This is a genomic window from Epilithonimonas hominis (assembly GCF_003730015.1).
GTDB classification, from domain to species: domain Bacteria; phylum Bacteroidota; class Bacteroidia; order Flavobacteriales; family Weeksellaceae; genus Epilithonimonas; species Epilithonimonas hominis.
In genome coordinates, this window is the sequence record NZ_RJTU01000021.1 from 1 (window position 1) to 57,671 (window position 57,671).

Below are 57,671 nucleotides of genomic sequence, written 5' to 3' on the forward strand. Positions count from 1 at the left end.
CAAGGTTTGAGATTGATCCATAACTTTCTGAAACCGTTGGATATCTTGAAAGAGAATTTTCTCAAAAGGAAATTGACATTTTGGGAGATGAAATTGAAAGGATTACCTCAATCATATCTCAAAATCCAAATATTTTTCCTCATTCTGATAGATTACAAACTAGAAAAGCCGTAATTTTAAAATTTAACACTTTATACTACAGAATTATGAATGATAAAATTGAAATTGTATCATTTTTTTCAAACAGACAATCTCCAGAAAAAAAGAAATTATAATATTAAAACAAAACAAAAAGCCTCAGAAAATTCTGAGGCTTTGATATTATATTTCTGTATGGAGATCCCAATTTTCGAGATAATCGTTGACGTGCTTCAGGAACATTCCGCCAAGACTTCCGTCCACTACTCTATGGTCATAAGAATGTGACATAAACATCTTTTGACGAATCGCAATCACATCTCCAAATTCTGTCTCGATAACTGCAGGTTTTTTCACAATCGCACCAACTGCTAAAATCGCAACCTGAGGTTGAGGAATAATCGGCGTTCCCATCAGGTTTCCGAAAGTTCCTACATTGGAAATCGTGTAGGTTGCACCTTGCGTATCTGCCGGCGTCAGTTTTTTATTTCTTGCTCTGTAAGCCAAATCGTTGATTGCTTTTGCCAAACCAGACAAACTCAATTGGTCTGCGTTTTTAATAACAGGAACTATCAGATTTCCGTCTGGAAGAGCCGTAGCCATTCCGATATTGATATTTTTCTTTTTGATGATTTTGTCGCCATCTACAGAAACATTAATCATTGGGAAATCCTGAATCGCTTTTACAACCGCTCTGATGAAAATCGGCATAAACGTCAGTTTCTCGCCATCTCTTTTTTGGTAAGAATTTTTGTTGGCATTTCTCCAAGTCACAACGTTTGTAACATCTGTTTCTATAAACGAAGTTACGTGTGGCGAAGTATGTTTGCTGTTTACCATCGCATCTGCAATGATTTTTCGAACTCTGTCCATTTGGATAATTTCGTCGCCATCGTTGAGTTGGAGGGTTTGAGGATTTGAGGGTTTTTGAGTTTGAGTTTCTTGCTTTACAGGACTCTCTATTTCTTTAACACTAGAACTCTCCGACTTAGAAGCTCTGTTTTTCACAAAATTTAGAATATCTTCTTTTGTAATTCTGCCTTCCAATCCGCTTCCTTTTATGGTTCTAAGTTCAGAGTCAGAAATCTTTTCTTCCTGAACAATAGACTTGACTAAAGGCGAAAGATATATATCTGAGTTTTGATTACTGAATGAGTTATCGGAATAGTTGCTCAATGGTTGCTCCAAAGCACTTACAACTTCTGGCTCAGGCTGAACAATTTGGTCTTTAACTTCCTCATAAGACTTTGTTTCAGGTTCTTGAGATTCCTGCGAACCGCCTTCTGTTTCCAAAATAGCAATGGCTTCACCAATTTTAGCAACTTCGTCTTTCTGCTTAAGGATTTTAACAATTTTACCAGAAACGGGTGTCGGAACATCAGAATCTACTTTATCTGTTGCTATTTCTACCACAGAGTCATCTTCTTTTATAAAATCGCCTTCATTAAACAGCCAACTAATAATAGTTGCTTCCATAACGCCCTCGCCCATACTTGGGAGCAATAGTTTGTATTCTGCCATTTTTTGCTTTTTTGAATTTTTCCAAAAGTACACTTTTTTTTATTAATTGTATAATTGAAATTTTTAAAAATTTAAACACTTGAATTTTATAAATTTGACTATTAAAAAACATCACAATATTATGGCGGTTTACCTAAGCGCAATCATCCACATCAAAGAAAATTATATGATGGATGCAATAGAATTATTAAAAAAACTAGTTATCGAAACCCGTAAAGAAAATGGATGCATACAATACGATTTGTTTGAAGACGTAAGAAACAAGGGTGTATTTTTTATCCACGAACAATGGGAAACTAATGAAAATCTTCAATCCCATCAAGCATCGGAACATATGATTTATTTTAGAGAAAATATTGCAACATATATGGAAGAGCCTAATAAAGTATATCTTGGCAACAAACTTTTCTAATTTGAAAATAATCAACAATATCATTGATTATTTAACAAATATTCAAATAATACAACTTTATTTGTATTTTATTCATAAAATAAGATTTTTTTGAATAGTTTTGCTAATACTGTATTTAACTATAATATAATAAATTTTAAATATGATAATAAATCAACTAACTAGATCTGTTGGAATCGGTGTATTGTTTCTTTTTGCAAACCTAAATGCACAATCTACCAATGACAAGATCATTAGAAATTTCATCAAAAATGATGTTACTTTCCGTGCTAACTCAAATGTAGAATTTAAAATACAAAATGAGGATAAATCAAACAGTCTTCAGTCTGAAATTGTAAATGTTCAACAATATTATAATAACACGCCAATATATAAGTCTCTTGCAAAAGCTGTTATAAGGGGCGGAAACGTAATCTCTTTTAACAATAATTTCATACGGGTTAATCCAAATAATATCGTTCGTGATAAGATTGACAAGTCAGAAGCGCTATACACAGCTCTGAGACATCTTGATATTAATACAAGTGGTTTTGAGTTACTGGATGAGAAGAGTGGTGATATGATCAACCTTCCTGATAATAAAGTGGCAAGTATCAGATTTTTTTATGAGAAAGACAACGCACTAATTCCCGCTCAGTTATTTTTCATCAATCAAACTAAAGAAAATAAATTCTACTCTACCCTTGTTAGCTTGACAACTGGTGAAATTCTTGAGAACAACAACATGATTAATGAGTGTTCTTTTGAAGATAATCATTTTACTGGTGATCCATCTGAGAATTCTAGTCATCTTCTGACTCATTTTAACAACAATCTCAAGAATAAAAACTTTTCAAAAGCTGTAACCAATGCCTCTTATAACGTTTTTCCGTTCCCAATATAAGCTCCGACTTTTGGATCAAGAGCAATCGTAAGCAACCCTTGGGATCTCACGGCCTCACCAGAAGGCTGGCATTCTAACGGAACAACTAATTACACAAACACATATGGTAATAATGTCCTCGCTTATGTAGATAATAACGCTTCCAACACAGTTGGATTTACTCCATCCAGCACAACGTCCGGAAATCTCACATTTGATTTTCCATTTGCTGAGTCAACTTCATTAAGCGCCTATGACAATAGAGCATCTGCTGTCACCAATTTATTTTATGCCAATAATATGATTCACGATATTATGTATAAATTTTGATTTACATAGACTTCAAGAAACTTCCAATCAAATAATTTTGGAAAAGGCGGAGGTGGTAATGATGCTGTAAGAGCAGAAGCTTTTGATGGTAGTGGTTACAACAATGCAAATTTTGCGTCAGGATACGAAATCCAAAATACAAATGGCTCATATACCACACAAGCGCCAAGAATGCAGATGTATCTTTGGAATTATAGTGTGCCATTGAAGCAAAGATTATTTTATACCGATCCTGTCTTAGCTACAAGACCTGCAGTGAATAGCGGAGCTGCAAACTTCGGAAAGCAACTGATGGAAACGGGTGTAACGGCAAATGTGGCCATACCATCTGTTACCAATGCTTGTACAGCTCTAACCGCCGAAAGTCTTACCGGAAAAATAGCTATGGTTAATACCGCCAGTTGTGCTTATAATATAAAAGCAAAAAATGTTCAGGATGCTGGTGCCATAGGGATGATTGTACACAGAACTACTTCTAATTCTGTATCTGATATTTCTGTTGCAAACGTTACCAATGTAAGCATACCAACTATTATGATTCCAAAAGATGAAGGTGATTTTATTACCTCCGAGCTTAATGCTGGAAAAACTGTCAATGTGAATCTTAAAGACCTTGCTGTTGGATACAAAAATTCAAGTTTTGATAATGGCGTTGTGATCCATGAGTACGGACATGGCGTTTCTAACAGATTAACTGGACAAGGATACAGCTGTCTCACAAATCTAGAGCAAATGGGAGAAGGCTGGTCAGATTTTTTTGCGCTAATGCTTACAAATACACCTGGATACATATCCACAACTGGAAGGGGTATTGGAACTTATTCAACCAACTCGCCTACTACAGCCCTAGGAATCAGAAGCTATCGTTACACGACAGATATGACAGCAAATCCTTTTACTTATGCAAATACTAATACTACACAAGGCCAGGCTCATGCTGTAGGTCAGATTTGGGCAACGATGTTATGGGATTTACATTGGAAAATGGCGGAAAAGTATGGTTATAACTATGATATCACAGCTGATCCAAATTCTGGTAGTGCAAAAGCCCTTCAACTCGTGATGGACGGTTTAAAACTTCAGCCTTGTAACCCTAATTTTGTATCCGGAAGAGATGCCATTCTACAGGCAGATCAGTTGGCAGGCGGTGCAGATAATTGTTTAATCTGGAATGTTTTCGCAAGAAGAGGTTTGGGAGTTAATGCATCTGCAGGAACCAGTACTAGCATAACAGATCAGGTAGAAGATTTTACGGTTCCACCTGCTTGTGTACTTGCTACCGAGGATATTGCCAGAAATAAAAATTTCGGCATCTATCCAAACCCTGCAAAAGAAGAATTCTTTATAAAAGCTGCTCCAACAGTTGGAAACGCAACTATCAAAGTAGAAATACTTGACATGAATGGTAAACTGGTAAAATCTTTTGAAAGAAAGAAAAACAGCTCAGACTCTATCTCCACTAAAGGATTGATAAAAGGAACTTATCTGGTTATAATTTCTGACAATGGAAAATCCGATGCAGAAAAATTAATAATTGAATAGTGATTATGTCATATAATGATTAAATAAAAGAGACTGTGTATCTACAGTCTCTTTTTTTATGGAAATATTTTCAACGGTCTCTTGTTCTTGTCTATCGCAACAAGCGTAAAATCGCCCGACACAGCTTTCTCGCGGGTATTATCGTACATCTCTTCCACGAAAATTTCTACACCCACCTTCAAGCTGGTTTTCCCGACGTATTTTACTCTTCCAATCAGTTCCACCAAAGTATCTGCAGGAATAGGTTTCTTGAAATCGATTCTGTCACAGCTTACGGTTACAAATGATTTTCTGGCAAATCGAGTAGCAGTCATAAAAGCCACTTCATCCATCATTTCCATTACTTTTCCACCAAACATTGTGTTGTGATGATTGGTTGTGTTGGGAAAAACAACTTTGAAAACATGGGTTTCAGATTCCTGGATCTGGATTTCGTAATTCATTTCTTTTTTAGAATTAATATTAAACATTGAAATGAATAGAAAACTGAAAAGAATTCTACTTCAAATCGCAAAAGAATTCGGGGATCCGACTTTCTGTAAACACAGATTACGGTTGCGCGGCAGCTCGTGAATTACACACGATTTACCCTTTTTACGGATGCAAATATAGGTTTTAACAAATTACCATAAACGTTTTGCGGATGTTTTTCATTTTGAATATCTTTAAAACCATAAAAGATCCTACATCTATCAATAAACAACCATTAACTAAATAATGACTTTCCAAGAACAAATACAACAAGGCATTCCCGCAGAATTACCTCAGCCGAAACCATACGACCCAACCATCAATCACGCTCCGAAACGTAAAGAAATCTTAACGGATGAAGAGAAAAAACTTGCTCTGAAAAACGCCTTACGTTATTTCGAACCCAAATTCCACGCAGAATTATTGCCGGAATTCAAGGAAGAACTAGAGAAATATGGCAGAATTTATATGTACCGTTTCCGTCCGGATTATGAGATGAAAGCGAGAGACATTGCAGAATATCCCGGCAAATCTGAGCAGGCAAAAGCGATTATGCTGATGATTCAGAACAATCTGGATTATGCAGTTGCACAACACCCTCACGAATTGATTACTTATGGTGGAAATGGTGCAGTTTTCTCGAACTGGGCGCAGTATCTTTTGACAATGAAATATCTGTCTGAAATGACTGACGAACAAACATTAACGATGTATTCCGGTCATCCGATGGGATTATTTCCTTCGCACAAAGATGCACCGAGAGTGGTTGTGACCAACGGAATGATGATTCCAAATTATTCTAAACCGGATGATTGGGAAAAATTCAATGCTTTGGGTGTGACGCAGTACGGACAAATGACGGCAGGATCTTATATGTACATTGGTCCGCAGGGAATTGTTCACGGAACAACAATTACCGTTTTGAATGCTTTCAGAAAAATAAATAAAGAGCCAAAAGGCGGATTGTTTGTGACTTCTGGTTTGGGCGGGATGTCCGGAGCTCAGCCAAAAGCAGGAAATATTGCAGGTTGTGTTACGGTGATTGCAGAAGTGAATCCAAAGATTACTAAAATCCGTCACGACCAGAAATGGGTGAACGAAATATACGAAAATCTGGATGACTTGGTTTCCAGAGTAAGAAATGCACAGGAAAATCAGGAAACGGTTTCTCTGGCTTATCTTGGAAACATTGTTGAAGTTTGGGAAAAATTTGATGCAGAAAATTTAAGAATTGACATCGGTTCAGACCAGACTTCGCTTCACAATCCTTGGGCAGGCGGTTATTATCCGGTTGAACAAACCTTTGAGGAATCCAATATAATGATGGCTGAAAACCCTGAACTATTCAAAGAAAAAGTTCAGGAAACCTTGAGAAGACACGCTTCTGCTATCAACAAACATACAGCAAAAGGAACCTATTTCTTCGATTACGGAAATGCTTTTTTACTGGAAGCTTCCAGAGCCGGAGCTGATGTTTTTAAAGATGAAAACGGAAATTTCTGTCCAGCGAATCGCTCAAAATTGGGTGGCGAAACCTTCGCCTATCCGAGTTATGTTCAGGATATTATGGGACCAATGTGTTTCGATTACGGTTTTGGGCCGTTCCGTTGGGTTTGTACCAGCGGAAAACCGGAAGATTTACAGAAAACAGACGAAATTGCCTGCCAGGTTTTAGAGGAAATGATTAAAAATTCTCCCGAAGAAATCCAACAACAGATGAAAGACAACATCCAGTGGATCAAAGGCGCTCAGGAAAATAAACTGGTTGTAGGTTCACAGGCGAGAATTCTATATGCCGATGCGGAAGGAAGAATGAAAATCGCAGAAGCCTTCAACAAAGCCATTGCCAACGGAGAAATCGGGGCGGTGGTTTTGGGAAGAGACCATCACGATGTTTCGGGGACGGATTCGCCGTACAGAGAGACGTCCAATATTTATGACGGCTCGAGATTCACGGCAGATATGGCGATTCAGAATGTAATTGGCGACAGTTTCCGTGGTGCAACTTGGGTTTCTATTCACAACGGTGGCGGCGTTGGCTGGGGCGAAGTAATCAACGGTGGTTTCGGGATGTTGCTCGATGGAAGCGATGATGCCGACAGAAGATTAAAATCTATGCTCTTCTGGGACGTCAACAATGGAATTTCCCGCCGAAGCTGGGCAAGAAATGAAGGTGCTGTTTTCGCCATCAAAAGAGCGATGGAAGCAGAACCGAATCTGAAGGTGACCTTGCCGAATTTTGTGGATGAGAGTTTGTTTTAAAACTTTTTAGATATAGGAAAACCTGCTTTGAGGCAGGTTTTTTTTATATATTTTCATCTGTATGCCCATACAAAAATGGTTGCACAATTAACCAAATTTGAAATAATTATTTTTTCTTCAAAAAATAATATAACAACAGAACTACTTTAATTCTAAAGGATTACTATTCAATTTTTTATTTCTATCAATTGCTTCTTTCATCACTTTTGGATCCACATTAATTTTAATTCCTCCAGAAATAGCCTCAGCAAACGGATTATCAAGAGCGTTATTTTTAATTTGTATCAGTTGTTCTCGATCCTTCAGTAATTTATATTTTTCAACAATAATAATTGGAGTTTTGTCTATTTTTTTTACCTCTTGCAAAGTAAACACATAATCTTTTTTATCATCATAAACCTTCACTATAAGTCCTGGCAAATTATTGAATTTATAAGGACCTACATTTAAAGAATGAGAGGAATCAAAAAGTGCTGTCCAGTTTCTTCCCAAGTAATTTTGTGTTTTCGCTTCATCGGCTCTAAATTTTTCTAAATTCTGCTGTTTGCCAGTCATCAACCATTTAGGATTGTCTAAGATTGTATAGCCAAAATTATTAGTCCCAATAGTTTCTATAAACAATTTTTGAGATTTTATATTATAAACAATATATTCATTTTTAGATTTTGGTCTATTTTTAAGCCCAAAAAAACCGAGAGGATTACCCCCATTAGCAATATCAGTCATAATGGAATCCTTAATGATTTTATTTTTTGAAATAAACTTCGAATCCGTATTTGTTACGTACAGGTAAAAAACCTCTTGTTGGATATAACTAGAATTTGTAGAATCACTTTTATAATCCAGCACGTATGTAAGTCGATAACTAGAGTTATCTGAAATTTCTTGCGCAAAAATAAAAGAACTAAAAAATATAAGTATGTTAAATATCTTATTCATCATTAAAAAAACTATTCCCACATAATTATGGGAATAGCATGAAAATTAATTTTTAAAAAGGACACCAAATATAATCATGATATGCTACAACCATAGCCATTTGTAAAACAGTTGTTCCCGCAGGAAATTCGTAATTATAAGAAACACCACAAGAGAATGTAACAGGGAATCCATATAATTGGAATGCCGTAGAATTGATTGATTCATTTTTTAACAAATCTGATTGGGTCGACGTTTTTTTGCTTTCAGATATTTCGCCGATAGCTATCGAATTATCAAAATTTTTCAAATCATTTTTAGCACTCAACAAGCTCACTGAACTAACAGCAAGCAGAAAAAAAATTTTCTTCATTTTAGTATTTTTTTTAATTAAACATAATTTTTTGAATTATAAGCTCTTTTTTCTTACTCTGCTTATACTTCTTACTATTCAAAGAAAAAAAAAAAAAAGGACGTATGCAATAGTTTTCTATTTTAATTTATTTTTTTTAATTAATACAAGATAATCAACATTATATTTGTATCAATTAATGATACCAAAAACCACAAAATTATGATTGCAGAAATCCAAAAATTCATCGAAATTCAAAATAACATTGATCAGATTCTAAAAAACTCTCCAGTCAAATTATCCTTTATCATAGAAAAATCGGGAATTAAGAAACCGACATTCTTTAAGAAATTGAAGGAGAAAAGATTCACACCACAGGAACTTCTGATTATTGCCGAATACGTAGAACCAAGAACTTGGCGAAATGAAACCAAAGAAGAAATCTTAGAATCTTTGAAACGTTCAGAAGAAGACTTTAAAAACGGACGAACTCACGACTACAAAGAAGTGATGGAAGCTAGCAGACTACGTTTAGAAAAATACAGAAATTAAAATAAAATTCTCTGACGAATCACTCTCCGATTTAAGAAATATAGAAGAATATCTTCTTGAACATTGGAGTGATAAAATTCTGGACGACTTTCTGACAAAATTGGATGAAATTCTAGAAATTATTTGTGATGGAAAAGTAGTTTTTCAAAAATACGAGGATACAATTTATCACAAAATTTTAATCACGAAGCACAATACACTTATCTATATCATAGAAAACAACACTTTAAAAATCGTCAAAATCCTCCAAAACTTCCAAGATCCAAACGGTAACGAAAAATCATTAAAAAGCTAAAATGCAAAACCTAGGAATCATCGGTTTCGGCTGGCTCGGAAGCCGCATCGCAGAAAGACTGTCCGACCGATATGAAATCTTCGCAACCACAACCACAGAATCAAAAATAGAAGACTTAGAGTCTAAAGGATTTCGTACTACTTTGGCGAGTTTTCCAGATGAGATCAATCCTGAAATGAAGGAATGGGAAGTTGCATCTGAACTTGATGCTGTTATTGTTACCATTCCGTTTTCCGGGATCAGAGGAATGCAGGTTTCCATGAAGGAAAGGCAGCAAAATCTTCTGAAGTTTTTAGGAGATTACAAAGGGCAGCTCTTCCTCCTCAGTTCCACAGGCGTCTATCCCGAGACCGAACAAGACTACACCGAGGCCGACAAACCGGCGGAGGAAGTAGAAAGCGAAAGCTTCATCCTGGAACAATTTCCCCAAACCAATATCCTGAGATTAGCAGGTCTTATGGGCGACCAAAGACTGCTCAAGAACTACAACATCTCCAATCTCGCTCAGTTGGTGAACCACATCCATTACGCCGATATCTGTACCGCCATCGAAAAAATATTGGCGCAACAATCCCGATCCAAGGTTTACAACATCGTAGCGCCCATCCATCCCAGCAAAGAAGAAGTCATCAATGCCCAGAAAGGACTCTCCTACTCTGGCGAACGAACCACAAAAGGCAGAACCATCTCGCCCGCAAAACTGATTCAGGAATTGGATTTTGAGTTCCAATATCCCGATCCGCGGTATTTTCATTTGTAAAAAAGCAAGTTGGTTTTAGCGCTTTTCAGGATGACATCTTCTTTATCAAAAGGCAAAGAGGCTGATTCCAGCTATCGAATAAAGAGTTATGATGTTATTTTGAAGAAGTAGATTTACAGATTGATTGTAATTAAAAAACCTACGTTAGGCAGGTTTAATTAATAATTTACATTCTCAAATCTACAAAACCGCAATCACTTATAGTTAAAGCTTTCGTAAACCATAAAAAAGAAGAAATAGCTCCATCAAAATTCCAAAATCCAATACCAACAAATCCAGGTTTTGCACACGTAAAGTGTACACCGATTGCCCTTCAAAGGGATATGGACTACTGAATACAACATTCTAGTAGAACAATTCATAAACTTTTCTGACTTTTGGAATTCAATTTTTACAAGTTTTGGAATCATTCTTGAACCTCTTTCATAAAAATCATTCATTATGGAAGCAACTACAATCAAAACCATCGCAAAATACGGATTAGGCGCAATGCTGATTTCAGCAGGAATCGGACACTTGACCTTTGCCAGAAAAGAATTCCAGGCTCAGGTTCCGGAATGGGTGCCTTTGGAAAAGGATGACACAGTAGTCTATTCCGGAATTGTAGAAATAGCAATGGGAACAGCCATCATTGCTGCGCCCAAGAAATACGAATCCCTTGTAGGAAGGGTAGCCGCCGGATTATTCACTGCCGTTTTTCCCGGGAATATTGCCCAGTACAAAAACAGAAAAGACAGCTTTGGACTCAATACCGATAATAAGAGATTCGCCAGACTTTTTATGCAGCCTTTGTTATTATTATGGGCAATCAAAGCAACAGATTAATAAAATTTGAATTAATTAACAACTCAGCTTTAAAGTTGAGTTTTTTATTTTCGAATACAATAAATTAATAATTCGGCTATTTCTAAACCAATTTTAAACTCTAAATTTATACTTCGAGAAATCGAATGTAATTTCACACTAAACAAAAAACTATGAGTTCAGGACAAAGTAATTTCAACAATTTATTCAAATCAGAAAGCGAAATCCCGGAAGAATATAAAGTTCCCGTCATCCATCAAAGAGAATATCTTCTCAATGGAGAATTGGTTCAATGGAATGGAGATGTTACTGAAATCTATTCGCCAGTTTGCATCCCAACAGAAAACGGATTGGAGAGAAAACTTCTGGGTAGCATCCCGAATATCGGACCACAAGAAGCGTTGGATGTTTTAGATGCTTGTGTAAAAGCCTATGACAACGGACTTGGCGTATGGCCAACGATGTCTGTAGAAGGCAGAATCCAATGTATGCAGAAGTTTGTTGGTTTGATGATCAAAGAACGTGATCTGGTCATCAAACTATTGATGTGGGAAATTGGCAAAACCCTCCCCGATTCTACCAAAGAATTTGACAGAACCGTAGATTACATCAACCAAACCATCGATGCTTTGAAAGATTTGGACAGAGAATCATCAAGATTTCAGCAAGCAGAAGGAACTATTGCTCAAATCCGAAGAGCGCCACTTGGAGTTGTCTTGAGTATGGGACCTTTTAACTATCCATTGAATGAGATTTTCACAACGCTGATTCCAGCTTTGATAATGGGAAATACGATTTTGTTCAAACTACCAAAACACGGCGTTCTCGCTCATTATCCTCTATTAAAAGCCTTCCAAGAAGCATTTCCAAAAGGAACGGTTAACACTTTGTATGGAAAAGGTTCAGAGATTATCACCCCAATTATGGAAAGTGGAAAAGTGAATGTTCTGGCTTTCATCGGTTCTAGTAAGGTAGCCAATGGTTTGAAAAAACTTCACCCAAAAGTGAACAGACTGAGAGCAATCCTAAGTCTTGATGCTAAAAATGCAGCCATCGTCACTAAAAATGCCAACTTGGATATTGCTGTTAGTGAAATTATTTTAGGATCGTTATCTTTCAATGGGCAACGTTGTACAGCATTGAAACTAATCTTCGTTCAGAAAGATGTTGCTGAGGAATTTACAAAGAAATTGACAGATGCCGTTTCTGCTTTGAAAGGTGGATTGCCTTGGGAAAAAGATGTCAAAATCACACCACTCCCAGAAGTAAACAAACCGCCTTATTTGGAAGAATGTATCGCTGATGCGGTCTCAAAAGGCGCAAAAGTATTAAATGAAAATGGCGGTTATAATGAAGCTTCTTTTGTTTTTCCAGCTGTGGTTTATCCTGTAAATGACCAAATGAAATTGTATCACGAAGAGCAGTTTGGTCCAGTGATTCCAGTTGTACCATTTGAAACGATAGAAGAACCTATCGATTATCAAGTGAACGCAAACCACGGGATGCAAGTCAGTATTTTCAGTGAAGATGCTTTGGAAGTTTCTAAATTGATTGATCCTTTTGTGAATTTGGTAAGTCGTGTGAACATCAATTGCCAGGCGCAACGTGGACCAGACGTTTTCCCTTTCACAGGAAGAAAAGATAGCGCAGAAGGAACTTTGTCTGTTTTCGATGCATTGAGATCTTTCTCAATCCGATCTTTGGTTGCTGCAAAAGTAACTGATTCCAACAAAGAACTCTTGAACACGATTGTAAGAGACCACGATTCTAATTTCCTGAGTACAGATTATATTTTTTAACAAGACTTTGAGATAATAGACGATTAAGGAATTTACTTATATTGTCATTAGACTAAAAACCGCAATTAATCAATGCGGTTTTTTCATTGAATTGCGCGCAGCCCGGCTTGAACGGAGCTCTTTTTCTTTTTTCAGAGAAAAAAGAAAAAAGCGGGAGTGGAAGACGGAAAAGCTGCCATAAAAAATAAATATTAAATAGCTTTCGATGTAATCAAATAGCTGCCCAAATAATTATACATAAAAATTTGCCAAAATTTAGTTATCGATTTCAGTATTGCTTTTTTTGCATTATTTTTGAGGTCTAAAATTCGGATTTGAAAAAATTAGATCAATATATTATCAAGACTTTTTTCGGGCCATTTCTGTTCATATTCAGTGTATTGTTTTTCATTTTTATTGTAAACATTATCTGGACGCAGATGTCGCAACTGACGGGAAAAGGCCTAACCTATTGGGAAATATCCAAGTTTCTTTTTTATCTGGGAATCAGTGTCGTGAGTATGGTTTTGCCACTTACGATCTTGCTTTCTTCGATTATGACTTTCGGAGATTTTGGCGAGCGCTATGAACTGGCTGCAATGAAGGCTGCGGGAATCTCACTTGTGCGGGTGATGATGCCACTCTTTATTACAGTTTCATTTCTAGCAGGGATTCTCTTTCTTTTTTCCAATAATGTGATCCCAGATTTCCAGCGGAAGGCCAAAAATATGATGTTCAATATCATCTCATCTAAACCGGCGATCAATTTTACGCCAGGGTTTTTTATAGACCAAATATCAGGATACTCGGTGAAATTTGATAAAATATACGGCGAGAAAGGCGAAAAACTGGAAGGTGTTTTCCTTCATAAAAATGCAAGTTCCTATGATGATCAGCAAACCATCATAGCCAAAAGCGGTAAGTTTGCACCAGCTGTAGACCGCAATTATCTAAAACTAATTCTTTACAACGGCTATGTTTTTACTGATGATATTTCCAACAAGAATTATAATGAAAGACTGAAACAGCCGAATCAGTCTGTAAAATTTGACAGTCTTGTAAACCATTTTGACATCAGCGAACTTATAAACAATGCTATAGAAAAAGAAAAAATTACTGATGATTACCGTTTTCAGACTTACGGCGAAGTTCAGGAAACATTGGAAAAAAACAGAAAAGGTAATTTCGCTACGCTTAACTCCATTGCAACTCCCGTTATCTCACAGACCAATAATTACGTAGAATATATTGATAAAACCAAAACTAAGGATAAGATCACTCAGCCTTACAAAATCGATACGCTGAAAAAAGATAAAAAACTAGAAGTCCTTTGGGGTGCTTATAATAAAATAGAAGCCTTAAAATCAAGTGTAAATTCAAATGAAACCGGCATCAGAGATACTATAAAACAGCATAATAAAATTGTAATTTATCAGCAGAGAATTATTTCTTATTCTTTTACTTGCATTATATTTTTCCTCATTGGTGCCAGCTTGGGATCTATTATCAGAAAAGGAGGAATGGGACTGCCTGTCATTATTGCCATTATTATTTTCATTATTTTCTATGTGCTGAATCTTTCTATGGAAAACCTAGCCTGGAAAGGCGCAATGAATCCTTATCTGGCAACCTGGATTCCCAATATTGCTTTATTTCCCTTCAGTATCTGGCTGACTTATAAAGCTCTGACAGACTCTCAGCTTTTTGATATCGAGAAATATAGAGCCCTATTCAAACCAATTATAGAAAAGTTTTCCAAACCAAAAGAACACCAACGTTATCAATAAAATACAAAAAAACCTCTGCATACGCAGAGGATTTGTATTTATAGATCACCTATTAAATGCTAACCTGCAAAAGATTTTTTTTTAAACTCGCATCTGAGGCTGCTAAGAATACACTCGGCAAAATAATTCTGAGCATCTATTGCTTTAGTGAGCGGGTGGAGTCATGAAATATTAGGAAAAAAGGCTTACGAAGTTAGATCTAGAAATTTTCTAATAGTCTTTAAAACTCCGAATTCATCATTGGAATCTGCTTCAAAACAAGCGATTTTCTTTACCAAGGGATGTGCATTCTTCATGGCGTATGAATATCTCGAATTTTCCAACATTTTGATATCATTCATATAATCCCCAAAAACCATGGTCTCGTCTTGCGAAATCCCAAGAGCATTTTGTAATTTTTCCACAGCATTGCCTTTGTTAATACCTTTGTTCATAATATCCAGCCAGTATTTTCCAGATATAACGACCTCCAGATTGGCCTCTTCAAATTTTTTTAGAAAAGGATAGAGATGAGCTTCAGAACTGTCCGGATGATAAACGGCAATTTTGAAAGCATTGTCATCTATTTCCTCGGTCAGATCATCTACTTTTTGATTTTCTGTATAATATTTGGTTAAATAATTTTTAAAATCGTTATCATTGCTTTCAAAATAAGCTTTTTTGCGGGCAGAAAGAACGGCTCTAGCACCAGGAATATTCCGTACCGCGATGATAATCTCCTTCACAAGTACATAATCCATTTTGTCTACAAAAAGCTCGTTGTTTTTATAAACCACATAGCCACCATTTTCTGCAATAAAACCCATATCTTCTTCTATATCTTTGAAATAATGGGTAATTCCCGGCATTTGTCTGCCACTCGCAGGAACAAAAAGAATATTTCTTTTCTTAAGTTCCTGATAGATACCGGGAAAGTCCTTACCAACCTCGTGTTTTGAATTGAGGAAAGTGCCATCCATATCGGTAACGATCAGTTTTATATCTTTCATAAAATTAATTTCAAGCAATAATACCAATCTATTTTTTATAATGAGGCTAAAATTTTTATTTTCCTATCTTATAATGAACAGTGGAGATATTTTTCAATATTTCAGCACTTTGCTCCGGGGTGATGTCGCGTTGCGCTTCAGCAAGCATTTCGTATCCTACCATAAATTTTTTAACTTCCGCATTCCTTAATAAAAGTGGATAAAAATGCATATGAAAATGCCATTCGGGATGTGATTTTCCGTCCGTGGGCGATTGATGAATCCCTGCTGAATAAGGAAATGAAATCTCAAAAAGATTGTCATACATCGTTGTCAAATCCTTTATTATCGATGCTAAAGATAATTTTTCGCTATTTGAGAACTGCAATATATTTTCCATCACTCTTTTGCTTATAATGATTGTTTCATAAGGCCAAACAACCCAAAACGGCACCAATGCTACAAAATCTTCGTTTTCCAAAATGATTCTTTCGCTAGATTTCAATTCTGTTGTCAAATAATCGCGCAACAGAGTAGTTCCGTTTTTGTTAAAATATTTTTTCAGGTTTTCCTGAGTTTTCAAACAAATAGAAGGAACGGAGGATTGTGCCCATATTTGTCCGTGCGGATGCGCATTGCGGCAACCCATCACACGTCCTTTGTTTTCAAATATCTGAACGTGGTTGATGTACTCTTCAGAACCCAATTCCTCATATTGTTGCTGCCAAACGTCGACCACTTTTTTGATGTCGACCACTTCCATTTCCGATAAGCTGAGACTGTGGTTTTCCAAAAAACAAATGACTCTGTTGATACCTCGTTCTGGCTTTAATGAAAAAAAATCTAACTTTGTCTCCGAGAGTGTTCGGATTTTTGACCAATCAAAGCCATCTCTTTTTTGGTTAAATTTAAATCACCTAAATGCCCTCATAGTATCTACACAATTTCGCTGTTTTCTAGTATGCTGTAAATACAAAAAAGCCTTTAAACACTAAGATTTAAAGACTTTTGATGCAATTTGCTTTCTGCATTCGCAGAGAGGAAGGGATTCGAACCCTCGATACAGTTACCCGTATACTACCTTTCCAGGGTAGCTCCTTCAACCACTCGGACACCTCTCTAATTGAGGTTGCAAATATAATGAAATATCTTATTCCTCCAAGGATTTTTAAAAATCTTCTGTCACTTCTCCCGAAATATTTTCACTGAATAATTCGGAGAATGACTTATCATATTTAGGATTGTTGAGAATATGCATTACTTTGGTAATCGCAGCTTCCGCTGTCATATCTTTTCCGCTGATGGCACCGATAGTTGTGAAAATATTACTATTGCTATATTTCCCAAAACTAATTCCGCCTGACACACACTGACTTATCACAACTATTTCTATTCCACGAATTCTCAATTCCTGAAGGACATTCTGCGTTTTTTCATTATTAAAAATCGTTCCCGAACCGAAAACCTGCAAAACAATCGCTTCTGGAGTTTTGAATTCCAATAGAGATTCAAAGTTCATTCCTGGAAAAATCCTGTAAAAAATCACTTTTTCATTGAGATAAATATCTAGTTCAAATTTGCCTTTAGGTTTCCAAAGCAAATCTTTTTCAATATTAAGATGAACTCCGGATTGCCCAAGAATGGGATAATTAGGACTTTGATAAGCATCGAAAAACTCAGCAGAATATTTCAGGCTTCTATTTCCACGAAGAAGTTTATATTCAAAATAAACAGCGACTTCTTTGATGACGGCTTCATCATTTTCATAAAGACTGGCGTAATATAAGCTCGTCAAAAGATTTTCCTTGGCATCGGTTCGCAAATCTCCAATGGGTAATTGAGAACCTGTCAAAATCACTGGTTTACCCAGATTCTTCAGCATAAAACTAAGTGCAGAAGCCGTGTAGGACATCGTATCTGTTCCGTGAAGAATTAAGAATCCGTCAAAAGCATCATAATTTTTATAAATCCATTCTGCTATCATTCGCCATTCATTGGGTCCCATATCAGAAGAATCGACCGGTTTTTCAAAAGGATGAACAGAAACCTCGCATTCCAAAAGATTCATTTCTGGGATTCTCTTGAAAATAGTGGAAAAATCAAATGGAACAAGACTTCCTGTTTCATAATCTTTTTCCATCCCGATGGTTCCGCCGGTGTAAATAAGTAAGACTTTTCTTTTCATAAGAGAATGTTGATTCGAAGGTCAAATGTCGCAGCCCGACTTGAACGGAGCTCTTTTTCTTTTTTTGCTAAAAAAGAAAAAAGCGGGAGTGGAAGGCGGATTAAGCTGCCATAAAAACCTCAACAAAAGTAAAATTTTAATCTGAATGGGGAAAATAAAAAATGCCCGTTAAAAAACGAGCATTATTTTGATGTTTAAGTTAAATTATTTAACCAAAAGGATACTGGCAATCTGATTCGCCAACTCAGTTCCGATTCTGTCCTGAGCTTCTTCTGTAGCTGCACCGGTGTGAGGCGTCAAAGAGATTTTTGGATGCGTCAGGATTTTTTCAGAAGGCGTTGGTTCATTCTCGAAAACATCAAGACCTGCAAACGCCAATTTCCCAGAATCCAAAGCTTCTATCAAAGCTTCTTCATCTATTACGCCACCTCTAGCACAATTTACGATCGCTGCGCCAGTTTTCATTTTCTCTAATTCTGATTTTCCAATGATAGGACCATCCTGAGCAGGAACGTGAAGCGTGATAAAATCCGAATGCTGAATCAATTGTTCCAACGGCTCAGTTTCTATCTCTACGTTAATATATTGCTGATTGTAGAAATCTACACGTACACTTGCTTTCCCGATTCTTGTATCGGAAGCAATCACTTTCATTCCCAATCCAAGCGCGATTCTAGCAACCTCTTGTCCGATTCTTCCGATTCCAACAATTCCGATAGTTTTTCCTCTCAATTCAATTCCAGCTTCGTATTTTTTCTTCAATTTTGCAAACTCAGTATTTCCTTTTACAGGCATTTGTCTGTTAGAATCCTGCAGAAATCTGCTTCCTGAGAAAAGATGTGCAAACACCAATTCTGCAACAGATTCCGAAGACGCTGCAGGTGTATTGATTACGTGTTTTCCTTTCTCTCTAGCATAAGCAACCTCGATGTTGTCCATTCCAACTCCACCTCTACCGATGATTTCCAGACTTGGGCAGTTATCCACCATTTCCTTCGTCACTTTCGTAGCACTTCTTACAAGCAGAACTTTAACTTGATTTTCGTTGATATAAGTGATTAGATTTTCCTGAGCCACTTTGTCCGTGATTACCTCAAATCCATTGTCTTTTAGCGCATCTATTCCAGATTGCGTCAATCCGTCATTAGCAAGTACTTTCATTATAAATTGTATGTTTTTTGAAGAACAGAATCTGTTCAATAATTAATTGGTTTAAGAGCTTAATCCCGCTTTCCGTTGCAATCTTTTGCTTTTTCATATGTGAAAAAAAAGCAAAAGGATTTCCACTACAAAACGTAGTTTCGACGATTCCTTAATTTAATAAAATAATAGAGTCAATCGGGGCTAGGAGTTTTGTCATCCAATCAAAAATTCCCGAAAGTTGGAGGCTCGGGAATTTTTGATTTAGAATATTTTTAGTCACGGAAAACCTCTATGGTTACTTGTTTTTCAACCAAATCCGTGAATTTTCCTTTGTATCTTGTTGCGCGTACAAGGTGATTATCTATCCAGTGATAGTTTCCGCCTCTTGGTTTCCCAAGCAGAACGCTGTGGTATTTAAAACCGTGTTTGTTCAGCCAAGTTTCTGTGATTTCTCTCAAATCTTCTGTTCTGGAAGTGAAGAAACAAATCTGATGACCCTCGTCATACCATTTATTAATAGTTGCCAAAGCATCCGGAAAAGGCTCGCAAGTAACCATTCTTTCTGGTTCTTCGTTAGGAACATCGTCTGTAATCGTTCCATCGATATCAATCAAATAATTCTTGACATCGCCTTTCAGCATTGGGCTCAGATGTTCTTTGTATTCTAATTCCATAAGGTTCAAAATTAAGTTGGCAAAATTACACTTTTATATGCGCCACTGCAAATCATTAGCTAAAGTTTAATAAAATCTTAATTTTAAAGAATACTTTTGAGAAAAATATCATTTTAGTTTTACCACAATCACTTATCAACCTAAAATTTTTCAGCTGATTAGACCTTTAAACACAAAAAAATCACCTAAAAAACTTATCACATCTTTTTATATATTTGGTTAATAATAAAAACTATGGAGAAAAAACTCAAACTTTGGGATGCGGTGATGATCGTAATGGGATCTATGATAGGAAGCGGAATTTTTATCGTAAGCGCAGACATTATGCGAAATCTAGGTTCTGGTTACTGGATGATTGTAGTTTGGTTGATTACAGCAGTAATGACGGTTGCAGCAGCAATTAGTTATGGTGAACTCTCGGCGATGTTTCCAAAAGCAGGCGGACAATACACTTACATCACAGAGATTTTCGGGAAACCAATGGGATTTCTGTACGGTTGGGGAATGTTTACTGTGATTCAAACGGGAACGATTGCCGCGGTTGCTGTCGCGTTTGGAAAATTTACAGCTTATCTTGTTCCAAGTTTGAATGATGCTGCTCCGATTTTTCAAAGTGGCGAATTTAAAATCACGTGGACTCAGATTCTGGCGATTTTTGTGATTCTGTTTCTGACTTTTGTGAATACGAAAGGCGTTCAGTTTGGTAAGATTTTGCAAAATGTTTTTACTTCATCCAAAATCATCGCACTTCTCGGTTTGATTGTTCTAGGTTTTGTTTTGATTTCTCAATCCAATTGGAGTTCTAATATGAGTTTCGGCTGGGACGCGTTTCAAAATCTGAAACAAACCGAATGGAAAAGCATTTCTGGTGCTACTCTTGTTGGCGGGATCGCTGCCGCAATGGTAGGTTCTGTATTCAGTTCTGTAGCTTGGGAAAATGTGACTTTTATCTCCGGAGAAATCGAAAATCCAAAGAAAAACGTTGTAAAGGCAATGATTTTAGGAACTTCGGCTGTGATGATTCTTTATCTTCTCGTGAATTTCGTTTACCTCAACGCACTCGATAGAGATTCTATCGCTTTTGCTGCGAATGACAGAGTTGCTGTTGCTGCTGCCGAAAAAATGTTTGGAAATGCAGGAACCATTATCATTGCAGTTCTTGTGATGATTTCGACTTTCGGTTGTGTGAACGGAATTGTTCTCGCCGGCGCAAGAGTTTTTCAGACAATGGCGAAAGACGGATTATTTCTAAAATCAGCCGTTGAAAATAATAAAAACGGCGTACCTGCAAAATCACTTTGGATGCAGGGGATTTGGGCAAGTTTGCTTTGTCTGAGCGGACAATATGGCGATTTGCTGGATATGATTTCGTTTGTGATTGTTTTGTTTTATATGATTACCGTTTTTGGTGTCATCTATCTGAGAATCAAAAAACCTGGACTGGAAAGAGGTTACAAAACTTTTCTTTATCCTTTTACGCCTATTCTCTATCTTTTGATTGGAACCGGATTTTGTATTCTGTTATTTATTTATAAACCGCAATATACGTGGCCAGGATTGGGATTGATTTTGATTGGATTGCCAGTTTATTTTTTTATAAATAAGAAAATTGTTAATCTTGACGACACTCCGGATGAAGATTAAAAAAATAAGATTTAAATAATTACCAAAATTTGGTAACTTTGATTTACAATAAAAAAATTAATATGGGGCGAAATACATCTGTTTCCTTAGGAAATCATTTTGAAGATTTTGTGGATGACAAAATTTCACAAGGGAGATTCAAGAACGCTAGCGAAGTGATTCGTGCTGGATTGAGACTTTTGGAAGAAGAGGAAAACAAATTACAATTCCTTAAAACCGCTGTACAAGAAGGAATCAAAAGTGGGATTGCAAAAGATTTTGAACCACAAGGTCATCTTGCATCACTAAAAGCCAAAATGAAAAATGGCTAAATATTTCTTCACAAACAAAGCTGTAGAAGACCTTTCAAATATTTATGAATATACTTATCAATCTTGGTCAGAAAAGCAAGCGGATAACTATTACTAGGAACTAATTAGCTTCTGTCAAATGCTTTCAGAAAACCCGAATATTGGTAAAAACTATAGCGAAATTGCTTCTGACATTTTTGGATTTCTTGCCAATCGACATATTTAATCCTATTGCTGAAAGGTTGGTCTCCACCATTGCCTTTTTCCTCTTCGGATTAACAGGCGGAATCTAAACATTAATTTTCTAAAATCCACCAACTATTTTTCAGTACATTACCACATATTATCTTTTACCGAATTTTAGACATAAATGAAATAGAAATCACAAGAATTATTGGTGCCAATATGGATTTAAAATCAAGAATAAAAGATTAAGATTCCAACAAGAACTCCTTATAATTCCCCAAAAACTTAACATCAGCGCCAATCGCTTTCAATTCATCAATCGAATTGATATAAAGAACATTGTTCCAATCTCCGACAACAGTTACAAAAAAGAAATAGTTACCGAGTTTGGTTTTCAAAGTTCGGGATTCGATTTTGCTAAGGTTCATATTGCGCCACGCAAAAACCGATAAAACCTGATGAAGTCCTCCGGCGTGATCTTGTGGAAGTGTAATCAAAAGTCCGGTTTTCTTTCCAGAACTGTTCAGATCGCTGTCAAAACTTTCATCACTTTTGGAGATCACAATGAATCTCGTATGATTTTCTTCAACATCGTGAATGTTGTCATTTATGATTTTCAGACCGTATAATTCCGCAGCAAATTTGTTGGCAACAGCTGCAATTTTTCTATCAGGATTTTCAGAAACCCGTTTTGCAGCCGCAGCTGTAGAAGTAAAATCTTGTTTTGTAACTTCGGGATAATTCTGATTTAAAAAATGAAAACTTTGCGCAAGAGCCTGAGGATGAGAATAGATTTTCTCGATTGCAGTATCATTTTCTTGACTTGGATGGATCATCAGATGATGTGCAATTGGCATTACGGCTTCCGCTTCAACTCTGATTTCCGGCGTTTGATAAAGATAATCCAAAGTCATAGAAACCGTTCCTTCTATCGAGTTTTCCAACGGAACAACTGCTTTATCAACCTCATTATTCTGAACTGCCAAAAAGCAATCTAAAATATTAGCTTTCGGAATCAATTCTTCGTTTGGGAATAATTGCTTTGCAGTTAACTGTGTAAAAGAGGCTTCGGGTCCTAAGAATGCTATTTTCATTCTGCGAAATTAAAGAATTTTTGAACCACAAAAGTAGATTTATTCATCAATAGAAAATCCTTCGACTCCGCTCAGGATGACAATTCTAATACTAAAACTTTAATTATAATAATTGTCAGGATGAGGCTCTCGAAGCTTTTTTATAAAAATTTAATTGGTTTCTATGCTGATTGCAGGAACTTTATAATTATTGAATTTCTTGTCAGGCTGTAGAATTCTGGCTTTTTTCAGAAGGTCTTCTGCAATTAGAATCGATTGGTTGTGAACTTCGATATCATTTAGAAAAAATCTTGATTCTTGAGTGAGATTCAATTTTGTTTTAGCTTCAGCAATGGTTACTTTTTCGATAGTTTGAGGCTTTTTCATTACAATATTAATCAAACCATTTTTCACGAGGTCATCATATTGTTCGATTTGCGAAGACGGCGATTTGTAAACTTGAACACTTTGAATTTCTTCTGGATTGAAGCTGTGAAGCAACACATTAGAAACAATCACGTTATCAACAATATAAATCGGATTAACGTCAGATTTCTGAGCCAATGAAAATTGAATACAAAAGAAAACTGCGAAAGCAAAAATTAGCTTTTTCATAAATTTTGGATTTAAAGAACTAAATTAAGAATTTTAATTGGCATCACCTTTTTCGATACCTTCTTCTATTTTTTCAACCACTTCTTCTTTTTCTTCTTGTGAAATGTTGAATTGGTCTTCTTTGTCCTCGTTTCTTACAACCAAAGAAATCCAAATCGGAAAATGGTCAGAATCAACAGATTTCATCACTTTCATATCGACCAACCGGAAATGCGGACTCACGAAAAAATGGTCAAGCGGCCAGCGCAGAAACCAATATTTGGCGTGAAACGTATTGTACATTCCTCGTCCACGTCGTGGATCTAGCATTCCGCTGGATTTTAGAAACAGCTTGGTCGTTCTGGACCAGGCGACATCATTCAGGTCACCAAAAACAATGGCTGGTTTTCCAAATTCCTCTGCCTTTTCGCCCACCAGAAGAATCTCGGCATCGCGTTCGGTGCTTGCGGGATTTTCCTGAGGAACCGGTGGCGTAGGATGAATACCAAACAAACTCACAATCTGGTTGTTATATTCCAAATCCGCAACAATCGAAGGAATATCATTATCAACCAAATAATTGATTTCATAATTTTTGACTGGAAAATGACTGTAAAACAGAAGTCCATAAGTGTTATCCAAAGGAACTTCGATTTTATATTTGTAATCATCAGTAACCAATTTCAATGCATTTTGCCATTTTTTATCGGTTTCCAAAAAGAACAAAACAGAGGGATTCTCTTTCTTAACCAAATCAATTAATTTCTGATAATTCCGGTTATGCTGATAAACATTACAAACCAAAATATCAAGAACTTTTTCACTAGCATTCGGCTTTATCTGGTCAATCATTGTTTTCCCAAAATTGGTATATGGAATAATAATGTAGAGAAGATAGATGGCACAGATTGCTTCCAGAATCAGAATCAGATATTCGTAAATATTCGGATTTTCATAAGTGAAAAACCAAGCGACAATAAGAATTAGAAGAATGATAAATTTCTGAAAACGCGGATAATCAAAAATCCTAAAAGTCCAATATGTATTTTTAATCGCAGGCATCAGAACCGATAAAATCGCCAAAACCGAAATGCTCCAATACAAATAAGACGTCCAATGTTCCATCCTATCAATTTATTCTTTAATATTTTTTCCGAGGATAATCAGGCTTCGTTTTTCGCCATCCAATTCGGCAATATTTTTGAGATTGGCCCACAGTTCAAATCCGAATTTTTCAAACAAAGACAAACTTGGAAGATTATGAGCGAAGATGAAAGCGAGAAGATTTTCGATTCCAAGGGCGTGAGATTTTTCGATGGCATATTCCAGAATCAATCTGCCCAAACCTTTTCCTCGATATTTTTCATCAATATAAAGACTGATTTCAGCTGTTTTCTGATAAGCAGGTCTTCCATAGAAATCCTGAAAACTTACCCAGCCAACGGTATTTTTCTCCGAATCCAAAATCATCCAAAGCGGACGAAATTCGGGGTTATGATGATGAAACCACACGAGTTTACTCTCGACAGAAACAGGTTCCAAATCAGCGGTGACCAATCGAGATGCAACCGTAGAATTGTAAATTTCCACAATCTTAGGAAGGTCATCTAAAGTTGCATCACGAAAAGTCATATTTTTTAATTATTAATTGTTAATTATCAATTGCATTGAAAGCTTGTTCCAAATCGGCAATCAAATCTTCTGCATCTTCGATTCCGACACTCAGTCTAACCAAATCGTCTGTGATTCCCAAAACTGCTCTTTTATCTTCTGGAATCGATGCGTGCGTCATCATCGCAGGAAGATTGGCCAACGATTCTACTCCACCCAAAGATTCTGCCAAAGTGAAAACTTTGATATTTTCTAAGAATTTAATCGCATCTTCTTTCTTCCCAGACTTGAACGTGAAAGAAACCATTCCTCCAAATTCCGTCATTTGTCTTGTTGCCAAATCATATTGCGGATGAGACGACAATCCTGGATAATAAATCTTTTCTACCAAAGAATGATTTTCAAGAAATTTAGCGATTTCGAAACCGTTGTCAGAATGTCTTTGCATTCTAAGTGCCAATGTTTTGATTCCTCTCAACACCAAATAAGAATCGTGAGGACCTAAAATACCACCGCTTGCAAACTGAATGAAATGTAATTTCTCTCCTAATTCAGCATCTTTTGCAATCAAAGCGCCGGCAATCACATCAGAATGTCCGCCTAAATATTTAGTTGCAGAATGCATCACAATATCAGCACCTAAATCCAAAGGTTTTTGAATATAAGGTGTCGCAAATGTGTTATCAACTGCGACCAAAATATCTTTACCTTTTACAGTATCAGCAACCATTTTGATATCCACCAATTTCATCAACGGATTGGTAGGCGTTTCTAGCCAAATTAATTTGGTTTTATCAGTGATAACATTTTCTAATTCTTCAACATTATCAAAACCGATGAATGTAAATTTCAGCTGATATTTCTCGAATAATCTGGTGAACATTCTGTAAGATCCACCGTAAAGGTCGTCTACAGCAATCACTTCGTCGCCGGGACTTAGCAATTTCAAAACACAATCAATCGCTGCCAAACCGGAACCGAAAGCTAAACCTCTAGCTCCGTTTTCTATGCTTGCCAAAGAATCTTCCAAAGCTTGTCTCGTAGGATTTGCTCCTCTGGAATATTCGTAACCGGAAAGTAATTGTCCCGGGCTTTTTTGAGCAAATGTGGATGTTAAAAATACAGGAACGTTTACCGCTCCAGTTGCTGGTTCGTGGTGTTGTCCACCGTGTATCACTTTTGTATTGAATTTCATATTTTATATTTTTAGGTTAGAAGATGGATGTTGGAAGATGGATGAAAAAACTTCCAGCTTCAGACTTCCAACATCCAGCAATTATTACATTTTTATCGCAGACTTCACAGCAAATTCCTCAGCCATTTCTGCAATCCATTGTGCTACATCTTCTTCGCTGGTTGCTCTTTCATAAGTGTGACCGATTGAAACCAGGATCTGATGAAAGAATCTTTTCATCTCGTCAACAGGCATATCTTTTGTCCAAAGGTCGATTCTAAGAGCTTCCATTGCTTTGCTGTCCCAAACGGAAATCATCGCAGCTTTGGTTTCCTGTCTCTTGATTCCGCCGTCTTCGGCTTTCCAAAACATTTTCTCCGGAACGTGATTATCGTCCAATTCTAAATCTATAACGATTTTTGTCTTTTTCATTGATTTTATTCTTAATATATTAAGTGATATTTATTCTAATTTTAAACGCAAAGTCCGCAAAGTTTTTTTTTCCTAATTGAAAAAATTTTTAAGATTCGCGAAGGCGCTCCGCTCAGCAAAAAATTAAATTATTTAAAAAACTCTCAAAACTCTACTTGGGTCTATAATCTGAAGCATTGAAAATCTCCGTTGCATTTTTCTTTAAAAACACCGGTAATTTTTCTTCCGGATGAGCTTTCAAATAATGTTTGCAAATCTGCCAACCTGTCCAAATGGCTATTTGTGGCGAGCTTTCTCTATCCACTTCTGTATAGAATTTTGAGAAAGGTCCAGGCGTGATGAATCTTTCGGAAAGATTTGGATCTGCACTGAAGAGCAAATCATTTTCAACAAAATAGTTCCAGATATTGGCTTCGTTCGCTACCGCCCAATCGTATTGTTCTTTGGTATAATTGATTTTCAAGTAATCCGGAACATTTGGTAAAAATGCGTCTTGAAGAATCTGAATTTTTCCTTGATAAACCATCTGATCCAAAAACTTTTGTTGTTCCATCTGAGCAGGAACCAATCTTGCCGCAAAAAAAGCAGAGATTTTCGGAACCAAATTATCAGGATTCATCGATTTTTGAAAATATAAATCCAGACCTTTGTAATTTTTATTACCATCTCCCATAAAACCTGTAACATCAACAAAAAGCATATTCTGATCTTCTCTCAGAAAAATCGGATCTGTAACATTTTGAGGATCAACAACCGATGAATAAAGATAAATATGAGGCGGAACAAAATTCGGAAAGTAATTTTTGATATGTGAGAAAAGATCAACTAAATCTTTATTCAATTTTGTTTTATCAATCTTAGAAATCGCTTCTTTATAAACACGAACTTCCATTGTATCTTTTCTTCTGTTGTCGTAATCTGCATCTGGAACAGAACCCTGAAACCAAGGATATTTCGCTTTGAAATCTTCCAAACTTACCGAAGAATTATAAAATTCACCAGACAAATCTGTGACCTCTACTTTTTTAACAGGATTTTTGATTTCAACATTCCATTGGTTTTCATTTTCTTTTTTGCAAGAACTTAATCCAAAAACTAAAACTGCAGAAATCGTGATATATCGGAAAAACTTCATTATTTTTACATTAAGATTTTCGAATAGCAAAAATAACGCTTTAAATCTTGAATCAAGAATTTTAACAAAATATTATGCAGACACAAAAAGTAATAGATCATATTGTCAACTGGTTAAAAGATTATGCAACCAAAGCGAATTCAAAAGGTTTTGTAGTAGGTGTTTCCGGAGGAATAGATTCCGCAGTGGTTTCAACTTTGGCAGCGAAAACAGGATTGCAAACTTTGGTTTTGGAAATGCCAATCCGTCAAAAAGCCGACCAAGTTGACCGAGCCCAAGATCACATCGAATTTTTAAAATCAAATTTCTCTAATGTTGAAGGCTTCCGAGTTGATTTGACACCAACATTTGAATCTTTTGAAAAAACAACTGACGGTTACAAAGACGATTCTCCAAATAAAAATCTTGCTGAAGCTAACACAAGATCAAGATTGAGAATGGTTACACTATACTATTATGGTCAAATCAACGGACTTTTGGTAACGGGAACCGGAAATAAGGTTGAAGATTTCGGCGTTGGATTCTTTACAAAATATGGCGACGGCGGTGTTGACATCTCTCCTATTGCAGATCTTTATAAAACCCAGGTTTATGAGATTGCAAAAGAATTAGGTATTCTTGAAAGCATTCAACAAGCAAAACCAACGGACGGACTTTGGGAAGTTGACAGGACAGACGAAGATCAAATTGGCGCTACTTACCCCGAATTGGAATGGGCAATGGAGCAACAACTTGCTGGAAAAACTGAAGCAGACTTCGAAGGAAGACAAAAAGAAGTGATGGAAATCTACCTGAAATTCAACAAGGCAACTCAACACAAGATGAATCCGATTCCTGTTTGCGTGATTCCGACTGAATTGAAATAATTTTTAAAATGTTCTTACAGAGATCAAGTAGATTTCCGCAAAAATCACCCTCAAAAATTAACCAAATCAACGAGAACTTAAATTCCAAATCAAAAGTTATGAAAAATAAAATTTTACTTTCTGCTTTTTGCATTTTCGCATTGTCATCGAGTTTTCATTCTCAGGAAACTAAAAACGACGAGGTTTCTGTTTCTGCACCGGTTGAAATAATAGACAGATTAAATATTCCCGGACCACTAAAGTTCAATGAAAGTGAATATTTCCTGGCTTGGAGTAAACAGAATTCTGCAACTTGGGCGCAACAGCAATATATCCTGAGAGATGATGATTTCAAAAATTATAAAGAACTCATCAATATCTCGTATTTCGACAAAGAGATTGACATGGAAATGGCCGCAAAACAAAAAGTAGATTACGTCGAAAAGCTAAAAGAAAAAAATCAGGACAAATATGCTTTTGTGGGCGTTACGGAAAGTCCGGACGGTAAAGAAATGATTGTAGATTATCTAATCACTGTAAGTCCAAAAGAAGGTGAATCTTACGCCGAATATAACATTGACAGATTTAAAAGCTTTGACGCAAACGGCAAAAAATCTTTTCTCATATTTTCTTATTCAAAACGTCTTGCCGGCGATCTAAAATACGCTTCCAGATCACTTTCAAAAGAGAGAAGCAAACTAATGGAAGCCGTGATTACAACAGCTGTTCCGCCTGTAACATACAAACCGACTGCTGTAGACCCGAAAAAAAAATGATTTAGCAAGAATGAACGATGAAATTTACATCCGCAGGTGTATAGAATTAGCAGAAAAAGCATTGGGAAAAACCTATCCAAATCCTTTGGTTGGTTCTGTGATCGTTTATGACGACAGAATAATTGGCGAAGGTTTTCACAAAAAAGCTGGCGAACCACACGCAGAAATCAATGCGATTAATTCTATAAAAGAGGAAGACATACATCTGATTCCAGAATCTACAATCTATGTTTCGCTGGAACCTTGTGCTCACTTTGGAAAAACGCCACCTTGTGCAATGAAGATCAAAGAGCTAGGATTCAAAAAAGTGGTGATTGGCGCTATGGACAGCCACGACAAAGTGAATGGAAAAGGAAAAAAAATCATTACCGATGCAGGAATTGAGGCTGTTTCAGGTGTCCTTGAAGATGAATGCAGACAGCTCAACAAAAGATTTTTCACTTATCACGAGAGAAAAAGACCTTTCATTATTCTGAAATGGGCAGAATCTGTGGACGGTTTTATGGATAAGGATTTTCAGCCGTACCAAATCAGCAATGCTCTGTCAAAACAGTTTGTTCACCAGATGCGAAGTGAGGAACATGCGATTCTTGTTGGAAAAAACACCGCACTTCACGACAATCCAAGTTTGACGGTAAGAGATGTTGAAGGTCGAAATCCTATTAGAATTTTGATTGATTTCAATCTCGAAGTTTCTGAAAATTCTAATATTTATAATGATGAGGCAGAAACAATTATTTTTAATTCGGTTAAAAACCTGGAAGATAAAAATCTGAAATTTGTTAAAATAAGAAGAGAAAACTCTATTAATAAGATTTTAGAAAAATTGTATGAATTACATATTCAGTCCGTGATTATAGAAGGTGGAAGATTTACTTTGCAGGAATTCATCAATCAAAATATATGGGATGAAACATTGATTTTCAAAAATCCAAATCTGAATTTAGACAACGGAACCAAAGCGCCAGAATTCAATTTCAATCCTCAAAAAAAAGAAAAACTAAGAGATACAGAAGTTTTATTTTTCGTTAACGAAAGTCTTGACTAATATCAGAATTACAGCTAAGAAAAAATCCGTAAATTCGCATCTTTAATCACTCTATGAAAAATCTGAGCGCATCTACAAAAGGTTTGATTTTTTCTTTGTTGGCAATGGGATTTGCCTTTGCGATCTACTTTTTGTTTTTGGCAAAACCGAATTATTACTTAGTGGACAATCCTACGCCGGAAACTTATTATTTCAAAGTCAATAACGGCGAAGAAAAGGTTTTATCTGCGGGACAATATCTGAAAGTTGACCTTAATAAAGGAAAAAACAAGATTCAGGTTTTTGATCAAAACAAACAAATGCTTTACGATTCTGCCTTTACAGTGAACAAAGTTAGAGGCCTTCTGAATATTACACACAAAGATTATTACATCAACAATCAATACTATGGTTACGGTTTGAACAAAGATTCTTTGATGGCTACAAAACCAGGATTGGAGATTGACAAGAAGCTTTATCTTGGCGATGTTAAGAAAATAAACAAGCTATATTCTGAAGACTTTTATTATAATTTGGACGAAGATTATGATCGTGTTATCAAAAACGTCGCAAAAATTGAAAGCAGATCAAAGATTTTCAGAAAGCAGGATTTTATCAATTATTACAACAACTATTACAAATTTTAAGTGATTTTGAAATTAAGCTATCATTTATCATTTATAAATTATCACTTATAAAAAAATGGAACACAACAACGTAACACCATATAACTCCGAAAACAGCAAGAAAAGTCAAGTCGAAGATATGTTTGACAACATTGCGCCAAAATATGACCTTTTGAATCACGTTTTATCGATGAAAATTGATGTGCTATGGAGAAACAAGTTGGTAGATATGCTAAAAAAAGACCAACCACAATTAGTTTTGGATGTAGCGACTGGAACAGGAGATTTAGCATTAGCAGTTCAGAAAGGGACCAACTCAGATGTTGTTGGACTTGATCTTTCTCAACAAATGCTGAATGTGGGAATCGAAAAAATCAAGAAGCAAAATCTTGACGGTAAGATTACGATGCAGAAAGGCGATGCAGAACAACTTCCGTTTGAAGACAATAAATTTGATGGTGTAACCGTTGCATTTGGAGTGAGGAACTTCGAAAATCTGGAAAAAGGTCTATCGGAACTTAGAAGAGTTGTGAAGGAAAATAAGAGTATTTATATTTTAGAATTCTCCAAAGTCGAAGGATTTTTGGCGCCGTTCTATATGTTTTACTTTAAAAATATATTGCCGGCAATCGGTCGTTTGGTTTCTAAAGACAACAGAGCTTATACCTATCTTCCGGATTCCGTTAATGCCTTTCCTTACGGAGAAAAAATGAAATCAATACTTCTGAATACAGGATTCAGAAAGGTAGAATACACAAAATTAAGTTTAGGAATAGCCACCATTTATAAAGCTACAAAATAGGATGAAGAAGCGATTGATCAAGATTTTATTACTAAGCCTTACTTTTGGGAGTAATCTCCAGGCACAAACGTTCAATAACCTTTTCCGAACCAAAGACAGACCGGAAAATATGGAAGCTGTTGATTTTATAAAATTTACAGCAGGATTCTATCTTGCTGCCAACAATTTCGATTATAAAATGGTTCTGGATCGTACATATGGAACAGATGGTAATAAAAACCTTGTTGAATCCAAGCCTACTTACAGCTTTGGCGCAGGACTTATCGGTAAAATGCGGCTTAATGAATTTCTTGATCTGAGAATTGAGCCGGGCTTGCATTTCGTACAAAGAGAACTCACATTCAATACTTTTGATAAAGTTAACGAAATGTACCGTTCAGGCTATCCATTGCCTGATGGATCAGTTGTGCCTCCAATTATACCAACCGATGTAGATATAAAAAGAACCGTAAAATCAACTTATGTTGATGTACCTATTTTGCTGGAGATACACGGAGACCGCTGGTACAATTCCCGTCCATACGCTGCTGCAGGAATCAACTACCTGATGAATCTGCAATCCAACGAACGTTCCGAAGGCGACAACAGTGTCAATACGTTCCGAACAACTACTCATAACTTCGGCTGGTCTGCAGAAATCGGGATACAGTTTTACTTCAGCAGATTCAAACTGACACCAGCAGTCCGCGGAACTTTTTTCACCAATAACGAGTTGGTTCAGGACAAATCCAGCACACCACCTTATTGGACACCAGCCATTTCCAGCATGCAAAGCCGGGCATTTATGCTGGTACTGAAATTCGAATAAAATCAATATAAAAAGGCTTTCCAAGTTTTTTTTTTATGGCGTGACCTTTAGAGAATTGCGCGCTCGCGTTGCGAGCGCGCAATTCTCTAAAGGTCGGTCTGCAGGCAGTCGCTCTCCGCCTCTGGCGGAGGAGCTCCAACAATGCCTTTCGCCCTCACGCAGCTGCGCCGGATACCTTTATTGTAATATTTTAGTAGGCTTTGTCAGCAAAATAAAGAATTATAAAAACTTTAAATCTCTATAAATCAAATAAAAAGCATTCTCTTTTAATAAAACGACAATAAGCCTTTAATTCATCATTAATTTTTCCTATTTTTGTAAAAGTTAGAATTTAATTCTGGTGATGCTAAGCGAGTTAGAAAACAACTTTTCTGTATTGGAAAAAAAGATCCTCAACCTACATAAGAAGTTCAGGAATCTTTCGGAAAAATATGCAGAACAGTCCGATGAACTAGAAAAGCTGAAAGAAGAATATGCAGAAGAAAGGCGCAGAAACCAGAATTTGGCAGAAGAAAATAAAGAATTAAAACTATATTCAGCGATATCCGGAAATGCAGAACATAACCGTCTGATGAAAAATCACATCAACAGACTAGTAAAAGAAATAGATATGTGTATTTCCGAACTTCAAAATAACGGCTTATAAAATATGGATTTCAGAAGAATAACAATCAATATTGCCGGTAGAAACTATCCGCTGAACGTACCTGCTGCCGAAGAGGAGACGCTTCGGAAAGTAGGAAAACAGATAGAAACAATGATTAAGGACTTCGAAGCAAGCTTTGATGTGAGAGACAAACAGGATGCTCTTGCGATGTGCGCTTTGAAACTGGGAACCAATGCGGAAGTATATTCTTTAAATAACGAGAAAAATATAAAAAATACAAATGAGCGTGTGAGTAAAATCAATACGCTCCTGGAACAGCTGGAGGATTAATATTCTGGCTACAAGTTGCCTACAATAGTTCTAACACAAAGAAGTAAACTCAACAATTAAAAATTACCGGACGAAAGTTCATTTGATGGCGTGCTGCCTTGCGCAGATTACAGAAAATGAAAATCAGTCCAAATCGTGTTTTTATGGAGTTTACTCTATAACTGAACTGTTGTAGGTTTTTTTATGTTCCGTCATAAGTAAAAAGTTGGATGACGGAAGTTTATTAAATTGGAAAAGAGCGTGTGTGGTTACAAAATTATCTAACTTCAGACGTCTGACTTCCATCAATTAGAGAGACAATTAAAACTCAATATATATAAATTTATGGACACAATTACCATTATTATCGGTGTTGTCGCACTTCTTATAGGAGCCGTAGCAGGACTTTTCTTCGGGAAAAGCTCTATCAATTCTAAGGCAAAATATATGATAGAAGACGCCAAAAAGAGCGCCGAAAACATTATAGAAAAAGCTAGTGTACAGGCAGAAGCCGTAAAAAAAGAAAAACAGCTACAAGCCAAAGAAAGATTCCTTGAACTGAAATCCCAGCATGATGCAGACATCCAGTCCAGAGAAAAGAAAATGCATGACTCGGAAAAACGCATCAAAGACAAAGAGAGCAAACTTAATGACGAGCTAAGTAAAGCCGGAAAACTGGAAAAAGATCTTGAAAAGCAAATCAATGACTATAACAAAAAACTAGACATTCTTCAGAAAAAACAGCACGATTTGGATGTTGCAACCGCTCAAAAAGTAGAAATGCTGGAAAAAATTTCCAACTATTCAGCAGAAGAGGCAAAAAGCGAATTGGTAGAATCTCTGAGAGCAGAAGCTAAAACCAAAGCCCAAGCACACGTTCAAAGCATTATGGAAGAAGCTCAGCTTAATGCAAAAAATGAAGCTAGAAAAATCATCATCCAAACCATTCAGAGAATCGGGACAGAACAGGCCATCGAAAATTCGGTTTCTGTTTTCAACATTGAGTCTGATGAAATCAAAGGTAGAATTATTGGCCGTGAAGGTAGAAATATCCGTGCTTTAGAAGCTGCTACAGGTGTAGAGATTATTGTAGATGATACACCGGAAGCTATTCTACTGTCTTGCTTCGATCCGGTAAGAAGAGAGATCGCAAGATTGTCACTTCACAGATTAGTTACAGATGGCAGAATTCATCCGGCGAGAATCGAAGAAGTGGTGGATAAAACCAGAAAACAAATCGAGGAAGAAATCATCGAAGTTGGAAAGAGAACGATCATTGACCTTGGAATTCACGGACTTCACCCTGAATTGGTTAAGATTGTTGGTAGAATGAAATTCCGTTCCTCTTACGGTCAAAATTTATTACAGCACTCTAGAGAAGTTGCCAATATCGCAGCAACTATGGCTGCGGAATTAGGATTGAATGTTAAACTGGCCAAAAGAGCTGGTCTTTTACACGATATCGGTAAAGTTCCTGAGCAGGAATCTGAATTGCCACACGCACTTCTTGGGATGCAATGGGCTGAAAAATTTGGTGAAAATGCTGAAGTGATTAATGCTATTGGTGCGCACCACGACGAAATTGAGATGACTTCTCTCCTATCTCCTATTATACAGGTGGCCGATGCGATTTCTGGAGCTAGACCAGGCGCAAGAAGACAAGTCTTGGAGTCTTACATCCAGAGACTGAAAGATCTTGAAGCTGCAGCTTTGAGTTTTGAGGGCGTGTCTAGCGCTTATGCTATCCAGGCTGGTAGAGAGCTGAGAGTTATGGTAGAAAGCGGCAAGGTAAATGACGAAAATGCTTACCAGCTATCTTATGATATCTCAGAAAAAATACAGAATGAGCTTACTTATCCAGGTCAGGTCAAAGTAACTGTAATCCGAGAAACAAGAGCTGTGAACATTGCCAGATAATCAAAATTTCATATTATAAAAACATTGGGCTTCCGAATACGGAAGCCTTTTTTCATGGATGACAAATTTTCACCTAAAATGACAGAATTTCATAATAAAAACAGTTGGCATACCATTGGAATTTATGAAATTGAGTTTACAAAAAATATTGTTTAACCTTTTAAAATCAGTTTGTTATGTCAATTGTAAAAAGAAACACTGGCGATTTGTTCCCTGCCAGTCCGAGAACATTGTTCGATGACTTTTTCAGCCGCGAACTTTTTAACTGGGGCAATAATAATTTTTCTTCAACAAGAACGACACTTCCATCTGTAAACATCAAAGAACTTGATGATTGCTTTGAAGTGGAAGTAGCTGCACCGGGATTGGAAAAGGAAGATTTCATGATCACTTTGGAAGGTAATCTTCTGACAATTTCATCTACCAAAAAAAATGAAACAGAAGACAGAACCGGCCAATATATGAGAAAAGAATTCAGCTACCAGTCTTTTTCGCGTAGTTTTGAGCTGGCAAAAGATGTTGTGGATGAGGAACGGATCCAGGCAAAATATGAAAATGGTGTACTGAAACTCAACATCCCGAAAACAGAAAAAGCAAGAAAGCAAGAACCTAAGCTTATTGAGATTCAATAATAAAAAGGCTTCCAAAATTGGAAGCCTTTTTTCAATATTAACTCAAACTCCCTCTTATTCTACTCCTACAGAGTCATCGCCTCGCCCATCTGCTACTGCGTGGATATTCTGATTGCTGTCTACCACAATAACTTCTGTCCTTCCAATCTGCGAAACTTTTTCGAACTTATAATTTTTCTTTTCTAAAGCTTTAATAGTAGTTTCCGGAAATTTATTTTCAACTTTTACTACCTCTGGAAGCCACTGATGATGAAATTTCGGCGCATTAACAGAGAAATTTGCATTTTGCTTAAAGTCAATAACATCTACAACAGCTTGGAATACCGAGGTGGGAATTGTAGTCCCGCCGGGTGTTCCTACTACCATTTTTACTTTGCCGTCTTTCAGCACTACTGTTGGTGTCATAGAAGAAAGCATTCTTTTTCCCGGTTGTATTTTATTAGCTTCCCCACCTACAGCTCCATACATATTGGGAACACCTGGTTTTACTGAAAAGTCATCCATTTCATTATTCAGAAAAAATCCAGCACCAGAAACCACGGTTTTACTTCCGTAAAGTCCGTTGAGTGTGGTAGTAACAGAAACTGCATTACCAAATTTATCCAGAATAGAAATATGCGTTGTTTCTGTACTTTCCTTTTGGTTTGGGTTGATGATTTTACCTACATCTTTGCTTGGTGTTGCAGTATTTTTATCAAAAGATTTCCATCGGCTTTTAAGATAATTGTCAGAAATCAGCATTTGCGTCTTATCCTCTATAAAATCAGGATCACCCATATATTCCGCTCGGTCAGCATAAGCTCTGCGTTCCGCCTCAACCATAATCTGAACCGCTTCTTCTGAGTTCATCTGGTACTTGGAAAGATCTTCGTAAGAAACCATTTTCAGCATTTGGGCAAGCAAAGTTCCACCACTGGAAGGCATTGGCATAGACACTACCTGATGATCTTTATAATTAAAAACCAATGCTTTACGTTGTTTTGTTTTATAATTTTTAAGATCTTTTCGCTGAATAATACCGTTTCCGAGTTTCATTTCTTCAACAATTAATTCTGCTGTTTTTCCTTCATAAAACTCCTTTTCGCCAACTTTTTGAATTCGCTTAAGTGTTTCTGCCAATTCTGGTTGTAGTAAAAGGTCACCTGCTTTCCACAAGTTATCCTTCACAAAAGCGATTTTATTTTTATTATGTTTCAGAAAATCATTTTTGTGAGCGTTTAATAATCCAGCTTCCTGTTCTGTTATGGCAAAGCCTTTCTCTGCTAGATCTATTGCGGGTTCAATGAGTGTAGAAAATGGTAATCTGGCATATTTCGTTGTTTCAAACATCCCGGATACACTTCCCGGAACACCCACTGCCAATCTACCATTTTGTGAAAGATCTGTATTAGCATTGCCTTTTTTGTCCCAATACATATCGAAACTTGCTTTAGATGGTGCAGTTTCCCGATAATCTAATGCTATATTTTTTCCATCCGAAGTGGTACCTACCAAAAATCCGCCACCGCCAATGTTTCCAGCTTGTGGATAAACCACAGCCAGCGCGAGCTGTGTGGCAATGACTGCATCAAAAGCGTTTCCGCCTTGTTTCAATATTTTTGCTCCTGCTTCACTTGCCAAAGGATGCGCGGAAACCACGACACCTTTATTTTTTACTTTGACTTCTTTGATAATGTTAATATCCGTATACTGTGCAGATAATGTGACAGATAACAACAAAACTGCATATAATGTTTTTTTCATTTCTTGCTTAATTGGTATTGAAAATTAATTGGGAATAATTATAGCAAATTTAGTCTATAATTATATTTAATTGATATAATAAACCCGAAAGATTATCTCTTGAAAATCTTGCTTTTCTTAGTTGATTTTGATTTGGATCGATGGAAAAATTGATAGCAGATCTAAGGTCAGAATATTCCAGATTTGTTCTTTCAAAAACAGCATCAGTAAGATTTGAATTTGTGAATGCAGAGTAAGACAAATTACTTTCTGTAAAATCGGTTTCAATAAGACTACAACTACTAAATATCGTTTTCCTGATATCTGTTCCGTAAAAGGAAGAATGATTTAGTATACAATTTTCAAAACGGAACGAAATATTGAACTGATTAATCACTTCAAAATTGAGCCCGATCATTTTACAATTTTGGAAAATAACATCCCGAAACACGACATCGGAAATTTTAGCATTGCTGAAATCGCAGTCTTTGAACTCACAATCGGAAAATCTGTAATTAGAAAGATCAGTATTTGCAAAATCACACTGAAGAAATTCACAATTGCTGTAATCACCTTTTGACATCTTATCCGCCTTTGCGAATTTTTGCTCTGAGAAAAAATCCATCAGTCAATAAAATAATGGTTGGAGGTCTTGAAATCAGGTTGAGCGATATCAGCCAGCTCATAGATAGAAAACTGAATGGTATCACATAGATTATTAAGCGCAAGATCATTTTCCTCCTCGCCGAATGGATCCTGAATCTGCTGAATAATTGCATCCAGGGCAATGAATGTGTAACTGACAAACAGTACAATCACAGGCATCATCCAGCCCACCACATCTACCAGTCCGAACGGCAGCCAGAAACAGTACATATAAACTGTCCTGTGCAGCAAAACGCTATATGCAAAAGGTAAAGGTGTACTTGCAATCCTCTCGCATCCCCCTATAATCTGTGATATACTGTTAAGCTGTGCATCTATAGAAGACAGGATTATGGTATCCATCTTCTTGTTCCTGTTTTGTTCATTAATCCACTCCGCCATCAGATTTAGAAGAATTACCGGTAAAAATTTTTTATCTTCAATTCTTTTAAAGTGCTCTTCGGATAGTAAATTTCTCAATTTATACTTCGGATCTTTATTCCTTAGCTGAAAATTAAGAGCCCAACACAATGCGACAATCATCCGGACAAATTGCTGCTTTTTCAATGCAGAATCTTTCGAATCATCATTAATCAAAGTCGTGACTTGGCGGGTCAATGACCTTGATTCGATCAGCAATGCCCCCCAAAGCTTTCTTCCTTCCCAAAACCTTTCATAGCTTGCGGAATTGCAAAATCCCATAAAAATGGCCAACGAAAGACCCAGTAATGTAAAGATAGCCGGGTTGAGATGGACTTTATATTCGTAGACATTGCCTTTGAAATAAAGGACTACGACAGAAAATGCTGTGATAATTAAAAGTTGCGGAATAATCTTTCGTAAAACAGAACCTCTCCAGATAAACAACATCAAAAACCAATTGGATCTTTCTCTGATAATCATAGTAAGCGAAATTATGAGAAGTTTATTGTTAAAACTTTCAAAAAAACAGATAAATTTACAAAATGTTCTGATGAAGCAGAAATTCTGACATGGAAAATTCTAAAAAAGTTTTAATCGTAACCTATTATTGGCCGCCAGCGGGCGGGCCTGGCGTACAACGCTGGCTGAAGTTTGCAAAATATCTTCCGGATTTTGATCTGGAACCAATTATTTACACGCCAGAAAACCCTAGTTATCCATTGATAGATCATACATTACAAAATGATGTTCCAAAGAATATAAAAATTATTAGAACAAATATTTGGGAACCTTATCAGCTAGCTGAAAAATTCAGTAAAAGCAACAAAAAATTTAAAGGCGGTCAATTTGATGTCGGAAATAATCAATCCTTTTTATCCAAACTTTCGATTTTTATCCGTGGCAATTTTTTCATTCCCGATGCCCGAAAATTCTGGATTAAACCATCGATAGCATTTCTTAAAAAATATCTGAAGGAAAATGATATTGATGTTCTGGTAACTACAGGACCACCTCACAGCCTTCACCTGATAGGTTTAGGATTAAAAAAAGAATTACCAAAGCTCAAATGGATTGCAGATTTTCGCGATCCCTGGACAGAAATTTCTTATTACAAACATCTGAAACTGACCAAATTCTCTGATAAAAAACACAGAAATCTGGAAAAATCAGTTTTCGAAACAGCAGACGTTACCTTAGCGACAAGCTACACAGATGCAGAAAATTTCAGGAAAAATGGTGCTAATGCATATTGTATTACAAATGGTTTTGACATTTCGGAACCAAGTAAAGTTGTAGGATTTCAGAATTCGCAAGCTTTAGAATTTTCAGTTTTACAAACCACAGAAAAAAATAATCCAATTACTGAGCATACTTTCACGATGAGTTATGTTGGCGTTTTGGAACAACTGAGAAATCCTGAAAATCTTTGGAAAGCTCTAATCGAATTATGCAATCAACATCCTGATTTTGCAGACAATTTTGAGTTAAAATTGGTCGGAAGAGTGGATGATAAGATCCTGAACGAAATCGAAAACTCTATTTTAAAATCCAATATTAAAAATCTAGGTTATCTTTCGCATCAAGATTCCGTAACTGAAATGAAAAAATCTGATTTGCTGTTAATTACTAATTTTCCTAATGAAAGCTCAAAAGGAATTATTCCGGGAAAACTTTTCGAATATCTTGCAACGGGAAAAAAAATTATCTCTTTTGGTCCCAAAGATGCAGATGTGGAAACTATTCTCAACAAAACTAATGCAGGTGCGCACTTTGATTACGCTCAGACAGATAAAATTAAGGATTATATCTTTACATTATTTCTGGACTGGAAAGATGGTAAATCGATTATAAACGCTGCCAATATCAATGAATTCAGCAGAAAGGAACTGACTAAAAAACTTTCCGAAATCATTAAAAAGATGTAAATCACCAAGAACAACTTACACGAACCGCGCATGAGCAATGGAACGGCAAACTTTTTCCGTGCTATGGAGAGAAGTTGAGGTCAAAAGATAATAACAGTAGACAACACGACCTCTGGATAAGCAATTTTGGAATCGGGATAGCAAGCGTCTGTGAAGGGAACGAAATAAATTTTCTCAAAAATCAAATCATGGCATAAATTTTTCTTTTAAATTACCATAAAATATTAATTAAAAAAAATTTACGTCATGGGAAATAAGACAAATGGATTATTAGCTTTATTAGGGCTTGGCGCTTTAGCTTGGTGGAAGTACAAAAAATCTTCTCCGGAAGATCAACAGAAGGTAAAAGATACCATCAATAATGCTAAAAATAATCTTACAAAATTCGGTAACGATATCAAAGATAAAGCAAATCAGACTGTAGATCAGCTAAAGAATAAAGCTGATGAACTTAAAACTGACGCACAGCAAGTTGCAGAATAAATAAGAAAACGTCTCGAAATTTCGGGACGTTTTTTTGTAATAATTAATTCAGAAATTTTATTTTTTGATAAGCTTAATAGTCATCATCTTTTCTCCATTTACAACAGATGACAAAATATAGACTCCCGAGCTCCAACCTTCTGTTGGAATGTTCAAATCTCCAGAGGCATTTTTAGAAGCCGACTGCTGGTAAGAATAGACTTTTTTACCTTCTATAGAATAAATTTCAAATCTAACATCTTTTGCAGATGTATTAAGCTTTAAGTTCAACGTTTCTTTAAATGGATTTCCTAAAACAGAAAGAGCCGGCGTACTCACAATAGAAGTATTTAAACCCAAAAAAGTTCCTTCGTCAAAGACCACCTGCCAATTATTGATTGAACCAGTGTCACCAGCAGCAGCATCAAACAATTTTAGAGACCAGTTTCCACTAACAGAAAGATTTGTAAATAGTGTTGTCAAATTTGCAACCGTATAGTCTGTCGGAGCCAAGGTAGAGCTTACCGTCGGCAAATATGTTCCTGCTGGAACACTGCTATTGGTTCCCCCTGTTCCTGGAACTACATAAGCTGTTGCCGCCGAGTTAAAAGCCAAAATATTTCCTGCGGCGAAATTAACATTTGATCCTACTCCAGTAGTTGTTGTACTACCTAATCTTTTAATAAGAGTTATAGCTCCACTTGTTGCTCCTCCAGGAACCACTAAACCGACGGTAAGATCTCCACACCAAGTGTGCGTTAGATCCATTTTAATTGTAACTTTAGAAGGATCGGAAATTGTTTTTACCAAATTTACAGGAATTGTAGAAGTTACACCTACAGTACTATTATCAGGAATAGCACTTAGCGTTGTATTGCTAAAAGTTTGTGCCCCTAAAACACCTGATAGCAAATTGAAAAGAATAATTTTTTGTTCATATCATCCATTTTTAAAAATTTAATATTCAAATTTATATAATATATTTTATAATTAACGTAATATTAACTATTATTAATATTTAATCAATATAAAAAATCAGTATTGCTTGTTAAATATATAACGTTTTTACTAAATATATAAATATTAAACAATCAACTTAACAATAATATCATTTTATATATTGATAAATAATTAGTATAAAATAATATCATTCACTAAAAATAATTAATTATAATTTTCAATTATTAAAATGAAAAAGCCACCTTAAAAGGTGGCTTTAGATTAAGGAATGGAATAGGAGATTATTTCCCGCCTTCCATTTTCTTTTTCAGTTCTGCTAGTGCATCGATATCACCAAGAGTAGATCTTTCTTCGTTGTTTGAAGAAGAAGAAGAAACATTTCCTGACCTGTTAGAGTTATCTCTTACATTCTTTTTCTCCTCATCTCTGAAGATACCTGTATGAGAAACGACTACTCTTTTGAATTCTTTGTTGAATTCGATTACTTTGAACTCAGCAGTTTCACCTTTCTTGATTTTAGATCCGTCTTCCTTCTCTAATAATCTTGATGGGCAAAATGCTTCAACCTCAGCATCTTCAAATTGTACAGAAGCACCTTTGTCGTGTACCTCTATCGCAGTTCCTGTATGTACAGTTCCTTCAGCATATTTAGTTTCGAATTTATCCCAAGGATTTTCTGTCAATTGCTTGTGACCAAGAGATAATCTTCTAGCCTGAGTATCCAATTCAAGAACTACAACATCCAGTTTATCTCCTACGTTGCAGAATTCTGATGGATGTTTGATTTTCTTAGTCCAAGAAAGATCAGAGATGTAGATCAAACCGTCGATTCCTTCTTCCAACTCTACGAACACACCAAAGTTAGTGAAGTTCCTAACAGTTCCAACGTGCTTAGATCCAACAGGATATTTAGCTTCGATATTTTCCCAAGGATCTTTGTTCAATTGCTTGATACCAAGAGAGATTTTTCTGTCTTCTCTATCCAAAGTTAATACTTCTGCTTCTACTTCATCACCAACTTTCACAAAATCTCCGGCACTTCTCAAGTGAGTAGACCAAGACATTTCAGAAACGTGGATCAACCCTTCTACACCTGGAGCGATTTCTACGAATGCACCATAGTCAGCAAGAACTACTACTTTTCCTTTTACTTTATCACCAACTTTCAAGTCAGCAGAAAGCGCATCCCAAGGGTGAGCTTCTAATTGCTTCATACCCAATTGGATTCTTGTTTTCTCATCATCAAAATCAAGGATAACCACTTTTACAGTTTGTCCGTCTTCTAGGATTTCAGATGGGTGGTTTACTCTAGACCAAGAAAGATCCGTGATGTGGATTAATCCATCTACACCTCCAAGGTCGATGAATACACCGTAAGAAGTAATATTCTTAACAGTACCTTCAAGAACCTGACCTTTTTCAAGCTGAGCGATGATTTCTTTTTTCTGACCTTCGATATCTGCTTCGATCAATGCTTTGTGAGATACAACTACGTTTTTGAACTCAGGGTTGATTTTCACAACTTTGAACTCCATAGTTTTACCTACGAACTGATCGTAATCTTTAATTGGCTTAACGTCAATTTGAGAACCTGGTAAGAATGCTTCGATTCCGTGTACGTCTACGATCATACCACCTTTAGTTCTAGATTTCACAAAACCGTTTACGATTTCTCCTGTTTCGTGTAGTTCATTTACTTTATCCCAAGCTTTAAGCGTTCTAGCTTTTTTGTGAGATAACTGTAACTGACCTGTTTTGTCTTCTCTTCTGTCCACCATTACTTCTACCTCATCACCTACTTTAAGGCCTTGGTTGTAACGGAATTCGTTAAGAGAAATAACACCTTCAGATTTGAAGTTGATATCTACAATAGCTTCTTTGTCAGTTAGTCTAACAACTTTACCAGTGATAACATCGTTATCTGTAAGGTCATTCAAAGAACCATTATAGATTTCTTCCAATTCTTTCTTCTCGCTTCTGTCTTCCGCGTTAAGACCTGATTCGAAAGAATCCCAATCAAATTGTTCTGGTGCTACGTTTTGGTTCAAAAGAACCTCTGCTGAATTTGTCTCTTTTGACATTTTCTAATAAAATTTGTATTCCTATTTATTCAGACTTTGGCTTTGCTGTGACTCCTGAAAAATACGGAAGATGTTAATTGTTAATGTTTTACTTCGCCCAAAGTGTGTTCACAAAAGTGGTGCAAAATTAAGCAAAATATTTGAAAAAAGATGATATAAATTTAATTTTCAAATGTATTTTCTAAAACCTTCTTAAACTCATTTTCATTACCATAATTATAGAAAGGAACTGCTGTGATTTTATAGGTATCTGTATGAATTTTAATTGACTTCTGTTCGTTTCCTATTTCTTTTAAAAAATCTTCTTTCCATTTGTCGTAGCCTATTAAATGAGCTCCTTTTGGTTCTATGAAAACCTGAAAAGTTAATTGCTGATTAGTTTTCTCACTGCAAAAGAGTAAAAAATCTGGTTCAAAAGCACGACCATATTTATCAAAAACTTTAATTTCTCTTTCGTTCCGAATTAAATGAATATTATCGAATTTTTGACTGAAACTTTCAAAGCGTCTGGCAAATAATTCTACAAATTTCTTCTCTTCACTGGTTCCGTAGTTGGCGTTGTATGCAAACCAAGATTCTTCTTTTACTAAATCCTCTTGCCCGTCAGCTCTTGGGCTATATTTGTTTACCCGAATTTCCTTATCTCTGAAAACCTTACTGATTGGTTCTGCAAAATAATCTGAACCTTCATATTCCGTAGAATTATTTTTAATATCTGCTTCGATGTTTTGTAGCAAACCATTCAACGCCTGAAGATAATCGAAATGCGAAATTTCCTGAAGTCGGTTATAATTTCCAAGGAACGTTATTTCCAAATTCCCCAAATAATTTTCATCTTCAATAAAATCTGAAAGAGATTTGATGTTCGGAAAATACCGCGAGAGATTGTCAAAATAATAAAAAGGATTTTGGCTTAAAGCATAATGAATTATATGTTTTTGAATATCATTAAGTTTTACATCTTTCGATTTTATAACTTCATCAAATGAAACCGGACTTTCCAATTCAAAAAATACACTGGAAACTCTTCCTCCTCCTGAAGAAAGTTGATGACGGTAATTGGTTTTTGTAACTCCTAAATCCGTGAAAGATTTAACATTATTAAAATTTTTAGGTAATTTTTTATTGGAAAACACATAACCATTTTTATATAATTTTGATTCTTTAAAATCAAATTTTAACGTCAATTGTTTGGTAACAAGATTTTCATCATCTTCATAAATACCTGTTTCTACCAACGCTTTTTTAAGTTCCGAAACATAGCGGCTGTCTTCTTTGGTGTGGTAATACAGTTCTTCCAGAATTTTCAAATCGTTTGCAATGTCATCATCATATTTGCGGACAAATTTATCTTCGCCTTCTTCTAATGCAAACGGATAATATCTTGCACCACGACCAATCAATTGTGCTTCGGAAAGTGTTGTTTTACCAGGTTTTCCGTCTTTTCCGTCACGGTCTTCGTACAGTCTTACTATATCAAATAAATTCAAAACATCCCAACCTTCATTCAATTTTTGAACGGCAAATACGGCACGAATTGGATTGTTTTCATCTTCCAAAGTGTTGAGTAAAATCTGATTTTTTTCTGCTTCGGAATCATTGTTGGCACTTAAACAATTCTCTTCACGGAAATTATTATGAATACGTTTTGCAATTTCATTAAATGAAATATTTTTGGCTAAAAAAAACTGAAAAGCCTTCTGAACAATTGGGACGGTAGAAGTTTTTTTGATTTTCTCCACCATCGTTTCAGAAAATTCATCAATCAATTTGTGGAAATTTTCTTTGTTTTGTTCAGATTCTTTGATGGTTTTCTTTGCTTTGAAAAGTATAACCGGTTTTAAATTAACATTGTTAATCGTTGCCAATTCCTGACGGTACAAATTCAAAATCAAAGCCTGAATAATTCGTTCTTTCTCATCATAAAGCGAACGAACAAGATTGATTTCTTTGGAAAATTTATCTGTTCGAAATTGTGAAAGATCGTACTTATAAATCACTTTGTCTTTATACTTGTTTACGATTTCCCTGCTTTCGTAATCCAAAGTTGCCGTAAATTCCAAAAGAATATTGTCAAAATTTTGATGAAGGATTTGCAAAACCGTTTCTTCCCAACTTCCGAAAAGGTTTCCGCTTTTTGTTCCGCTGTTCAGGTGGTGCGCTTCATCTGCAATCAACACCAATTTTTTATCTACAAAATCTTCGTACGTGACGCTGTTCTCTTTGGTATTATTCAAATCAATATGCAACTGCTGAATGGTTGTAAATTTGATGTTGATATTTTCGTAATCGGCTTCGTCGAAATTATCAATCTGTTTCAGTAGAACTTCTTTTCCGTTGATGACAACTTTATCATTAAAAAGATATTTAGAAGTTTGTGGATTGAGGAAATTGTCTTTCGTTTTTTGGATGATATTGTTGCTGTTCACAAAAAACAGAAAATTGCGGTAGCCTTTTTCATACAAATGCAACATCAAACCTGCCATTACCAAGGTTTTTCCGCTTCCTGTTGCCATATTGTAAAGCAAGTGAAGAGGTTTGTTTGGCTTTTCGTCAAAATCTTCTTGCTCAGTATATAAATATCGTTTGAAAGCCTCTTCCTGATAAGGTCGAATGCCAAATTTCAAGTTATCTGTAATTCCGTTGGGTAAAGAAACTTGCGCTAAAGCTTTACGTGCAAACGGATTGTTGAATATTTCGTGTAGAAATGCCATCGTTTATAAATTGTCTGAACCTTGATTTTCGGGATTTTTCGATTTCCAAGATTTATTAAATAATCGTTTAAATTGCAGGCTTTTTGCTCCAAAATTGATGAGCAATCCTGTTTGTAAATTGTATGCCTCCAAATAATTCATTGCCTGGGCTAAATGCACATCTTCAAGATTTATTATTGCTTTAATTTCTATCGATATTTCCTTCATTACTAAAAAATCAACTCTTCGGCTACCGATGTCAAAACCTTTGTAAGACAATGGCATTTCAAATTCACGTTGGTACTCTATATTGCGTAAATTCATCTCAATGGATAAAGCCCGTTGATAAACCACTTCCTGAAAACCATTTCCAAGTATGTTATGAACTTCCATCGCACAGCCAATAATGCTATGGGTGATTTTGTCTTGCTGTTCTTTCGTCAGATATTTCAAATCCATCTTATTGTTTTAATTAAAGGTAAACATTTGAAAAAATCTTGACAATCTTTAAATCTTGTAAAAATCACGGTTCAGATTTTTTTCTTCCGCTGTACACTCAAAATTTTCGTCGTTGAGAGAAGATAAATTGACATACAATTGATTTTTGTTGAGCAGCTCGCAAAGATGTTGTTTCTGCTCATTTAAACTCAACAATTTAAAATCTTCGATATGTTGTTCTTGTTTTTGGATATCCACATTGTAATTAAGGAAAGATTTGGCTTTCATCTCTTCCCAGATTAGCAGAAGACTTTCTGAATTTTTGGCTTCGTCAATTTTTTCTATGAAAGTTTGGTTGTATTTTTTGAGTTCAAGGTAAATGAAAGAACCGCCACCTTGCCAATTGACAGATTTGGAAATGCCAGTTTTATCACTATTAATTACGTTTTTTAATCGAACAACACTATCATTTTCTCCATAATTTAATTGTTCGATTCCAATGTACTGGCGATTCATTTTATGCGCGACAGCACAAGTGGTTCCGCTTCCTAAATGATAATCTAAAACTATTTCATTTTCATTAGTGGTTAATTCAATTATTTGCTTGATAAGTTTTTCTGGCTTTTTACCATTTTTTAACTTTACTCCACCTTCATTTGCGATACCAGCCCAAGAAATGTGATTCCAAAAATCTGTCAAAAGTTCAGTCACTTCCATTTTTCCATCAAGTTCCTGCATTTTATTGGAATAAAATGCTAAAGCACCACCTTTATAAAGGTGTATTTTACTTCCATCCTCTCTTTCATATTCAATTACTCTTTCTTCATTTTTTGATTTTGCCATTAATTCTTTTAACTTCTCTGTTGGTTTATGCGGGTCACGAATACTCACAACATTAGATGAATTTTTATAAGCAAAATCCTCAATCATAACTTTTATAATACTATTCCATAAATCTCCGTATTTTTTCTTAGCTTCAGCTAAGTTCGCAAACCCTGCATCATTAATTACTTTTTCTTTCAATGGCGTAAATTTCCATTTGCTTACATTCTCATCTCTGTCTAAATACAAGTTATAATTAGAATTATAGCTCACGGGCACATAACCTTTTTTAAATTCAAACTTAGATTTGTTTTTAGTGTAAAATAAAATATATTCAGTAACATCAATTGGTCCTGGATTTACAGTTTTAAACCCTGCTGGAGAAGCTGTTTTTAAAGCGATAATTTGAACTTTATTGTTTTTTCCAAAAACTTCATCTAAGAGTATATTAAGATAACCTAATTGATGATGGTCAATATGAACATAAATTGCTCCTTTCTCGCTTAAAAGTGAAAATGCTTCCTGAAGTCTATTCCTCATAAAAGTCAACCAAGTAGAATGATTAAAATTATCATTATACTTAAATCCATCATTTCCCGTATTATAAGGCGGGTCAATATAAATCAGCTTCACTTTTCCAGCAAATTCTTTCTTTAGAGAATGCAATGCGAGAAGATTGTTTCCTTTGATAATCAGATTATCGGTAATTGTCCCGTTTTCGTTGCGCTTGAACTGGCTGAAATCTTTTTCGCCATCTTTATCAAACAGTTTGGCGTTGGTTAAAACTTTTGGGTCAAGCAATTCTGTAATTTCGTCTTGTGCTAAAGTTTCATTAAAGAAAATCTCTTCTCTTTTATCTTCTTCACGGCTTTGTCCGCCTTCCAAAATACAATCTTTAAATGGCCAAACCAACGCCACTTCATTTCTTTGTTTCAGATATTTGCCGTCAATTGACAAACCGATTTTATTTTTAAATTGGGTATAGCTGTCGTTAAGATAATTTTTCTGTTCAAGAAATTGAATGAAAAGATTTTGATTGAAAATTAAAGTGCTTTTAATTTCAATGAAAAATTTTTGTTTCAAATCGGAATTATCTAATAACAATCCAATCAATTCTTCATCGAAATTTTGAGCTTTATTGAGAACCACCCATTTTTTGAGTTCTCCGTTATCGGAAACATAATTGGGTTCTTTTTTGAGTTGGGATTCGAGGGTTTGGTATAGTTTCATTGAATATGATGTTTATGCATCACTTTTCAATTTCCAAAAAAACACGTGGACAATTCCAATTGCTTGCAATCGAAGCCCGACCAAAGGCAAAGCACAAAGCAAAAAGGAACGCCCACGCTTTACCGCAGGCGTTTCCACTTTCACTTCCCGTGCTTTTTGAAAAATTGGTCGTATTTCGATTGCGGGAAATTTTTAAAGCGAAACGCTAATATTTTATATGTTTACTGTTATATATTTTCTATTATAAAATTATTTCATCAAATATATAAAAAGAAAAAATAGCCAAAAATTGATTTTCAAAAAATTTATCTTTGCAAAATGGAATTACAACCAATATTCGAAAAACTGCAGATTCAGGACCTGAATCAAATGCAGAAATCTATATACAACGCTTCCGAAAATGAAACCGACATTATTCTTTTGTCTCCAACAGGTTCCGGTAAAACTTTAGCTTTTCTGTTTCCTGTTCTCAGGAATTTAAAAACAGATGTTAAAGGAATTCAAGCTCTGATATTAGTTCCGGCAAGAGAATTAGCTTTACAGATCGAACAGGTTTTCAAATCGATGGGCACAGATTTCAAAGTTTCTGTGGCTTACGGCGGACACGATAAAAAGATAGAAATTAATAACTTGATTGAAGCGCCTGCTGTTTTAATCGGAACACCGGGAAGAATCGCTTATCACCTGAAAAACGAAAATTTCAGTCCGGAAACCATCAAAACTTTGGTTTTGGATGAGTTTGATAAAGCTTTAGAATTAGGATTCCAGGAAGATATGGAATACATCATTGGCTCGCTTAATGGACTTTCACAACGTATTTTGACTTCTGCAACGGTAATGGACAACATTCCGAAGTTTGTAGAACTCAACAATGAAAAGACAGTCAATTTCTTAAAAGAAAATGCAGCAAAACCAAATATTCAGCTAAAAAAGGTAATGACTACGCCAGAAGAAAAACTGAATACACTTTTCCAACTCATCTGTAAAATCGGAAACAAAAGAACGTTGATTTTCTGTAATCACCGAGATGCTGTGGATAGAATCTCAGAATTATTAAGAGAAAAAGGCATCCAACGGGAAACTTTCCACGGCGGAATGGAACAGGACGAAAGAGAACGAGCACTTTTGAAATTCAGAAACGATTCTGCAAGAATTTTGATTACAACGGATTTGGCATCACGAGGTTTGGACATCCCAGAAGTTGAATCGATTGTGCATTACCAATTACCGCCAAAAGAAGATGCTTTCATCCATAGAAACGGAAGAAGTGCAAGAATGAATGCGAAAGGTTTTGCGTATTTAATTATGACAGAAGACGAAAATTTCCCCTTCATCAAAAGCAATACACCTGAAGAAAATGTTTCGGAAAGCAACCGAGTACCTGAAAGAACACCGAATCAAACCATCTACATCAGCGCCGGAAAAAAAGACAAAGTCAACAAAGTTGATATTGTTGGTTACCTCATCAAAAAAGGTGGTCTCGGAAAAGATGACATTGGTTTAATCGAGGTAAAAGACACCACTTCTTACGTCGCAGTCAACCGGAAAAAAACCATCGAATTGCTCAAACAATTAGCCAACGAAAAGTTGAAAGGCAAAAAAGTGAAAATAGAAATCGCTTATTGAGATTATTAATCCATAAATATTATATTTGTCATCTTCAAAAAGTTTTTGATTACAAATGAAACTTAATCTTCCTGACAAACTCTATTATTCTATTGGCGAAGTTGCAAAAGCTTTTGATGTCAATACTTCCCTGATTCGCTATTGGGAACAGGAATTTCCTATCATCAAACCTAAGAAAAACAAGAAAGGAAACCGCTATTTTACACCTTCTGATATTGAGAATTTGAAAATTATTTATCATTTGGTTAAGGAAAAAGGCTACACGCTTGACGGCGCGAGAGTTGCATTGACAACTAACACCAAAATCTCCGAAACCATTACTATTATCGATAGATTAGAATTCATAAAAGCTGAACTTCTGAAGCTTAAAAATTCTTTAAACGATTAATCTAAAGCTTGTTTAAATCTATTCCAAATATTTTTTTACCACATAGACACATAGATTTATGCGAAAAGTAAGATAAAATAGGAGTTGGGCAAAAATACTATTTTGTCTTTTTGAAATTTATCACTTTTATATTTCTATGTGCCTATGTGGCTTATACTATTTTCACAAAAAATCTGGTAATATTTTTTTTATTAATAATTGATTTTTGATTCATATTTTATTTAACTTTGGTTAAAATACAAAAAATGAGTCCAAAATTACCTTTCCAAATCCGGAAAAGGCAAATTTTCAGCCTAGCAATTTTCGGAATTCTCATTATTTTTTCACAGATTGCTTTTTCGATTTATAAGAAAAATCAGCATTACGAAAAACCTCAAATCACTTTTATTACACCGAAAGATGAAGAAATTATTCTGACTGAATTTAATCCCAATGATTTGGATGAAAGTCAATGGAAGAATCTTGGTTTCAGTGAAAAGCAAGTCAAAACTATTTTGAAATATAAAGATATTGTTGGGGGAAATTTCAAATCAAAAGCTCAATTCAAAAAATGTTATGCGGTTTCTGCTGAAAAATATGAATCTTTAGAGAAATACATTCTTCTTCCAGAATCTAATTCTGACTTCAAAAATAGTCAACCTTCTTATAAACCTTACGAAAAGAAAAAACTGAACATCATAGGGAAATTCAATCCAGATTCTTACACTCAAAAAGATTGGGAAAATCTTGGTTTTTCTGAGAAACAATCGGCTGCTATTTTAAAATATAAAAATTATCTGGGTGGAAGTTTCATCAGCAAAGAAAAGCTGAAAGAATGTTTTATGATTAATGATGAACAGTTCTCGCAACTGTCACCTTATTTGATTTTACCTAGCAAAACGCCAGAAAATCTAGCTCAAAAATTTGAGAAAAAGAAGGAAAAAGAAGTCGTGAAAATCAACTATTATTTTGATCCAAACGATTTGAATCAAGGACAATGGCAAGCTTTGGGATTTTCTGAAAAACAAGCCAACGTAATCGTCAATTATCGCGAAAGAAACTTGCGAGGAAGTTTTAAATCTTTGGAAGACATTCAAAAATGTTTTGTGATTTCATCGGAAAAATTTGAAGAAATGAAACCTTGGATTAGACTTTCTATTGTTGATAAACCTAAACAAACTGAAGAAAAAACTGTTATTGCAGAAAAAAGTGATTTTTCAAAAATTAATCTTAATCAAATCACTTTTAAACAATTGCAGGAATTTGGATTTACCGAAAAAGATTCTGCTGGGATTTTGGCTTTCAGAAAGAAACTTGGTGGTTTCATAAACAAACAGCAACTTTTGGAAACTTACGAAATTGACAGAGCTTTGGGCGAAAAATTGGTCTATGTTGCAAAACTTGACAATTCAGATGTTCCAAAATATTCTTTAGCCAATGCCCCAGAAGATTGGCTAAAAAAACATCCTTACTTCCGATATTCCGCAGACAGAATTATCTTTTATAGAACCTCTTATCCTGATGATAAAAAAATCTGGAAATATTTGAAAATGAAACCCGAATACGAGGAAAAAATGAGACTTTATATTATTAATGATAAATGATAATTGATGGTTGATAGTTGATGATTGATGGTTTATAATTAAAAAATCACTCAAACGTTTTGCTGGAGTCTTCTAATAAACCATTCAATTCATTCATTTCCTGGGGAGTCAAATCACGCCATTTTCCTACGGGAAGATCCAACTTGATATTCATGATTCTGATTCTTTTTAGCTTTTTCACTTCATAACCAAGATATTCGCACATTCGACGGATTTGACGATTCAATCCTTGCGTCAGGACGATTCGGAAATTCATTGTGTCGATTTTCTCGACTTCACATTTCTTAGTAACTGTGTCAAGAATTGGAACACCATTTCTCATTTTCTCAAGAAACTTTTCGGTGATTGGCTTATTAACTCTTACATAATATTCTTTCTCGTGATTGTTTCTGGCTCTTAGAATTTTGTTGACGATATCGCCATCGGATGTGAGCAAAATCAAACCTTCACTTGGTTTATCTAATCTTCCGATTGGGAAAATACGTTTGGGATGGTTGATGTAATCAACAATATTATTCTTTTCACGCTTCGTATCAGTTGTACAAACGATTCCAACCGGTTTATTGAAGGCGATATAAACGAACTCCTCTTCAACTTTTTTGATGGTTTTCCCATCTACGAAAATCTCATCTTCGTCAGAAACTTTGGTTCCCAATTCCGGAACTCTACCATTGATGGTAATTCTGCCTTCTTCCAAAAGTCTGTCTGCTTCTCTTCTGGAGCAAAAACCTACTTCTGACAAATATTTGTTGATTCTTATTTTTTCCATTAATCTTTACCGTAAACTGTGTAATTCTTTTTACTGAAAACTGTTATGCTTCCAGAAAGTCCAATAAACCAAGCATTGGAAACATTAGAATTGTATCTGTAGAGAAACAAACCGATTTCCTGATTCAGTCTTTTTGAAAAGAAATCCTGATAGCCAATTTTCCCTCCAAAATAATGCGTGTCATTAACATTGGATTGGTTGAACTGTTTTCCATATTCGAACTCGAATGTGGTTGCTGCCGTATCACCTTTGATGATAAATTTAGGCTGAACAATCCAATTGAGCAAATGCAAATTATTTGAAATATAATTATACTTAATTCCTGTTCCCAAAGCGAAAAAAGACAACAACTGATAACCTCCTACAACACCAACGCCATAAGTAAAATCATTAGGCAGATAAGGTGAAATATACTGTTGATAATAGGCATCATCTTTGTGCTGACTATCTTTTATTGAGTTTCCTAAATTGTAACCAGCTTGAATATTGGGACTGATGTAAAAACCCATCGTTTTACTTTTGCTATCTTCAGATTGTCCAAAAGCTAAAAAGGGAAACAGTACAACAAGAAAAAATAAATTTCTTTTCATTAAATATTATTGCTGTGAAATTTTAAAATCATCGCTAATAAAATCTGAACTAGCTTCAGTAACAGTATAATCCCCAATTTTTGTTCTTCTAAGCTGAGTTAGATAAGCTCCAACTCCTAATTCTTGTCCAATGTCGTGAGCCAAACTTCTGATATAAGTTCCTTTGGAGCATCCCACAGTGAATGAAACAAAAGGCAAATCAATTTTAATATCATCAATGTAATGAATCGTCGTTTTTCTAGATTTCATTTCCACTTCCTCTCCTTTTCTTGCAAGATCATAAGCGCGTTTCCCATCAATTTTAAGCGCAGAAAAAACAGGAGGTTTTTGATCAATTTCTCCAAGGAATTTCTCTAATGCTTGATGAATCTGCACTTCTGTAATATGAGAATAATCTTGATGTAAAATCTCTGGTTTCTCCGTATCATAAGATTCGGTTTGAACGCCGATTTTGATTTCTGTCCAATATTCTTTTGGCGCATCCTGAATCTCTGGAATCTTCTTTGTAAATTTTCCTGTACAAACAATCAAAAGTCCAGTGGCTCTTGGATCCAAAGTTCCGGCGTGACCAATTTTGAATTTCTTTGGTAATTCTTTGAACTCTCTTTTGAGTTTGTATTTCAATTTATTAACAGCCTGAAAACTGGTCCAATCCAAAGGTTTGTCCAATAGAAATAGGTGTCCGGATTGTAATTCTTCTGCCGTCATTTACTTGAAGAAATAAAAATAAACCAACAAAGCGATACCAACAAAAATACGATACCAACCCCAAGGTCGGAAACCATATTTATTCAACAAAGCAATGAAAGATTTGATTGCAATCCAAGCAACGACAAACGCAACTACATTTCCGATAACAAATATCAAAATATGATCTTGTGAAGCCAAAATCATCTCATAACCTTTTTGTGGATTACCGGTTTCTTTTCCCCAAGTTTTTACAAAAACAGAATAAAGTGTTACGGCTAACATCGTGGGAACAGCCAAGAAAAATGAAAATTCAGCAGCAGCTTTTCTTGATAATCCTTGAGACATCCCTCCAATAATAGAAGCAGCACTTCTACTCGTCCCAGGCATCATTGCCAAACATTGCCAAAAGCCAATAGTTACTGCTTTTTTGATTGTAATTTCTTTCTCATCGTGAACAATTGGATTCTTGAACCAATTATCTGCAAACAATAAAACAACTCCTCCTAAAACCAAAACAGACGAAATAGCGATTTGATTCCCTAAAACAGATTCAATAACATCATCTAAGAAAAAACCAATTCCCAAAGCTGGCAAAACAGCAAAAGCCAATTTGTAATAGAACTGCAGATTACTAAAATCAAAGAATTTTTTACCATAAGCCACAACCACAGAAAGTATTGCCCCGAACTGAATAGAAACCTGAAACATCTTGAGAAATTCAGTTTCTTCTAATCCCATCAAGCTTGCTGCAAATCCCATATGAGCAGTTGAAGAAATGGGCAAATATTCGGTAAGCCCTTCTATGATTGCAATAATAATTGCTTTGATCAAATCCATAGTGTGTTTGTTTTATTAAAAAAAACTTTGCCTCAGTTTCACCAAGACAAAGTTATTATTGTATTTTTTATTAAAATTTAATCTTTGTTTCTTTTCAGAATTGCAAAAACCTGAACCACAAATCCAGCAATAACCAACATCGGTGCTAATCTGATTCTTCTGAAAGAAAAAATTCCTTCGTTCCAATAATTCGGGTCAAATTTTCCTTCGGGAGTTGTATTGGCATCTCCGCCTAACATCAAAGCAAAACCCAATAAAATCATTCCAAGGCCAATAAGCATTAGTTTGAAATTTTTACTTCCAAAATAGAATGTCTTTTTTTCTGTGTTATCGGACGGTGCGCCAAAATCATCAGCCGAATATTTATTGTGTGTTTTTTTTGCCATTTTTATGAGTAATAAAGATCATCTACGTTACTTCGTAAGAATCTCCAGGTTGCAAAGATAGTACTTGCAATGGTAATAAAAATACCTACAAAAAGAATTATGATTACCAGTAAAACATACTGATTTGTATCCTGTACGAAAGGTGTTCCTATCTGACTTGTGAAATAATACCACGTTCCGCCTAACGCTAGTAAAGCGATTAAGGCTCCAATCAGTCCCAAAACCAGAGCTTCCTTGATAAAAGGCATAAGAATAAATCTTCTCTTTGCCCCTACAAGCTGCATAGTTTTGATAATGAATCGTTTTGAAAATATTTTTAGTCTAATCGAATTATTTATAAGGACAATGGCGACAACAAGGAATAAAACTGAAAAGGCAAAAATCCAAGTCAGTATTCTGTTCAAATTATTGTAAACATCTATGGTAAGTTTATTATCATTTACCACATCTTTTACACCATCAATAGCTTTCAGCTGATTTACAACACCGTCAATTTTTTGCGGATCTACGAACTCCGGTTTTAGGGTTACCTCCACAGATGCAGGGAAAATATCTTCCTCAAACAATGCATCTGAGTCTATTCCCAATTGTTTTTTAGCCAGAACAGAAGCTTTTTCTTTGGAAATGTATTCTGCTTGCTTGACATAATTTTGTTGCTTGATTTTTGCAAAAGTTTCCTCTTGGAATTTTAATGTTTTTGCAGAATCTCGTGGATCCAGATACTCATCAAAGTAAGCTTCTACTACCAGCTGCTCCTTGATGTAATCAGAATATTTCTGAGCATTGATCAGTATCAATCCGAATAATCCTACTAGAAACAAAACCAGCGAGATACTGATAACTACGGTAATATTACTTGATCTTAATCTGCTTTTGTTAAAGTCATCAACTGTCTTTGGCATCAAAAAAAATTTTTGCTAAAATAGAGATTTTCGCTCAAAAAGCCTTATTGTTCACTGTTAATAAAATCATAAAAACAATTATAAACTGTGTTTTCACACTGATTTAAAAATTTTCAAATCGGCATTTTTATTGTTAAGGGAATTTTACCAAATCTAATTATATGAAACTTTTGAGACAATCTTCAGGTAAAAATTTTTTCTATACAACAAAAGATCAATTAAAAATAAATGACAAAGATAAAATTGATTATATCAAA

General features: G+C 35.5%; 58 protein-coding genes, 1 tRNA gene and 1 pseudogene (1 of these 60 running past the window's edge). 29 read left to right on the forward strand and 31 right to left on the reverse strand.

Annotated features, from left to right (window positions below):
- Positions 1-321: 321 nt before the first annotated feature.
- The gene (locus EGH73_RS03065) at positions 322-1,659 is read right to left on the reverse strand and encodes a dihydrolipoamide acetyltransferase family protein (RefSeq protein ID WP_123280641.1); all 1,338 of its coding nucleotides are present in this window, start codon (positions 1,657-1,659) and stop codon (positions 322-324) included.
- Between the two features lie 121 nt (positions 1,660-1,780).
- Here EGH73_RS03065 and EGH73_RS03070 point away from each other — a divergent pair, with 121 nt between their 5' ends.
- The 4 genes and pseudogenes from EGH73_RS03070 (at position 1,781) to EGH73_RS14150 (ending at position 4,805) form a co-directional block, all read left to right on the forward strand.
- Positions 1,781-2,071: a putative quinol monooxygenase gene (locus EGH73_RS03070; RefSeq protein WP_228411397.1), complete on the forward strand. Its 291-nt coding sequence runs from the start codon at positions 1,781-1,783 to the stop codon at positions 2,069-2,071.
- A gap of 142 nt (positions 2,072-2,213) precedes the next feature.
- Positions 2,214-2,954 carry a hypothetical protein gene (locus EGH73_RS03075; protein ID WP_123280642.1) on the forward strand — a complete coding sequence of 247 codons (741 nt, stop codon included), beginning with the start codon at positions 2,214-2,216 and terminating at the stop codon, positions 2,952-2,954.
- A gap of 15 nt (positions 2,955-2,969) precedes the next feature.
- A pseudogene (locus EGH73_RS14145) lies at positions 2,970-4,457 on the forward strand (M36 family metallopeptidase); the annotation flags it as partial.
- Complete coding sequence (locus tag EGH73_RS14150) at positions 4,455-4,805, forward strand: T9SS type A sorting domain-containing protein (protein WP_245985396.1); 351 nt, start codon at positions 4,455-4,457, stop codon at positions 4,803-4,805. The pseudogene EGH73_RS14145 and the gene EGH73_RS14150, both read left to right, overlap by 3 nt.
- A 56-nt stretch (positions 4,806-4,861) precedes the next feature.
- Here EGH73_RS14150 and EGH73_RS03090 read toward each other — a convergent pair whose 3' ends face one another.
- Positions 4,862-5,248, reverse strand: coding sequence for an acyl-CoA thioesterase (locus EGH73_RS03090; RefSeq protein ID WP_123280699.1), 387 nt, complete (start codon positions 5,246-5,248; stop codon positions 4,862-4,864).
- 274 nt (positions 5,249-5,522) lie between these two features.
- On the opposite strand from EGH73_RS03090, the gene EGH73_RS03095 reads away from it, so the two are divergent.
- A complete protein-coding gene (locus EGH73_RS03095) occupies positions 5,523-7,538 on the forward strand; it encodes a urocanate hydratase (protein WP_123280644.1) in 2,016 nt (671 codons plus the stop codon).
- Positions 7,539-7,679: 141 nt separating this feature from the next.
- Here the strand turns inward: EGH73_RS03095 and EGH73_RS03100 are convergent, their stop codons facing one another.
- Both EGH73_RS03100 and EGH73_RS03105 read right to left on the reverse strand, forming a co-directional pair.
- Entirely contained in the window at positions 7,680-8,480 is an 801-nt protein-coding gene (locus EGH73_RS03100) for a GLPGLI family protein (RefSeq protein ID WP_123280645.1), read from the reverse strand.
- Positions 8,481-8,529: 49 nt separating this feature from the next.
- On the reverse strand, positions 8,530-8,829 hold the full coding sequence (locus tag EGH73_RS03105) for a hypothetical protein (protein WP_123280646.1): 300 nt from the start codon (positions 8,827-8,829) through the stop codon (positions 8,530-8,532).
- Between the two features lie 201 nt (positions 8,830-9,030).
- On the opposite strand from EGH73_RS03105, the gene EGH73_RS03110 reads away from it, so the two are divergent.
- From EGH73_RS03110 to EGH73_RS03140, 5 genes are all read left to right on the forward strand, one after another.
- Positions 9,031-9,360 (forward strand): hypothetical protein, encoded by a 330-nt coding sequence (locus EGH73_RS03110; RefSeq protein ID WP_123280647.1) that lies wholly within the window; start codon positions 9,031-9,033, stop codon positions 9,358-9,360.
- A gap of 296 nt (positions 9,361-9,656) precedes the next feature.
- Positions 9,657-10,415 (forward strand): Rossmann-fold NAD(P)-binding domain-containing protein, encoded by a 759-nt coding sequence (locus tag EGH73_RS03120; RefSeq protein WP_123280649.1) that lies wholly within the window; start codon positions 9,657-9,659, stop codon positions 10,413-10,415.
- Positions 10,416-10,856: 441 nt separating this feature from the next.
- Positions 10,857-11,240 (forward strand): DoxX family protein, encoded by a 384-nt coding sequence (locus tag EGH73_RS03130; protein WP_123280651.1) that lies wholly within the window; start codon positions 10,857-10,859, stop codon positions 11,238-11,240.
- Positions 11,241-11,392: 152 nt separating this feature from the next.
- On the forward strand, positions 11,393-13,018 hold the full coding sequence (locus tag EGH73_RS03135; protein WP_123280652.1) for an NADP-dependent glyceraldehyde-3-phosphate dehydrogenase: 1,626 nt from the start codon (positions 11,393-11,395) through the stop codon (positions 13,016-13,018).
- Positions 13,019-13,332: 314 nt separating this feature from the next.
- The gene (locus tag EGH73_RS03140; protein WP_123280653.1) at positions 13,333-14,784 is read left to right on the forward strand and encodes an LptF/LptG family permease; all 1,452 of its coding nucleotides are present in this window, start codon (positions 13,333-13,335) and stop codon (positions 14,782-14,784) included.
- 185 nt (positions 14,785-14,969) lie between these two features.
- Here the strand turns inward: EGH73_RS03140 and EGH73_RS03145 are convergent, their stop codons facing one another.
- From EGH73_RS03145 to EGH73_RS03170, 6 genes are all read right to left on the reverse strand, one after another.
- Positions 14,970-15,773: a Cof-type HAD-IIB family hydrolase gene (locus EGH73_RS03145; RefSeq protein ID WP_123280654.1), complete on the reverse strand. Its 804-nt coding sequence runs from the start codon at positions 15,771-15,773 to the stop codon at positions 14,970-14,972.
- A 55-nt stretch (positions 15,774-15,828) separates the two neighbouring features.
- Positions 15,829-16,623, reverse strand: coding sequence for a galactose-1-phosphate uridylyltransferase (gene galT, locus EGH73_RS03150; RefSeq protein ID WP_123280655.1), 795 nt, complete (start codon positions 16,621-16,623; stop codon positions 15,829-15,831).
- 163 nt (positions 16,624-16,786) lie between these two features.
- Positions 16,787-16,873: transfer RNA gene (locus EGH73_RS03155), tRNA-Ser, on the reverse strand.
- Between the two features lie 47 nt (positions 16,874-16,920).
- Positions 16,921-17,937 (reverse strand): asparaginase, encoded by a 1,017-nt coding sequence (locus EGH73_RS03160; RefSeq protein WP_123280656.1) that lies wholly within the window; start codon positions 17,935-17,937, stop codon positions 16,921-16,923.
- 204 nt (positions 17,938-18,141) lie between these two features.
- A complete protein-coding gene (locus EGH73_RS03165; protein ID WP_123280657.1) occupies positions 18,142-19,098 on the reverse strand; it encodes a D-2-hydroxyacid dehydrogenase in 957 nt (318 codons plus the stop codon).
- Between the two features lie 254 nt (positions 19,099-19,352).
- Complete coding sequence (locus EGH73_RS03170) at positions 19,353-19,754, reverse strand: LNS2 domain-containing protein (RefSeq protein WP_123280658.1); 402 nt, start codon at positions 19,752-19,754, stop codon at positions 19,353-19,355.
- 234 nt (positions 19,755-19,988) lie between these two features.
- On the opposite strand from EGH73_RS03170, the gene EGH73_RS03175 reads away from it, so the two are divergent.
- From EGH73_RS03175 to EGH73_RS03185, 3 genes are all read left to right on the forward strand, one after another.
- On the forward strand, positions 19,989-21,398 hold the full coding sequence (locus EGH73_RS03175; protein ID WP_123280659.1) for an APC family permease: 1,410 nt from the start codon (positions 19,989-19,991) through the stop codon (positions 21,396-21,398).
- A 62-nt stretch (positions 21,399-21,460) separates the two neighbouring features.
- Positions 21,461-21,709, forward strand: coding sequence for a type II toxin-antitoxin system ParD family antitoxin (locus EGH73_RS03180; RefSeq protein WP_123280660.1), 249 nt, complete (start codon positions 21,461-21,463; stop codon positions 21,707-21,709).
- Entirely contained in the window at positions 21,702-21,806 is a 105-nt protein-coding gene (locus EGH73_RS03185) for a type II toxin-antitoxin system RelE/ParE family toxin (protein WP_123280661.1), read from the forward strand. The genes EGH73_RS03180 and EGH73_RS03185 overlap by 8 nt, the downstream gene beginning before the upstream one ends.
- A 313-nt stretch (positions 21,807-22,119) precedes the next feature.
- On the opposite strand, the gene pheA is transcribed toward EGH73_RS03185, so the two are convergent.
- From pheA to gldB, 7 genes are all read right to left on the reverse strand, one after another.
- Positions 22,120-22,968, reverse strand: a complete 849-nt coding sequence (gene pheA, locus EGH73_RS03190) for a prephenate dehydratase (RefSeq protein ID WP_123280662.1) — start codon at positions 22,966-22,968, stop codon at positions 22,120-22,122.
- A 150-nt stretch (positions 22,969-23,118) separates the two neighbouring features.
- Positions 23,119-23,562, reverse strand: coding sequence for a porin family protein (locus EGH73_RS03195; protein WP_123280663.1), 444 nt, complete (start codon positions 23,560-23,562; stop codon positions 23,119-23,121).
- Between the two features lie 33 nt (positions 23,563-23,595).
- The gene (locus EGH73_RS03200) at positions 23,596-24,666 is read right to left on the reverse strand and encodes an endonuclease/exonuclease/phosphatase family protein (RefSeq protein WP_221177735.1); all 1,071 of its coding nucleotides are present in this window, start codon (positions 24,664-24,666) and stop codon (positions 23,596-23,598) included.
- Between the two features lie 9 nt (positions 24,667-24,675).
- Complete coding sequence (locus EGH73_RS03205; protein ID WP_123280664.1) at positions 24,676-25,173, reverse strand: GNAT family N-acetyltransferase; 498 nt, start codon at positions 25,171-25,173, stop codon at positions 24,676-24,678.
- A gap of 19 nt (positions 25,174-25,192) precedes the next feature.
- Positions 25,193-26,347 (reverse strand): cystathionine gamma-synthase, encoded by a 1,155-nt coding sequence (locus tag EGH73_RS03210; RefSeq protein WP_123280665.1) that lies wholly within the window; start codon positions 26,345-26,347, stop codon positions 25,193-25,195.
- Between the two features lie 84 nt (positions 26,348-26,431).
- Positions 26,432-26,758 (reverse strand): gliding motility protein GldC, encoded by a 327-nt coding sequence (gldC, locus tag EGH73_RS03215; RefSeq protein ID WP_123280666.1) that lies wholly within the window; start codon positions 26,756-26,758, stop codon positions 26,432-26,434.
- A 151-nt stretch (positions 26,759-26,909) separates the two neighbouring features.
- A complete protein-coding gene (gene gldB, locus EGH73_RS03220; RefSeq protein ID WP_123280667.1) occupies positions 26,910-27,893 on the reverse strand; it encodes a gliding motility lipoprotein GldB in 984 nt (327 codons plus the stop codon).
- 74 nt (positions 27,894-27,967) lie between these two features.
- On the opposite strand from gldB, the gene nadE reads away from it, so the two are divergent.
- The 10 genes from nadE to EGH73_RS03270 all read left to right on the forward strand — a co-directional run bounded on the left by nadE (position 27,968) and on the right by EGH73_RS03270 (position 36,242).
- Positions 27,968-28,759: an NAD(+) synthase gene (gene nadE / locus EGH73_RS03225; RefSeq protein ID WP_123280668.1), complete on the forward strand. Its 792-nt coding sequence runs from the start codon at positions 27,968-27,970 to the stop codon at positions 28,757-28,759.
- Between the two features lie 98 nt (positions 28,760-28,857).
- Positions 28,858-29,514 carry a hypothetical protein gene (locus EGH73_RS03230; protein ID WP_089768274.1) on the forward strand — a complete coding sequence of 219 codons (657 nt, stop codon included), beginning with the start codon at positions 28,858-28,860 and terminating at the stop codon, positions 29,512-29,514.
- A 10-nt stretch (positions 29,515-29,524) separates the two neighbouring features.
- Entirely contained in the window at positions 29,525-30,562 is a 1,038-nt protein-coding gene (ribD, locus tag EGH73_RS03235; protein WP_123280670.1) for a bifunctional diaminohydroxyphosphoribosylaminopyrimidine deaminase/5-amino-6-(5-phosphoribosylamino)uracil reductase RibD, read from the forward strand.
- Between the two features lie 53 nt (positions 30,563-30,615).
- Positions 30,616-31,188, forward strand: a complete 573-nt coding sequence (locus tag EGH73_RS03240; RefSeq protein WP_123280671.1) for a hypothetical protein — start codon at positions 30,616-30,618, stop codon at positions 31,186-31,188.
- Between the two features lie 55 nt (positions 31,189-31,243).
- Positions 31,244-31,969, forward strand: coding sequence for a bifunctional demethylmenaquinone methyltransferase/2-methoxy-6-polyprenyl-1,4-benzoquinol methylase UbiE (gene ubiE, locus EGH73_RS03245; protein ID WP_123280672.1), 726 nt, complete (start codon positions 31,244-31,246; stop codon positions 31,967-31,969).
- Position 31,970: 1 nt separating this feature from the next.
- Positions 31,971-32,777 (forward strand): type IX secretion/gliding motility protein PorT/SprT, encoded by an 807-nt coding sequence (gene porT, locus EGH73_RS03250; RefSeq protein WP_123280673.1) that lies wholly within the window; start codon positions 31,971-31,973, stop codon positions 32,775-32,777.
- Positions 32,778-33,120: 343 nt separating this feature from the next.
- A complete protein-coding gene (locus EGH73_RS03255) occupies positions 33,121-33,423 on the forward strand; it encodes a hypothetical protein (RefSeq protein WP_123280674.1) in 303 nt (100 codons plus the stop codon).
- 3 nt (positions 33,424-33,426) lie between these two features.
- Entirely contained in the window at positions 33,427-33,714 is a 288-nt protein-coding gene (locus EGH73_RS03260; RefSeq protein ID WP_123280675.1) for a cell division protein ZapA, read from the forward strand.
- A 324-nt stretch (positions 33,715-34,038) separates the two neighbouring features.
- Entirely contained in the window at positions 34,039-35,610 is a 1,572-nt protein-coding gene (gene rny / locus EGH73_RS03265) for a ribonuclease Y (RefSeq protein WP_123280676.1), read from the forward strand.
- Positions 35,611-35,786: 176 nt separating this feature from the next.
- On the forward strand, positions 35,787-36,242 hold the full coding sequence (locus tag EGH73_RS03270) for an Hsp20/alpha crystallin family protein (RefSeq protein ID WP_076782537.1): 456 nt from the start codon (positions 35,787-35,789) through the stop codon (positions 36,240-36,242).
- Positions 36,243-36,296: 54 nt separating this feature from the next.
- Here EGH73_RS03270 and ggt read toward each other — a convergent pair whose 3' ends face one another.
- The 3 genes from ggt to EGH73_RS03285 are packed head-to-tail and all read right to left on the reverse strand — an operon-like array spanning position 36,297 to position 39,512.
- The gene (gene ggt / locus EGH73_RS03275; RefSeq protein ID WP_123280677.1) at positions 36,297-37,985 is read right to left on the reverse strand and encodes a gamma-glutamyltransferase; all 1,689 of its coding nucleotides are present in this window, start codon (positions 37,983-37,985) and stop codon (positions 36,297-36,299) included.
- Between the two features lie 49 nt (positions 37,986-38,034).
- The gene (locus tag EGH73_RS03280; protein WP_177165161.1) at positions 38,035-38,547 is read right to left on the reverse strand and encodes a pentapeptide repeat-containing protein; all 513 of its coding nucleotides are present in this window, start codon (positions 38,545-38,547) and stop codon (positions 38,035-38,037) included.
- A gap of 41 nt (positions 38,548-38,588) precedes the next feature.
- Positions 38,589-39,512, reverse strand: coding sequence for a bestrophin family protein (locus EGH73_RS03285; RefSeq protein WP_123280678.1), 924 nt, complete (start codon positions 39,510-39,512; stop codon positions 38,589-38,591).
- A gap of 89 nt (positions 39,513-39,601) precedes the next feature.
- Between EGH73_RS03285 and EGH73_RS03290 the strand changes: the two genes are divergently transcribed.
- Together EGH73_RS03290 and EGH73_RS03295 are read left to right on the forward strand one after the other, a co-directional pair.
- Positions 39,602-40,957 carry a glycosyltransferase gene (locus EGH73_RS03290; RefSeq protein WP_089768295.1) on the forward strand — a complete coding sequence of 452 codons (1,356 nt, stop codon included), beginning with the start codon at positions 39,602-39,604 and terminating at the stop codon, positions 40,955-40,957.
- 246 nt (positions 40,958-41,203) lie between these two features.
- Positions 41,204-41,440 (forward strand): YtxH domain-containing protein, encoded by a 237-nt coding sequence (locus tag EGH73_RS03295; protein WP_123280679.1) that lies wholly within the window; start codon positions 41,204-41,206, stop codon positions 41,438-41,440.
- 57 nt (positions 41,441-41,497) lie between these two features.
- Here the strand turns inward: EGH73_RS03295 and EGH73_RS03300 are convergent, their stop codons facing one another.
- The 5 genes from EGH73_RS03300 to EGH73_RS03320 form a co-directional block, all read right to left on the reverse strand.
- Positions 41,498-42,331: a proprotein convertase P-domain-containing protein gene (locus EGH73_RS03300; RefSeq protein WP_123280680.1), complete on the reverse strand. Its 834-nt coding sequence runs from the start codon at positions 42,329-42,331 to the stop codon at positions 41,498-41,500.
- 329 nt (positions 42,332-42,660) lie between these two features.
- On the reverse strand, positions 42,661-44,460 hold the full coding sequence (gene rpsA, locus EGH73_RS03305; RefSeq protein ID WP_123280681.1) for a 30S ribosomal protein S1: 1,800 nt from the start codon (positions 44,458-44,460) through the stop codon (positions 42,661-42,663).
- Positions 44,461-44,621: 161 nt separating this feature from the next.
- Entirely contained in the window at positions 44,622-47,174 is a 2,553-nt protein-coding gene (locus tag EGH73_RS03310; protein ID WP_123280682.1) for a DEAD/DEAH box helicase family protein, read from the reverse strand.
- 3 nt (positions 47,175-47,177) lie between these two features.
- Positions 47,178-47,612, reverse strand: a complete 435-nt coding sequence (locus EGH73_RS03315) for a GxxExxY protein (protein ID WP_123280683.1) — start codon at positions 47,610-47,612, stop codon at positions 47,178-47,180.
- Between the two features lie 48 nt (positions 47,613-47,660).
- Positions 47,661-49,643 carry a DNA methyltransferase gene (locus tag EGH73_RS03320; protein ID WP_123280684.1) on the reverse strand — a complete coding sequence of 661 codons (1,983 nt, stop codon included), beginning with the start codon at positions 49,641-49,643 and terminating at the stop codon, positions 47,661-47,663.
- Positions 49,644-49,961: 318 nt separating this feature from the next.
- On the opposite strand from EGH73_RS03320, the gene EGH73_RS03330 reads away from it, so the two are divergent.
- The 3 genes from EGH73_RS03330 (at position 49,962) to EGH73_RS03340 (ending at position 53,240) form a co-directional block, all read left to right on the forward strand.
- Positions 49,962-51,269: a DEAD/DEAH box helicase gene (locus EGH73_RS03330; RefSeq protein WP_123280686.1), complete on the forward strand. Its 1,308-nt coding sequence runs from the start codon at positions 49,962-49,964 to the stop codon at positions 51,267-51,269.
- 55 nt (positions 51,270-51,324) lie between these two features.
- Positions 51,325-51,657, forward strand: a complete 333-nt coding sequence (locus EGH73_RS03335; RefSeq protein ID WP_034965019.1) for a MerR family transcriptional regulator — start codon at positions 51,325-51,327, stop codon at positions 51,655-51,657.
- A 245-nt stretch (positions 51,658-51,902) separates the two neighbouring features.
- Positions 51,903-53,240 (forward strand): helix-hairpin-helix domain-containing protein, encoded by a 1,338-nt coding sequence (locus EGH73_RS03340; protein ID WP_123280687.1) that lies wholly within the window; start codon positions 51,903-51,905, stop codon positions 53,238-53,240.
- Between the two features lie 46 nt (positions 53,241-53,286).
- On the opposite strand, the gene rluF is transcribed toward EGH73_RS03340, so the two are convergent.
- The 6 genes from rluF to EGH73_RS03370 all read right to left on the reverse strand — a co-directional run bounded on the left by rluF (position 53,287) and on the right by EGH73_RS03370 (position 57,414).
- A complete protein-coding gene (rluF, locus tag EGH73_RS03345) occupies positions 53,287-54,009 on the reverse strand; it encodes a 23S rRNA pseudouridine(2604) synthase RluF (RefSeq protein ID WP_123280688.1) in 723 nt (240 codons plus the stop codon).
- Entirely contained in the window at positions 54,009-54,599 is a 591-nt protein-coding gene (locus EGH73_RS03350) for a hypothetical protein (RefSeq protein WP_123280689.1), read from the reverse strand. Before EGH73_RS03350 ends, rluF begins: the two co-directional genes overlap by 1 nt.
- A 6-nt stretch (positions 54,600-54,605) precedes the next feature.
- The gene (gene truB, locus EGH73_RS03355; RefSeq protein ID WP_123280690.1) at positions 54,606-55,307 is read right to left on the reverse strand and encodes a tRNA pseudouridine(55) synthase TruB; all 702 of its coding nucleotides are present in this window, start codon (positions 55,305-55,307) and stop codon (positions 54,606-54,608) included.
- A complete protein-coding gene (locus tag EGH73_RS03360; protein ID WP_123280691.1) occupies positions 55,308-56,126 on the reverse strand; it encodes an undecaprenyl-diphosphate phosphatase in 819 nt (272 codons plus the stop codon).
- A 77-nt stretch (positions 56,127-56,203) separates the two neighbouring features.
- On the reverse strand, positions 56,204-56,512 hold the full coding sequence (locus EGH73_RS03365) for a DUF3098 domain-containing protein (RefSeq protein ID WP_089768316.1): 309 nt from the start codon (positions 56,510-56,512) through the stop codon (positions 56,204-56,206).
- Between the two features lie 2 nt (positions 56,513-56,514).
- Complete coding sequence (locus tag EGH73_RS03370; RefSeq protein WP_123280692.1) at positions 56,515-57,414, reverse strand: cell division protein FtsX; 900 nt, start codon at positions 57,412-57,414, stop codon at positions 56,515-56,517.
- Between the two features lie 161 nt (positions 57,415-57,575).
- On the opposite strand from EGH73_RS03370, the gene EGH73_RS03375 reads away from it, so the two are divergent.
- On the forward strand, positions 57,576-57,671 hold the beginning of the coding sequence (locus EGH73_RS03375; RefSeq protein WP_123280693.1) for a DNA topoisomerase IB. 891 nt of this gene lie beyond the right edge of the window; 96 of the gene's 987 nt are visible here — the first part of the coding sequence; its start codon is at positions 57,576-57,578; its stop codon lies beyond the right edge, outside the window.

Excerpts from the sequence above, each read along its gene's own strand:
- EGH73_RS03105 (WP_123280646.1), bottom strand. The coding sequence starts at position 8,829 with ATGAAGAAAATTTTTTTTCTGCTTGCTGTTAGTTCAGTGAGCTTGTTG.
- EGH73_RS03145 (WP_123280654.1), bottom strand. The coding sequence starts at position 15,773 with ATGAAAGATATAAAACTGATCGTTACCGATATGGATGGCACTTTCCTC.
- EGH73_RS03185 (WP_123280661.1), top strand. The coding sequence starts at position 21,702 with ATGGCTAAATATTTCTTCACAAACAAAGCTGTAGAAGACCTTTCAAAT.
- EGH73_RS03110 (WP_123280647.1), top strand. The coding sequence starts at position 9,031 with ATGATTGCAGAAATCCAAAAATTCATCGAAATTCAAAATAACATTGAT.
- EGH73_RS03350 (WP_123280689.1), bottom strand. The coding sequence starts at position 54,599 with ATGAAAAGAAATTTATTTTTTCTTGTTGTACTGTTTCCCTTTTTAGCT.
- ribD (WP_123280670.1), top strand. The coding sequence starts at position 29,525 with ATGAACGATGAAATTTACATCCGCAGGTGTATAGAATTAGCAGAAAAA.
- pheA (WP_123280662.1), bottom strand. The coding sequence starts at position 22,968 with ATGAAAATAGCATTCTTAGGACCCGAAGCCTCTTTTACACAGTTAACT.
- EGH73_RS03280 (WP_177165161.1), bottom strand. The coding sequence starts at position 38,547 with ATGTCAAAAGGTGATTACAGCAATTGTGAATTTCTTCAGTGTGATTTT.
- rluF (WP_123280688.1), bottom strand. The coding sequence starts at position 54,009 with ATGGAAAAAATAAGAATCAACAAATATTTGTCAGAAGTAGGTTTTTGC.
- rpsA (WP_123280681.1), bottom strand. The coding sequence starts at position 44,460 with ATGTCAAAAGAGACAAATTCAGCAGAGGTTCTTTTGAACCAAAACGTA.
- EGH73_RS03170 (WP_123280658.1), bottom strand. The coding sequence starts at position 19,754 with ATGGAATTAGAATACAAAGAACATCTGAGCCCAATGCTGAAAGGCGAT.
- EGH73_RS03090 (WP_123280699.1), bottom strand. The coding sequence starts at position 5,248 with ATGAATTACGAAATCCAGATCCAGGAATCTGAAACCCATGTTTTCAAA.
- EGH73_RS03205 (WP_123280664.1), bottom strand. The coding sequence starts at position 25,173 with ATGACTTTTCGTGATGCAACTTTAGATGACCTTCCTAAGATTGTGGAA.
- EGH73_RS03335 (WP_034965019.1), top strand. The coding sequence starts at position 51,325 with ATGAAACTTAATCTTCCTGACAAACTCTATTATTCTATTGGCGAAGTT.
- EGH73_RS03315 (WP_123280683.1), bottom strand. The coding sequence starts at position 47,612 with ATGGATTTGAAATATCTGACGAAAGAACAGCAAGACAAAATCACCCAT.
- EGH73_RS03240 (WP_123280671.1), top strand. The coding sequence starts at position 30,616 with ATGAAAAATCTGAGCGCATCTACAAAAGGTTTGATTTTTTCTTTGTTG.
- EGH73_RS03070 (WP_228411397.1), top strand. The coding sequence starts at position 1,781 with ATGGCGGTTTACCTAAGCGCAATCATCCACATCAAAGAAAATTATATG.
- EGH73_RS03340 (WP_123280687.1), top strand. The coding sequence starts at position 51,903 with ATGAGTCCAAAATTACCTTTCCAAATCCGGAAAAGGCAAATTTTCAGC.
- gldC (WP_123280666.1), bottom strand. The coding sequence starts at position 26,758 with ATGAAAAAGACAAAAATCGTTATAGATTTAGAATTGGACGATAATCAC.
- EGH73_RS03165 (WP_123280657.1), bottom strand. The coding sequence starts at position 19,098 with ATGAAAGTACTTGCTAATGACGGATTGACGCAATCTGGAATAGATGCG.
- EGH73_RS03175 (WP_123280659.1), top strand. The coding sequence starts at position 19,989 with ATGGAGAAAAAACTCAAACTTTGGGATGCGGTGATGATCGTAATGGGA.
- EGH73_RS03065 (WP_123280641.1), bottom strand. The coding sequence starts at position 1,659 with ATGGCAGAATACAAACTATTGCTCCCAAGTATGGGCGAGGGCGTTATG.
- EGH73_RS03255 (WP_123280674.1), top strand. The coding sequence starts at position 33,121 with ATGCTAAGCGAGTTAGAAAACAACTTTTCTGTATTGGAAAAAAAGATC.
- EGH73_RS03095 (WP_123280644.1), top strand. The coding sequence starts at position 5,523 with ATGACTTTCCAAGAACAAATACAACAAGGCATTCCCGCAGAATTACCT.
- EGH73_RS03135 (WP_123280652.1), top strand. The coding sequence starts at position 11,393 with ATGAGTTCAGGACAAAGTAATTTCAACAATTTATTCAAATCAGAAAGC.
- EGH73_RS03180 (WP_123280660.1), top strand. The coding sequence starts at position 21,461 with ATGGGGCGAAATACATCTGTTTCCTTAGGAAATCATTTTGAAGATTTT.
- EGH73_RS03160 (WP_123280656.1), bottom strand. The coding sequence starts at position 17,937 with ATGAAAAGAAAAGTCTTACTTATTTACACCGGCGGAACCATCGGGATG.
- EGH73_RS03320 (WP_123280684.1), bottom strand. The coding sequence starts at position 49,643 with ATGAAACTATACCAAACCCTCGAATCCCAACTCAAAAAAGAACCCAAT.
- EGH73_RS03270 (WP_076782537.1), top strand. The coding sequence starts at position 35,787 with ATGTCAATTGTAAAAAGAAACACTGGCGATTTGTTCCCTGCCAGTCCG.
- EGH73_RS03365 (WP_089768316.1), bottom strand. The coding sequence starts at position 56,512 with ATGGCAAAAAAAACACACAATAAATATTCGGCTGATGATTTTGGCGCA.
- EGH73_RS03310 (WP_123280682.1), bottom strand. The coding sequence starts at position 47,174 with ATGGCATTTCTACACGAAATATTCAACAATCCGTTTGCACGTAAAGCT.
- EGH73_RS03290 (WP_089768295.1), top strand. The coding sequence starts at position 39,602 with ATGGAAAATTCTAAAAAAGTTTTAATCGTAACCTATTATTGGCCGCCA.
- nadE (WP_123280668.1), top strand. The coding sequence starts at position 27,968 with ATGCAGACACAAAAAGTAATAGATCATATTGTCAACTGGTTAAAAGAT.
- EGH73_RS03295 (WP_123280679.1), top strand. The coding sequence starts at position 41,204 with ATGGGAAATAAGACAAATGGATTATTAGCTTTATTAGGGCTTGGCGCT.
- EGH73_RS03260 (WP_123280675.1), top strand. The coding sequence starts at position 33,427 with ATGGATTTCAGAAGAATAACAATCAATATTGCCGGTAGAAACTATCCG.
- EGH73_RS03100 (WP_123280645.1), bottom strand. The coding sequence starts at position 8,480 with ATGATGAATAAGATATTTAACATACTTATATTTTTTAGTTCTTTTATT.
- EGH73_RS03200 (WP_221177735.1), bottom strand. The coding sequence starts at position 24,666 with ATGGAACATTGGACGTCTTATTTGTATTGGAGCATTTCGGTTTTGGCG.
- gldB (WP_123280667.1), bottom strand. The coding sequence starts at position 27,893 with ATGAAGTTTTTCCGATATATCACGATTTCTGCAGTTTTAGTTTTTGGA.
- EGH73_RS03210 (WP_123280665.1), bottom strand. The coding sequence starts at position 26,347 with ATGAAATTCAATACAAAAGTGATACACGGTGGACAACACCACGAACCA.
- EGH73_RS03075 (WP_123280642.1), top strand. The coding sequence starts at position 2,214 with ATGATAATAAATCAACTAACTAGATCTGTTGGAATCGGTGTATTGTTT.
- EGH73_RS03370 (WP_123280692.1), bottom strand. The coding sequence starts at position 57,414 with ATGCCAAAGACAGTTGATGACTTTAACAAAAGCAGATTAAGATCAAGT.
- EGH73_RS03360 (WP_123280691.1), bottom strand. The coding sequence starts at position 56,126 with ATGGATTTGATCAAAGCAATTATTATTGCAATCATAGAAGGGCTTACC.
- EGH73_RS03330 (WP_123280686.1), top strand. The coding sequence starts at position 49,962 with ATGGAATTACAACCAATATTCGAAAAACTGCAGATTCAGGACCTGAAT.
- EGH73_RS03285 (WP_123280678.1), bottom strand. The coding sequence starts at position 39,512 with ATGATTATCAGAGAAAGATCCAATTGGTTTTTGATGTTGTTTATCTGG.
- ubiE (WP_123280672.1), top strand. The coding sequence starts at position 31,244 with ATGGAACACAACAACGTAACACCATATAACTCCGAAAACAGCAAGAAA.
- porT (WP_123280673.1), top strand. The coding sequence starts at position 31,971 with ATGAAGAAGCGATTGATCAAGATTTTATTACTAAGCCTTACTTTTGGG.
- EGH73_RS03130 (WP_123280651.1), top strand. The coding sequence starts at position 10,857 with ATGGAAGCAACTACAATCAAAACCATCGCAAAATACGGATTAGGCGCA.
- rny (WP_123280676.1), top strand. The coding sequence starts at position 34,039 with ATGGACACAATTACCATTATTATCGGTGTTGTCGCACTTCTTATAGGA.
- EGH73_RS03195 (WP_123280663.1), bottom strand. The coding sequence starts at position 23,562 with ATGAAAAAGCTAATTTTTGCTTTCGCAGTTTTCTTTTGTATTCAATTT.
- EGH73_RS03120 (WP_123280649.1), top strand. The coding sequence starts at position 9,657 with ATGCAAAACCTAGGAATCATCGGTTTCGGCTGGCTCGGAAGCCGCATC.
- ggt (WP_123280677.1), bottom strand. The coding sequence starts at position 37,985 with ATGAAAAAAACATTATATGCAGTTTTGTTGTTATCTGTCACATTATCT.
- truB (WP_123280690.1), bottom strand. The coding sequence starts at position 55,307 with ATGACGGCAGAAGAATTACAATCCGGACACCTATTTCTATTGGACAAA.
- EGH73_RS03230 (WP_089768274.1), top strand. The coding sequence starts at position 28,858 with ATGAAAAATAAAATTTTACTTTCTGCTTTTTGCATTTTCGCATTGTCA.